The sequence below is a fragment of the Pilimelia columellifera subsp. columellifera genome, assembly GCF_039532605.1.
Classification (GTDB): domain Bacteria; phylum Actinomycetota; class Actinomycetes; order Mycobacteriales; family Micromonosporaceae; genus Pilimelia; species Pilimelia columellifera.
Map to the genome: position 1 here is coordinate 57,672 of NZ_BAAARY010000012.1, position 57,671 is coordinate 115,342.

At 72.5% G+C, this 57,671-nt stretch carries 38 protein-coding genes (2 of these 38 cut by a window edge); 17 read left to right on the forward strand and 21 right to left on the reverse strand.

All coding sequences use genetic code 11. The features are described 5' to 3' along the window. The 3 genes in view from ABD287_RS13330 to ABD287_RS13340 are tightly spaced (each overlapping or abutting the next) and all read left to right on the forward strand, a layout consistent with a single transcriptional unit that may run on beyond the window. Positions 1 to 2,079: the 3' portion of a hybrid sensor histidine kinase/response regulator gene (locus ABD287_RS13330; protein WP_344172827.1), read on the forward strand. It extends 48 nt beyond the left edge of the window; the window shows 2,079 of its 2,127 coding nt (coding positions 49-2,127); its start codon lies beyond the left edge, outside the window; the stop codon is at positions 2,077 to 2,079. Further along, positions 2,076 to 3,158 (forward strand): chemotaxis-specific protein-glutamate methyltransferase CheB, encoded by a 1,083-nt coding sequence (gene cheB / locus ABD287_RS13335; RefSeq protein ID WP_344172829.1) that lies wholly within the window; start codon positions 2,076 to 2,078, stop codon positions 3,156 to 3,158. The genes ABD287_RS13330 and cheB overlap by 4 nt, the downstream gene beginning before the upstream one ends. Next, the gene (locus ABD287_RS13340) at positions 3,140 to 5,131 is read left to right on the forward strand and encodes a response regulator (RefSeq protein ID WP_344172832.1); all 1,992 of its coding nucleotides are present in this window, start codon (positions 3,140 to 3,142) and stop codon (positions 5,129 to 5,131) included. The genes cheB and ABD287_RS13340 overlap by 19 nt, the downstream gene beginning before the upstream one ends. Positions 5,132 to 5,207: 76 nt before the next feature. Here ABD287_RS13340 and ABD287_RS13345 read toward each other — a convergent pair whose 3' ends face one another. Next, entirely contained in the window at positions 5,208 to 5,951 is a 744-nt protein-coding gene (locus ABD287_RS13345) for a hypothetical protein (RefSeq protein ID WP_344172834.1), read from the reverse strand. A 462-nt stretch (positions 5,952 to 6,413) separates the two neighbouring features. Here ABD287_RS13345 and ABD287_RS13350 point away from each other — a divergent pair, with 462 nt between their 5' ends. The 3 genes from ABD287_RS13350 to ABD287_RS13360 all read left to right on the forward strand — a co-directional run bounded on the left by ABD287_RS13350 (position 6,414) and on the right by ABD287_RS13360 (position 10,587). Next, on the forward strand, positions 6,414 to 7,265 hold the full coding sequence (locus tag ABD287_RS13350; RefSeq protein WP_344172836.1) for a lytic polysaccharide monooxygenase auxiliary activity family 9 protein: 852 nt from the start codon (positions 6,414 to 6,416) through the stop codon (positions 7,263 to 7,265). 123 nt (positions 7,266 to 7,388) lie between these two features. Further along, positions 7,389 to 9,686, forward strand: a complete 2,298-nt coding sequence (locus ABD287_RS13355; protein WP_344172838.1) for a hybrid sensor histidine kinase/response regulator — start codon at positions 7,389 to 7,391, stop codon at positions 9,684 to 9,686. Next, entirely contained in the window at positions 9,676 to 10,587 is a 912-nt protein-coding gene (locus tag ABD287_RS13360; RefSeq protein WP_344172840.1) for a transporter substrate-binding domain-containing protein, read from the forward strand. The genes ABD287_RS13355 and ABD287_RS13360 overlap by 11 nt, the downstream gene beginning before the upstream one ends. Positions 10,588 to 10,599: 12 nt before the next feature. On the opposite strand, the gene ABD287_RS13365 is transcribed toward ABD287_RS13360, so the two are convergent. Continuing rightward, the gene (locus ABD287_RS13365) at positions 10,600 to 11,910 is read right to left on the reverse strand and encodes a hypothetical protein (protein WP_344172842.1); all 1,311 of its coding nucleotides are present in this window, start codon (positions 11,908 to 11,910) and stop codon (positions 10,600 to 10,602) included. 216 nt (positions 11,911 to 12,126) lie between these two features. On the opposite strand from ABD287_RS13365, the gene ABD287_RS13370 reads away from it, so the two are divergent. Further along, on the forward strand, positions 12,127 to 12,534 hold the full coding sequence (locus ABD287_RS13370; protein ID WP_344172844.1) for an SCP2 sterol-binding domain-containing protein: 408 nt from the start codon (positions 12,127 to 12,129) through the stop codon (positions 12,532 to 12,534). Then, entirely contained in the window at positions 12,531 to 14,609 is a 2,079-nt protein-coding gene (locus ABD287_RS13375) for an amylo-alpha-1,6-glucosidase (RefSeq protein ID WP_344172846.1), read from the forward strand. Before ABD287_RS13370 ends, ABD287_RS13375 begins: the two co-directional genes overlap by 4 nt. Before the next feature lie 75 nt (positions 14,610 to 14,684). Here ABD287_RS13375 and ABD287_RS13380 read toward each other — a convergent pair whose 3' ends face one another. Beyond that, entirely contained in the window at positions 14,685 to 15,140 is a 456-nt protein-coding gene (locus ABD287_RS13380) for an ester cyclase (protein WP_344172849.1), read from the reverse strand. Positions 15,141 to 15,231: 91 nt separating this feature from the next. On the opposite strand from ABD287_RS13380, the gene ABD287_RS13385 reads away from it, so the two are divergent. Then, positions 15,232 to 16,014 (forward strand): bestrophin-like domain, encoded by a 783-nt coding sequence (locus ABD287_RS13385; RefSeq protein ID WP_344172851.1) that lies wholly within the window; start codon positions 15,232 to 15,234, stop codon positions 16,012 to 16,014. Here the strand turns inward: ABD287_RS13385 and ABD287_RS13390 are convergent. From ABD287_RS13390 to ABD287_RS13410, 5 genes are all read right to left on the reverse strand, one after another. Then, positions 15,961 to 16,485, reverse strand: a complete 525-nt coding sequence (locus ABD287_RS13390) for a trehalase-like domain-containing protein (RefSeq protein WP_344172853.1) — start codon at positions 16,483 to 16,485, stop codon at positions 15,961 to 15,963. The genes ABD287_RS13385 and ABD287_RS13390 overlap by 54 nt on opposite strands. A 4-nt stretch (positions 16,486 to 16,489) precedes the next feature. Further along, the gene (gene iolE, locus ABD287_RS13395) at positions 16,490 to 17,386 is read right to left on the reverse strand and encodes a myo-inosose-2 dehydratase (protein ID WP_344172914.1); all 897 of its coding nucleotides are present in this window, start codon (positions 17,384 to 17,386) and stop codon (positions 16,490 to 16,492) included. Next, positions 17,386 to 18,999: a pyranose oxidase gene (locus tag ABD287_RS13400; RefSeq protein WP_344172855.1), complete on the reverse strand. Its 1,614-nt coding sequence runs from the start codon at positions 18,997 to 18,999 to the stop codon at positions 17,386 to 17,388. The genes iolE and ABD287_RS13400 overlap by 1 nt, the downstream gene beginning before the upstream one ends. Positions 19,000 to 19,072: 73 nt before the next feature. Continuing rightward, complete coding sequence (locus tag ABD287_RS13405) at positions 19,073 to 20,344, reverse strand: FG-GAP repeat domain-containing protein (protein WP_344172857.1); 1,272 nt, start codon at positions 20,342 to 20,344, stop codon at positions 19,073 to 19,075. Positions 20,345 to 20,541: 197 nt separating this feature from the next. Beyond that, a complete protein-coding gene (locus ABD287_RS13410) occupies positions 20,542 to 21,051 on the reverse strand; it encodes a DUF1269 domain-containing protein (RefSeq protein ID WP_344172859.1) in 510 nt (169 codons plus the stop codon). Between the two features lie 297 nt (positions 21,052 to 21,348). On the opposite strand from ABD287_RS13410, the gene ABD287_RS13415 reads away from it, so the two are divergent. Then, a complete protein-coding gene (locus ABD287_RS13415; RefSeq protein WP_344172861.1) occupies positions 21,349 to 21,762 on the forward strand; it encodes a DUF7144 family membrane protein in 414 nt (137 codons plus the stop codon). A gap of 97 nt (positions 21,763 to 21,859) precedes the next feature. On the opposite strand, the gene ABD287_RS13420 is transcribed toward ABD287_RS13415, so the two are convergent. Beyond that, a complete protein-coding gene (locus tag ABD287_RS13420; protein ID WP_344172863.1) occupies positions 21,860 to 23,077 on the reverse strand; it encodes a C1 family peptidase in 1,218 nt (405 codons plus the stop codon). A gap of 242 nt (positions 23,078 to 23,319) precedes the next feature. Here ABD287_RS13420 and ABD287_RS13425 point away from each other — a divergent pair, with 242 nt between their 5' ends. From ABD287_RS13425 to ABD287_RS13435, 3 genes are all read left to right on the forward strand, one after another. Then, entirely contained in the window at positions 23,320 to 24,546 is a 1,227-nt protein-coding gene (locus ABD287_RS13425; RefSeq protein WP_344172865.1) for an FAD-dependent oxidoreductase, read from the forward strand. Between the two features lie 78 nt (positions 24,547 to 24,624). Continuing rightward, the gene (locus ABD287_RS13430; RefSeq protein WP_344172867.1) at positions 24,625 to 25,158 is read left to right on the forward strand and encodes a YlcI/YnfO family protein; all 534 of its coding nucleotides are present in this window, start codon (positions 24,625 to 24,627) and stop codon (positions 25,156 to 25,158) included. A gap of 75 nt (positions 25,159 to 25,233) precedes the next feature. After that, complete coding sequence (locus tag ABD287_RS13435; RefSeq protein WP_344172869.1) at positions 25,234 to 26,085, forward strand: DUF4097 family beta strand repeat-containing protein; 852 nt, start codon at positions 25,234 to 25,236, stop codon at positions 26,083 to 26,085. Here ABD287_RS13435 and ABD287_RS13440 read toward each other — a convergent pair. The 3 genes from ABD287_RS13440 to ABD287_RS13450 are packed head-to-tail and all read right to left on the reverse strand — an operon-like array spanning position 26,082 to position 29,019. Further along, positions 26,082 to 26,894, reverse strand: a complete 813-nt coding sequence (locus tag ABD287_RS13440; protein WP_344172871.1) for an ABC transporter ATP-binding protein — start codon at positions 26,892 to 26,894, stop codon at positions 26,082 to 26,084. The genes ABD287_RS13435 and ABD287_RS13440 overlap by 4 nt on opposite strands. Positions 26,895 to 26,908: 14 nt before the next feature. After that, positions 26,909 to 27,964 carry a FecCD family ABC transporter permease gene (locus ABD287_RS13445; protein ID WP_344172873.1) on the reverse strand — a complete coding sequence of 352 codons (1,056 nt, stop codon included), beginning with the start codon at positions 27,962 to 27,964 and terminating at the stop codon, positions 26,909 to 26,911. Beyond that, positions 27,961 to 29,019, reverse strand: coding sequence for a FecCD family ABC transporter permease (locus tag ABD287_RS13450; RefSeq protein WP_344172875.1), 1,059 nt, complete (start codon positions 29,017 to 29,019; stop codon positions 27,961 to 27,963). The genes ABD287_RS13445 and ABD287_RS13450 overlap by 4 nt, the downstream gene beginning before the upstream one ends. 54 nt (positions 29,020 to 29,073) lie before the next feature. Between ABD287_RS13450 and ABD287_RS13455 the strand changes: the two genes are divergently transcribed. Together ABD287_RS13455 and ABD287_RS13460 are read left to right on the forward strand one after the other, a co-directional pair. Further along, positions 29,074 to 30,738: an ABC transporter transmembrane domain-containing protein gene (locus ABD287_RS13455; RefSeq protein WP_344172877.1), complete on the forward strand. Its 1,665-nt coding sequence runs from the start codon at positions 29,074 to 29,076 to the stop codon at positions 30,736 to 30,738. A gap of 80 nt (positions 30,739 to 30,818) precedes the next feature. Beyond that, a complete protein-coding gene (locus ABD287_RS13460) occupies positions 30,819 to 32,525 on the forward strand; it encodes an ABC transporter ATP-binding protein (protein WP_344172916.1) in 1,707 nt (568 codons plus the stop codon). Positions 32,526 to 32,571: 46 nt separating this feature from the next. Here the strand turns inward: ABD287_RS13460 and ABD287_RS13465 are convergent, their stop codons facing one another. The 7 genes from ABD287_RS13465 to ABD287_RS13495 all read right to left on the reverse strand — a co-directional run bounded on the left by ABD287_RS13465 (position 32,572) and on the right by ABD287_RS13495 (position 53,400). Further along, positions 32,572 to 33,009 (reverse strand): LamG domain-containing protein, encoded by a 438-nt coding sequence (locus ABD287_RS13465; RefSeq protein ID WP_344172879.1) that lies wholly within the window; start codon positions 33,007 to 33,009, stop codon positions 32,572 to 32,574. Between the two features lie 160 nt (positions 33,010 to 33,169). Beyond that, complete coding sequence (locus tag ABD287_RS13470) at positions 33,170 to 34,438, reverse strand: serine hydrolase domain-containing protein (RefSeq protein WP_344172881.1); 1,269 nt, start codon at positions 34,436 to 34,438, stop codon at positions 33,170 to 33,172. A 162-nt stretch (positions 34,439 to 34,600) separates the two neighbouring features. Further along, on the reverse strand, positions 34,601 to 35,224 hold the full coding sequence (locus ABD287_RS13475; protein WP_344172883.1) for an alpha-ketoglutarate-dependent dioxygenase AlkB: 624 nt from the start codon (positions 35,222 to 35,224) through the stop codon (positions 34,601 to 34,603). A gap of 92 nt (positions 35,225 to 35,316) precedes the next feature. Then, a complete protein-coding gene (locus ABD287_RS13480) occupies positions 35,317 to 35,544 on the reverse strand; it encodes an MbtH family protein (RefSeq protein WP_344172885.1) in 228 nt (75 codons plus the stop codon). Next, positions 35,541 to 50,912: an amino acid adenylation domain-containing protein gene (locus ABD287_RS13485; protein ID WP_344172887.1), complete on the reverse strand. Its 15,372-nt coding sequence runs from the start codon at positions 50,910 to 50,912 to the stop codon at positions 35,541 to 35,543. The genes ABD287_RS13480 and ABD287_RS13485 overlap by 4 nt, the downstream gene beginning before the upstream one ends. A gap of 28 nt (positions 50,913 to 50,940) precedes the next feature. Beyond that, positions 50,941 to 51,942 carry an iron-siderophore ABC transporter substrate-binding protein gene (locus tag ABD287_RS13490; RefSeq protein ID WP_344172889.1) on the reverse strand — a complete coding sequence of 334 codons (1,002 nt, stop codon included), beginning with the start codon at positions 51,940 to 51,942 and terminating at the stop codon, positions 50,941 to 50,943. Between the two features lie 111 nt (positions 51,943 to 52,053). After that, entirely contained in the window at positions 52,054 to 53,400 is a 1,347-nt protein-coding gene (locus tag ABD287_RS13495) for a lysine N(6)-hydroxylase/L-ornithine N(5)-oxygenase family protein (RefSeq protein WP_344172891.1), read from the reverse strand. A gap of 164 nt (positions 53,401 to 53,564) precedes the next feature. On the opposite strand from ABD287_RS13495, the gene ABD287_RS13500 reads away from it, so the two are divergent. Next, the gene (locus tag ABD287_RS13500) at positions 53,565 to 54,524 is read left to right on the forward strand and encodes a methionyl-tRNA formyltransferase (protein ID WP_344172893.1); all 960 of its coding nucleotides are present in this window, start codon (positions 53,565 to 53,567) and stop codon (positions 54,522 to 54,524) included. A 19-nt stretch (positions 54,525 to 54,543) separates the two neighbouring features. Here ABD287_RS13500 and ABD287_RS13505 read toward each other — a convergent pair whose 3' ends face one another. Beyond that, positions 54,544 to 56,127 (reverse strand): DHA2 family efflux MFS transporter permease subunit, encoded by a 1,584-nt coding sequence (locus tag ABD287_RS13505; RefSeq protein ID WP_344172895.1) that lies wholly within the window; start codon positions 56,125 to 56,127, stop codon positions 54,544 to 54,546. Positions 56,128 to 56,196: 69 nt separating this feature from the next. Continuing rightward, entirely contained in the window at positions 56,197 to 57,036 is an 840-nt protein-coding gene (locus ABD287_RS13510; RefSeq protein ID WP_344172897.1) for a TIGR02452 family protein, read from the reverse strand. 151 nt (positions 57,037 to 57,187) lie between these two features. Here ABD287_RS13510 and ABD287_RS13515 point away from each other — a divergent pair, with 151 nt between their 5' ends. Next, positions 57,188 to 57,671, forward strand: the 5' portion of a protein-coding gene (locus ABD287_RS13515) for a M28 family peptidase (protein ID WP_344172899.1). The gene runs 464 nt beyond the window's last position; the window shows 484 of its 948 coding nt (coding positions 1-484); the start codon lies at positions 57,188 to 57,190; the stop codon falls past the right edge of the window.

Here is a 57,671-nt window from a genome sequence, read left to right on the forward strand (position 1 = left end):
GTGGAACAGCTCACCCAGGGCGTGCTCGACCTGGAACGGGCCCGAGGGGACCGGGAGGCGGTGGCTCGGTTATTGCGGGCCGCGCACACTCTCAAGGGCGCCGCCCGGGTGGTCCGGCAGCCCGACCTGGCCGACCATGCGCACGAGCTGGAATCGCTGCTCGTCGGGCACCGGCGGGCCGATGACGAGCCGGTGCCGACCACGACGGTCAGCCGCCTGCTGGCGATCAGCGACGACCTGAGCATCTCCGTCGGGCAGCTGCCCCCGGCGCCCGACGGCGCGCCGACGACCGCCCATGAGGCCGCCGCCCCGGCCAGGCGCGCGGGCGCGCCGGTCGAGGTGGCTGTCGCGCCCGGTCCGCCGGCCGGATCTGTTCTGCCCGCCGTCCGGGCCGACGCCCGGGACGTCGACGAACTGCTCGACGTCGTCGGCGAGGCGCACGCCCAGCTCGCGCCGCTGCGGCGGCAGGTCGAGTCGGTGGAGCGGGCCAGACGCTCTGCCGAGCTGCTGGCCGACCGGCTGCGCGCCCGCGCCCTGGTCGGCGACGAGCCTGGTGACCGCCGGACCGACGCCGGCCATGGCACGGCCGGGCGGCTGGCCGGCGAGCTGACCGCTCTGGCGCGCTCGCTCACCGACTCGGTGAGCTACGTCCAGCGGGAGCTCGACGAGGTTCGGCGCCGTGCCGAGCGGCTGCGTCTGGCCCCGGCCAGCAGCATCTTCGGGGCCCTGCGCCGCGCGGTGCGCGACGCCGCGGACGTCGCCGACAAGCAGGTGACCTTCGAGGCCAGCGGCGGCGACCTGCGGATCGACCCGCACGTGTTGACGCTGATCGGCAACGCGATGCTGCATGTGGTGCGCAACGCCGTCGTACACGGCATCGAGCCGTCGGCTGACCGGGTGGCGGCCGGCAAGCCGCCCGCCGGCCGGGTGATCGTGGAGGCGCTGCGGCGCGGGCGTCACGGCGCCTTCAGATGCCGGGACGACGGCCAGGGCTTCGACCTGGCCGCACTGCGGACCGCCGCGGCCGCCACCGGTTGGCGCAGCGCCACCGGCGATGACGCCCGCGATTTGCCGGAGCTGATGCGGTTGTTGATGCGCGGCGGCATCAGCACCGCCCGGGAGGTCAGCTCGGCGGCTGGCCGGGGCATCGGACTGGACGTGCTGCGGGATATCGCCGAGCAGCTCGGGGGCGAGGTGCGGGTCAGCACCGATCCCGGCGAGGGCACCACGGTCGAGTTCGTGGCGCCGCTGACGGTGGTGTCGATGCAGGGGCTGGTGGTCCGCGCCGGTGAGGTCACCGCGACCATCCCGCTCGACGCGGTGCGAACCTGCCTGCGGCTCGGCCCGGACCAGTCGGCGCACGCGGTCGCCGAAGGCGCCCTGGCGTACGGGAGCAGCCTGGCGCCGTTCGTGCCGCTGACGGGGCTGCTCGGCGGCGGCGACGGCACGGTCGAGGTGGGAAACACGGTGGCTGTCATCGTGACGGCAGACGGGGAGTCCGGCGCGGTCGGCGCCCATGAGCTGTTGGGCATCTCCACTCTGGTCTCCCGGCCGTTGCCCGAACTGGCCCCGGCCGACCCGGTCGTGGACAGCGTGACCCTCGACGCCGACGGGGCCCCGCGGATCGTGCTGGCGCCAGCGGCGTTGATCGCGGGGGCGGCCCGCCGGGCGCCCCGGGGCGCCCGGGAGTCGCCCGGCGCCGCCGCCATCCGCAACCCGATCCTTGTCGTCGACGACTCGCTGACCACCCGGATGTTGGAACGCAGCATCCTCGAGGCTGCCGGCTACCGGGTCGACGTGGCGGCATCCGGCGAGGAGGGGCTGGCGAAGGCCGCCGAGACCCGGTACGCCCTGTTCCTCGTCGACATTGACATGCCTGGCATCGACGGGTTCACCTTCCTGGAGCGGACCCGCGCCGACCCGGACCTCCGCGACATCCCTGTGATCATGGTGAGTTCCCGCGACACGGCCGAGGACCGGCGGCGTGGCGCCGAGGCTGGCGCCAGCGGTCACGTCGCCAAGGGCGAGTTCGACCAGGACGAGCTGCTCGACCGCATCCGCACCCTGGTCGGCGCATGAACACGGCCACGGTCCGGGTCCTCATCGTGGAGGACTCCCTCACGGTGCGGCGCCGGCTGCACGAGGCGTTGTCCGCCGACGCGGCCATCACCGTCGTCGGCGAGGCGGCCGACGGCATCGAGGCCGTCGAACTGTGCCGGCGGCTACGACCGGACGTGGTCACCATGGACGTCGTCCTGCCCGGCATCAGCGGCCTCGCCGCCACCGAGCGGATCATGTCGGAGACGCCGACCCCGATCCTGGTTGTCTCCGCGGGGGAGCGCAGCGAGGTCTTCACCACCTACGACGCGCTCGCCGCCGGCGCGATGGAGGTCATGGACAAACCCCACGGCGACGCCTCCGACCAGGGGTGGGGCGAGCGGTTGTGCGCGGCGGTGAGGTTGCTGGCCCGGGTGCCGGTCGTCACCCGGCGCCGGCGGAGCCCGGACAGGACGCCACAGCAGTCGCCGCTGACGTCGCCCCCCGCCCGGCGACGCTCCATCGACGTCGTGGCGGTGGGCGCCTCGACCGGTGGACCCGGCGCGGTGGCCGAGCTGCTGCGGGCGCTGCCCGCCGGGTTCGGGCCGCCGATCCTGCTGGTGCAGCACATCGCCAACGACCAGTTCGTTGTGGCGTTCTCGGACTGGCTGGCCGGCCGGGGCAGCCGCCCGGTCAGCTACGCCCAGGGCGGGGAGGCGGTGTCCAGACTGGCCGGTCAGGTGGTGATGGCGCCGCCGGACCGGCACCTGGTCGTCCGCGGCGGACTGCTGCGACTCACCGCCGAGCCGCCCCGCCACTACTGCCGGCCATCGGTGGATGTCCTGTTCGAGAGCGTCACCGCCGACTACGGGGACCGGGCGGCCGGCTGCCTGCTCACCGGCATGGGACGCGACGGGGCCGGCGGCCTCCTCGCGCTCCGACGCGCCGGAGCGCCGACGTTCGCCCAGAGCGAGGAGACCTGCGTGGTGTATGGAATGCCCCGGGCGGCCGTTGAGCTCGACGCCGCCGAACACCGGCTGTCACCGGCTGGCATCAGCGAACGGCTGGCTGCGCTGACGGGCGCCGAGGCGACGGGGAAGCCATGGCGACGAGAGTCCTGATCGTCGACGACAGCCTCACCGTGCGGATGGACCTCGATCGGGCCTTCCGGGACAGCGGGTTGAGCCCCACCCTGTGTGACAGCGGAGCGCAGGCACAGGCGGCCCTGGCGAAGAGCGCCTGGGATCTGGTGGTCCTCGATGTGCGGCTGCCCGACGCCGACGGCGTGGAGCTGCTGGCGCAGATCCGGGCCGACCCAGCCCACGAGGACACGATCGTGCTGCTGCTGTCCACGGAGGCTGAGGTGGCCGACCGGCTGCGCGGGCTTCAGACCGGCGCCGACGACTACGTCGGCAAACCCTACGACGCCGCCTCGGTCGTGGCCCGCGCCCACCAGCTGCTGCGGTCACGCTCGGCGACCGGCGCCGACCGCCCCACCGTCCTCGTCATCGACGACAGTCTTACCTATCGGGAGCATCTTCGCGCTTCGCTTGAGGGCGAGGGCTACGCGGTGGTAACCGCCGCCGGCGGCGAGGAGGGTCTGCGGCTGGCGGCGGGCCGCCGACCCAACGCGATCGTCGTGGACGGGATGATGCCCGACATCGACGGACCGACGGTTATTCGCCAGATCCGCCTGGACGCGGCGCTGCGGGACATCCCGTGCCTGCTGCTCACCGGCTCCGATGACGACGCCTCGGAGCTGCGGACGCTGGAGGCCGGAGCGGACGCGTTCGTGCGTAAGCACGAGGACCTGTCGGTGCTGCTGGCCAGGCTGGCGACGGCGGCGCGCAGCCGGACGGAGGCCCTGCCGATCACCGCGGCCGGCAGTGTGCACGGCCCGACGACGCTACTCATGGTGGACAGCGACGAAGAGTACCTGCGCGAGGCGGGCGCCGCGCTGCGCGCCGAAGGCCACGAAATCGTCCTCGCCAGGCGGGCGGCTGACGCCCTGACACTGCTCGCCGCCCAACCGGTCGACTGTGTCCTGCTCGGACTGAACACGTTGCACGGGGATCTCGCCGATCTCGCCGTCGAGATCCGTCAGCTGCCGGGCCTGTCGACCGTCCCGATCGTGGTGCTCGGGCCCGGCGCCGAGCCGACCGCCCTCATCGATTCGCTGGCCGCTGGCGCCGACCACTACATCGCCCGATCGGACGGGCTGCCCATCTTGAAGGCGAACGTGCGGAGCCAGATCCGTCGCAAACAGACGCAGGACCGGGCCCGCCGCATCCGCGAGGAGCTGCTTCGCGGCGAGGCGGAGGCGGCGGAGGCGCGGGCGGCGAAGAAGCTCGCGGCGGCCCGTGCGGAGCTGGTCGAGGAGCTACAGTGGCGCAACGAGGAGCTGGACGCGTTCGCCGGCTCGGTCGCCCACGATCTCCGCACCCCGATGACGGTCATCAAGGCGCTCGCCGAGGAGATGATCGAGGACGACATCGGCGTGCTCGGGAAGCGCGGGCAGCAGCGGATCCACCGGATCGAGACCGCTGTCGACCGGATGACCGAACTGGTCGACAGCCTGTTGCTGCTGTCCCAGGCCAGCCGCGCCGAGTTGCGCTACGACCGGGCCGACATCTCGGCGCTGGCCCGCGACGTCGTCGATGAGCTGCGGCGCCGGGATCCGGACCGCGAGGTCACCGTCACCATCGCCGACGGCATGAGCGTGCGCGGCGACCGAGGGCTGCTCCGGGTGATGCTGGCCAACATCGTCGGCAACTCGTGGAAGTTCACCGGTCGGGTCGAGCACGCCCGGATCGACATCTACTGTGAGCGGGCTGACGACGTGGTGACCTACTTCGTTCGCGACAACGGCGCGGGCTTCCCGCCCGCGAATGCTGAGCGGATCTTCCGACCGTTCCAGCGGGTCCACACGGTGGCCCAGTTCCCGGGCACCGGGATCGGTCTCACCACGGTGCGCCGGATCATCGAGCGGCACGGCGGCACGGTCCGGGCGCAGAGCGACGGCATCGGCCTGGGCTCCACCTTCGTGATCACGCTGCCGGTCAGGACGGACCCCGACGACCTGACCGACGCCTAGGCGCGCGCTGGCGTCGCCGAGCCTTACGGCTCCCATCCGATGCCGACCACGCCCGGCGGCATCAAACCCCGGACCCTTATCTGGCGCGGCGGTAGAGGGTGATGAGCCACCCGGCGCTGAAGATCATGGTGAGGACGCCGACGGCGAGCCAGGCCACCGGGATCGAGTCGGGAAGATTGCCCGACGCCAGCCGTCCGTCACCGATGTTGGCGTCGATGGGGTCGCCCGCGCCCGCTCCCGCGCCGGCATCGTCGTCCGCGGTGTTCGGGCTGGGGGCGGGCTTCGTGGGTCGCGGCGCTTCGCCGGCGGCGATGACGTTGATGTTCGTGCTCCCCGCGCCGAGCTTCTGCCCGGTCAGATCGAGGGCCTCCACACTGACCGAGACGGTGCCGGTGGTCCGGGCAGCCGGAACCCGCACGGTGTACACCGCGGTGACGTTTCGTCCGCGACAGAGCTGGCCGTCGTCGACGCGCTGGTCGGTCAGACGCACCGCGCCAGACGTCTGGGACTGGCGCATCGGGACGAGCGTGCCGTTCTCGGTCCGGACGACCGTGATGTCGTCGAGGTTGAGGCGCTGCTCCGGGACGGCCATCGTGAACTGCCAACGGACCCGTTGACAGTTGCTAAAGTCGAGGGCCTGGTGGCGGGCCACCGCTCGTACGCGCATCGTCGTCCCGGCCCGGATGTTCGCGGGCGTGCCGACATCGACCTGCGCCACCGCCGGCGCGGCTGCCGCCGCGGGAAACTGCGGGACGATCCCGACGAGGGCTCCGGCCACGACGCCGAGGACGCCAGCGAGGCTTACGGATCGAAGATTCATGACCACTCGCTCCCCTCGCACATCTCTACCGGTCCCACGCTAGTGGCCCAGCACATCGACTGATATTGGTGGATGGGTCAGTGATGCCGGAGAAGGATGGTGAGAATCAACCGCGCGGATTGAACCGATGCCCGTTCTCCTGAACGGGGTCAGCCCCCGACCGGCTGGCTGTCCCGCCGTCGGATGCCTAGATCGACCTGCCGAAGGTTGACGATGCGCTCTGCGCCGACAACGCAACGGGGTCGGCTGCGCCCGGCTCAGGCGCCCTGGCTGCTACACCCGGGTCAGCTCCTTCCGGGACGACGTCAGGAGAGCCGTCATCGAACTCGGCGGCCAGCTGCCCGCGGGGCTTTAGCCGGCGTCCACGGCGTCGCGACCGGCCGTGCCGTCCCGGCGGGTTGAACCGCTGGGACGGCACGGCCGTACCAGAATCCGGGTTCGTACGGATCTGGGAGGTTCGGCATGGGGACGTGGCGACTGGGCGCGGCGGTGGCAGCGATGGTCCTGGTCGGCGTCGTCCCCGCGACGGCGGCTTTCGGGCACGGCGCGGTCCAGCGGCCGGCGAGCCGCGGCTACGCGTGCGGGCCGGAAGGCGGCGACGCCGCGCGGCTGGCCGCGTGTCGGGCGGCGCGGGACGCCGGTGAGATCGCGGACTGGGACAACCTCCGAATCGCCGACGTGGCCGGCCGTGACCGGGAGCTGATCCCGGACGGGCGGCTGTGCAGCGCCGGCATCGGCCGCTACCGCGGGTTGGACCTGGCCCGCGACGACTGGCCGGCGACGCAGCTACGCCCGGCGTCCGACCTCCGGGTCCGTTACCGCACGACCATCCCGCACCAGGGAACCTTCCGCCTGTACCTGACCAATGACGGCTACGACCCAACCAGGCCGCTGCGTTGGGCGGACCTGGGGCGTGAGCCGTTCCTGACGGCTGTGGACCCGCCGCTGGCCAACGGGGCCTACACGTTCGCCGGGCGTATGCCGCAGCGGACGGGCCGCCACCTCATCTACACGATCTGGCAGAACTCCAGCACGCCGGACACGTACTACTCCTGCTCCGACGTGGTCTTCGCCGCGACGCCCCGCCCGGGCGCGACGGGAGACGATGTCGCGGTCCCGGCGGCGTCCGCGGGGGAGCGGGCTCCGGTTGGACCGCCGGCGCCGACCCCGCAGGTGGCGACCCGGCCGGCTGCCAGTGTCGGCGAGGGAGGCATGTCGGGTGTCGTGGTGGCTGTGCTGGGCGTGGCGTCGGCGGTCGCCGGCGCGGTCTTCGTCGGTCTGAGGGGATTCGCGGGTCGGCGCCGTCGCCGCTGACCAGGAGCGGAGCGGTCGGGTAGGCGAGTAGCATTATGTCCATATAATAGAAACATATAGTTATATTGCCGGCAAACGGAGAGTCGATTGCGGCCAGGCCAACTGCTCCGGAGCGGCCGTCTGGTGGGCAACCTGCCCTGGGCGGCGGCCGCATTGACGGTGCTGGCTCTGGTCGTCGTCTGGATCTGGTCCAGCGCCACCCTCAGCCGCGAGGCTAACGCCCGCACCGCCGGAGCCCTGGAGCAGGCGCGCACCGTCATCGGCGGCGAGCTGCTGCGTCACACCGACCTGCTGCGTGCCGGCGCCGCCCTCCTCGCCAACCGCAATGTCACCCCTGAGCAGTTCGAACGCCAGGTCGCCCTGCTTGAGCTGCCCCGGCGGTATCCCGGCGCGGTGGCCCTCACCGTGGTCGACCAGACCGGCATCGTCCGGCGGGCCGCCCCGATCGCGGTGGCGGAATATCCACCGGGCACAGACCTGACCCGGGTGCCCCACATCGCTGCCGCCCTCGACGTCGCCACCCAATCCAACGGAGTCGCGCTCAGCGCCCCAGCGACCAGCGAACAGACCGGATCGACGATCATGTTCGCGTTCGCGGCGATCGGAAACGGCGGCTGGATCGGCGTCCAGATCAGCGGGCAGCGATTCCTTGACGCCGTCGCCGAGCACTCATCCGTCATGGGCGACATCAGCATCGCCGATGTCGTCGGCGACCAGCAGGCCCCGATCGCCGCCGCCGCGCTCGCCGACCGGAAGCCGGTCAGGTCCACGGACATGCCGGCGCTGGGCCGGCGTTGGCAACTCGCCTATTCACCCGAACACCCGGTCCTGGCCACCCGTGAACGGGTGCTGCCATGGCTGTTGCTCGCCGTCGGCGCCGCCGCGGCGGTCGTGGTGGTCCTGACCCTGCTGGCGCAGGCCCGCGCGCGTCGCGACGCCGTCACCATGGCCATCCGGCTCAGCGAGAGCGAGGCCCGGCGCGACCGGCTGCTCGACGCGTCCCCAGTGGCGATCATCGAGGTGGCCCGGGACGGCCGGGTGGCCAACGAGAACGCCGCCGCCGGCGCGCTGCTCGGCCACGAGCCCGGCAGCGCGGTCGGGCGCCAGCTCAGCGTCGACGTTCGTGGCCCCACCGGCGGGCGATCGTCGTTGGAACTGGCCAGCGATCTCAATGGCACGCCCCTGGTCATCGAGACCCCGCACGGCGCCCGGTGGGTGGTCGCGTACTGCACGGAGACGCTGGCCGGGATGGGACGGCTCCTGGTGCTGGTCGACGAGAGCGAGCGCCACCGGTTGGAGGAACGGTTGACCGAGGCCCAGCGGATGGAGGCGCTCGGTCTGCTCGCTGGCCGGATCGCCCACGACTTCAACAACCTGCTCACCCCGATCGGCGGGTACCTCGACCTCGTCCTGTCCGGCGAGGGCCTCAACGACGACGACCGGTCCATGCTCGACGAGTGCCGATACGCGACTGAACGCGCCGCCGCGCTGGTGAGCCAGATCCTCACCGTGGGCCGACAGCATGTCGTCGCGGTCCGCGCGGTCGACGCCGCAGCCGCGATCCGATCGCTCGCCGGCCTGCTCACGCAGATCGCGGGGCCCGGCATCGCGTTCCGCGTCCACACTCCCGCCGAACCGCCCGTCCCGGCCGTCGCCATCGATCCCACCGGCCTCGAACAGGTGGTCGTCAACCTGGTGACCAACGCCCGGGACGCTTGCGCGCCAGGCGGCGCGGTGACCGTGACCGTGACGGTCGAAGGACCGCTGGTCGTCCTGAGCGTCGCCGACACCGGCGCCGGGATGGACGACGCGACGAGGCAACGCGTCTTCGAGCCCTTCTTCACCACCAAACAGGGTCACGGCACCGGACTGGGCCTGGCCACTGTGTACGCGATCGTCAGCGGCGCCGGCGGCACGATCGAGGTGACCAGCGCGCCCGGCCAGGGGACCACCTTCACGATCCGCCTTCCGCTGGTGGATCCGCCGGCCGAGGAGGCGGTCGAGTCGCCGGACGGAAGCGCCGCCGCGGGCCAGGCCGAGGCCGCCGCCGGTCGCACCGTCCTGCTCGTCGAGGACGAGGACCAGGTGCGGCGGCTGGTGCAGCGGATCCTGCGACGGCAGGGTTACCGGGTGCTGGCGGCGGCGTCCGGCGAGGAGGCGCAGCGCCTGTACGCCGAGGGCCCGGACCACGTCGACCTGCTGCTCTCCGACGTCAGGCTTCCCGGCATCAGCGGCCCGGAACTGGCCAGCGCGCTGACCGCCGAACGGGCCGGGCTCCCCGTGGTGTACATGTCCGGCTACACCGAAGGACTGGTGTCCGACGACGGGCGACTGCCCCCGGGCACCATGCTCCTGACCAAGCCGTTTCGCGCTGACGAGCTGGCCAGACAGATCGCGGAGGCGTTCGCCGATGGCGACTGACCACGGCCGCAAAGCAGGCGCCGTCGGGTGGACGGCGACGCGGCGGCGCCTGCTTGGCGGAGCGGCCGGGATGTTCGTGGCGGCCGTCGCGCCCGCCGGCTGCACTCGGGACGCGCGGCCAGGCTCCCGGCTCGGCGCGCTGCGCGCCCGGGGAGTGGCCCGGCTCGCCCTGGCCAACGAGGAGCCGTTCGGCTTCGTCGACGCCGCCGGGCGACCCACCGGCGCGATGCCGCAGATCGCCGCCGCGGTGCTGACGCGGCTCGGTGTCGCCCGGGTGGAACCGGTGTCCACCAACTTCGCCCGCCTCATCGACACGCTGCTGGACGACCGGGCGGACCTCATCGCGGCCGGGATGTCCATCACCGACGACCGTTGTCGCCAGGTGACGTTCGTCGGGCCTGACTTCAGCCTTCCGCAGGCCCTCGGTGTGGCCGTCGGCAACCCCCTGCGCCTCACCGACTACCGGTCCGTGGCGGCGGCGCCGGGGGCCCGGCTCGGGGTGCTCGGCGGCGCGGTGGAGGCCGGCTACGCGGCGGCCGCCGGGGTGCGCGCCTCGCACATCCTGCCGTTCCTGGAACAGGAGGAGCTGGTCACCGCGGTGATCTCCGGGGACATCGCGGCGTTCGGGCTGACCAGCCTCTCGACGCGGATGCTGGTCTCTCAGGCCCGGCCTGGCGCGCTGGAGGCCACCGCGAGCTTCTGGGCGGTCGTCGACGGGGTCCGGCAGCAGGAACGTGGCGCCATGGCATTCAACCCGGACCACGACGACTTCGCCGCAGCGTACGCGGCGAAGGCCACTGAGCTGCGCCGGGCCGGCGAGTTGGCGGCGATTCTTCGCCGCTGGGGTTTCCGCCCCGACGAGGCGGGCGCCCCCGACGCACCGGTCAACTGTCCGGACTGAGATCCACGCCGGTCAATCGGTCGGTGTTCCGGCCCGGGTCGGCGTCCGCGCCAGGACCTCCACCGCCACGACGACGGCGAGCGCCGCTGTCGCCAGCCACAACCCCGCGGTGACGCTGGGCGCCACGAGCAGCAACGCGGCCGCGACGACCGCCGTGATCACCTGAATCGGTCGCCGGCTACGGTCGGCCAGCGCGCTCGTGCCGCCGATCGGCAGCTGCGCGTGCCCGAGGGCGCGGCCGAGGGCGTCGAGGATCCAGTTCCCGCCCCGGCGCAGCGCCACCGCGAGCTGGCTCGGGCCGGTCAGCCAGGCGACGAGCGCCGCCATGCCGGCGACGACGATGATGGCGGTGACCGCGTCCCGGACGCCGCCGGTGAGCGCCGTCATCACCTGGCGCGCAGCCTCGGGCGACGGCACCTCCGGCGGTAGTCGGTCGAGGTAGAGGTCCTGGACGGCGGCGATGCCCAGACGTAGCAGGAGCAGCCCGCCGGCGACGACGAGCCCGGCGACGAGCAGGCCCCGTCGCCGCTGTGGCGCGACACCGATGCCGACGAGCAGCAGCGTGAGCGCGACCCAGGGCAGCCACGTCGCGACCTGGTCCAGCCAGCGCACGTAGGTACGCAGCGCCGGCAACTGATCGGACGCGAATAGCGTGAACGGGATCGAGACCGCCGGTATCCGGGCGGCGATGGTGAGACCGGCCTCGACGAGCCGTTGCTTGACCTCGTCGAGGAACACGCCGAGGTCGACCGTGACGGTGGTTCCGCTGCTGGAGATGGCGCCGCTGCTGCCGCCGGTGAGCACCACGACGAGGCTCTCGTGCGCGGTCCGGTTCGCGGCGTCCCAGGCACGGGCGAACTGCGGGGTGGCCACCAGCTTCCGGATGGTGGAGTGGATGAACGACCTGGCCCCGCTGACCGCGGGCCGCACCAGCGCGTTGACCTGCGGCGGCGCGCCCTGGGCGGTCAGCCACGCCGAAGCCTGGGTGGCGATCGACTCAAGGTCGACGTGGGTGACGACCTCGGTGGTGATCCGGTTGGCGAGCGCGTCCTGAATGACCGGGTCATGCACGAGCGGCGAGACGGCGGCCATGTACCGGTCGGTGTCGAGCAGCTGGTTACGGGCGAAGACCGCGCCGACGGCGGTGACGCCGAGCGCGAGCGCCGTGAGCATGACGACGATCGAGGCCACCCAGCGTCCGGCGCGGCTGGCGCGTCCGGTCTGGCGGGCGCGCAGCTGCCGCACCTCGGCCCGGAGCCTGGCCAGCTCCGCGTCCCGGGCGTCAACGCCTGGGCCGTGCGGACCGTCGTGGTGCTCTGGCATAGGTGACCCGCCTCTGATCGTGCCGGGGTTGGGGTGTGTTCGGGCGGGGGTCAGGGCCACGCTAACGCCGGCGGCGCCATCCCGGGGCGGATTGCGAGGATCGTTCGCGGTATCGGGATACCGCTATTTCGCGGCGCCGGCTATTCGGCGGTATCGGCGCGAACGCCGTTACCGCGCCGTAGGCTCCCGTTCAGGAGCGACAGATCGGATAACGGCATGGGCGACATCACCACGGCCTTCTTCGACGAGCTGGCTGAATCGGATCATCAGCCAATGCTCCGGCGGGCCCAGGGAACCATTCGATTCGACATCGAGTCGGGCCGCACGACGAAACGTTGGGCGGTGACCATTGACCGCGGCGCCGTGACGGTGTCGCAGAAGAATCGCGCCGCCGACTGTGTCGTCCGCGCCGACGGCGCCGTTTTCGACAATCTGGTGACCGGCGCGGCGAACACGTTCGCCATGATGCTGCGCGGCCAGGTCGTCACCGATCTGGAGCACCCGGAGCTGCTGCTGCTGTTCCACCGGTTCATGCGAGCGCGCCAACAGGCGGCAGCCGCGACGGCGCCGCCGGCAGCCGCCGGCGCCGGGCGGGCCCGGAGCGCGGGGAGGACGAAGCGATGAGCACCGACGCGGTCTCCATCCTCGACGGCAACACCTTCGTCGTCAGCGATAACCGGGGCGACATCAACGCCACGCCGACCGACACCTCCGGGCTCTTCGCCTCGGACACCCGCTTCCTGTCCACCTGGAACCTCACCGTTGACGGCCAGCGGCTCAACTCCCTGTCGGTGGACCACCTGGAGTACTTCGCCTCCCGGTTCTTCCTGGTCCCGGGCACCGGCACCGTCTACGTGGACGCCAAGCTGTCGGTGATCAGGCAGCGGGCGGTCGGCGACGGGTTCCGGGAGCAGCTGACCATCCTCAACCACTCCGAGGAGCCGGTGACGCTGACGGTCCGCATCGACGCGGCCGCTGACTTCGCCGACCTGTTCGAGGTCAAGAACGCGACCGCGAAGAAGGGCAAGCACTACACCCGCGTCGACAAGCGTCAGCTGCTGCTCGGCTACGCCCGGGAGACGTTCGTCCGTGAGACGCTCATCAGCACCGACGGCGACGTCCAGGTCGACGACTCCGGCCTGACCTTTGTGGTCAGGATTCAGCCGCACGAGGACTGGAAGACCGAGTTGCGCGTCGAGGCCATCGGCGCGCTGCGCCGCGGGGCCGCGCCGCCGCACCGGCCCGGAACGCCGACCGCCGCCACCAAGTCGCGGCGTCGGGGGGAGGCCGAGAACGCCGAGGCCCGGATGTCGCGGAACCTCGACGCCTGGCTGACCAAAGCGCCGAAACTGGACTGTGACAACGACGACCTGCGGGTCACCTATCGCCGCAGCCTGGTGGACCTGGCGGCGCTGCGGTTCTCCCCATTGGTCGCCGGCGACTACAGCCTGCCGGCCGCCGGCCTGCCCTGGTTCATGACGATGTTCGGCCGGGACAGCATCTTCACCAGCCTCCAGGCGCTCCCGTTCGCCCCGGAGCTGGCCCGGACCACGCTGCGCGCGCTCGCCGACTGGCAGGGCGCGGTCGTGGACGACTTCCGCGACGAGGACCCGGGCCGGATCCTGCACGAGATGCGCTACGGCGAGACCGCCGCGTTCGAGGAGCAGCCGCACTCGCCGTACTACGGCACCGCCGACGCGACGCAGCTGTTCGTGGTGCTGCTCGACGAGTACGAGCGCTGGACCGGCGACCTGGCGCTGGCCCGTCAGCTGGAACCGGAGGCCCGCGCGGCGCTGAACTGGATCGACGAGTACGCCGACCTGCGCGGCAACGGCTACGTCTACTACGAGCGTCGCAACGAGCAGACCGGTCTGGAGAACCAGTGTTGGAAGGACTCCTGGGACTCGATCTCGTTCAAGGACGGCCGCCTGCCGGGATTCCCCCGGGCCACCTGCGAGCTACAGGGCTACGCCTACGACGCGAAGGTGCGCGCGGCGCGGCTGGCCCGGATCGCCTGGAAGGATCCCGCGTTCGCCGACCGGTTGGAGGCCGAGGCGGCCGCCCTCAAGCGCCGCTTCAACCGCGACTTCTGGGTCGCCGACGGACAGTACTTCGCCCTGGCGCTGGACGCCGACGGTAACCAGGTCGACGCGCTCAGCTCCAACATCGGCCATCTGCTGTGGAGTGGCATCGTCGACAAGTCCAAGGCCAAGGCGGTGGCCAGGCACCTGATGAGCGACCGGCTCTTCTCCGGCTGGGGGGTGCGGACGCTGGCCAAGGGGGAGCAGCGGTACAATCCGATCGGTTACCACGTCGGCACGGTGTGGCCGTTCGACAACTCGTTCATCGCCTGGGGCCTGCGACGTTACGGCTTCCACGACGAGGCGGCCCGCATCGCCGCGGGCATCCTCGATGCCGCGGTGTTCTTCGATGGCCGGCTGCCGGAGGCGTTCGGCGGGTACGAGCGGTCGCTGACCCGGTACCCGGTGCAGTATCCGACGGCGTGCAGCCCGCAGGCGTGGTCGACCGGGGCGCCGTTGTTGTTCCTGCGCACCATGCTGGGGCTGGAGCCCTCGGGCGACAACCTCGTGATCGATCCAGCGTTGCCGGACAACGCCGGGCACATCGCCCTGTACGACATTCCGGGACGGTGGGGTCAGCGCGACGCGTTCGCCCGCCGTCGCAGCCTCCGGGGCTGACCAGACCGGTCGGAAACGCTCGAATACTGAGATGGCGGCGCTCGTCCGAGCGCCGCCATCTCAGTATTCGAGGCCTCAGACGGCGGCCGGCGCGAGCTTCTTGACGGCGCCCATCTGGTACATGATGTCCCAGCCGTCGAGGGTGTTCCACTCCTCGACGATCTTGCCGCCCACGACGCGGTAGATGTCGGTGGCGCTGAAGTTGATCTCCTTGCGGGTGGCGGGGATGACCGTCGTCGGCGGGATGCCCCGGTAGTCGCCGGTGTGCCGGCCGGTCGCCGACCAGCGCAGCACCACCTTGTCGCCGTCGGCGAACACGTCCTCGACGGTGAAGACGAGGTTCTCGAAGGCGTCCAGGAACTCCCCGAGCGTGCGGGTGAAGTCCTCGATGCCGCGCACCTGCCCCTGGCCGGCGGGGAAAAAATTGACGTAGTCGGGCGCGAAGCACTCCCGGATGACGCTCATGTCTTTGCGGTTCATGCCGTCCAGATAAGCGCGCATGACGACTGCCTTGTTCTCCTCGGTACCCATTCGGGCATCCCCCGTTTTCTGCTCTGAGTTTCTGCTCTGAGAATGATTCATTCAGCAGTTAATCAGGCGGTGGAGAACCGAGGATGTACGAATGAGCAATCTCCTTCTCGATCTGCCCTTGTGGGGGATCATGGTCATCGTCATCGGCGGTCTCACCGCCGTCGCGGTGGGCCTGCAGGCGGCGATCCGGGCATTCTTCCCGGAGATCATGGCCCAGCGGCACAACGACGTCGCCGGGTTCCTGGCAGCCGTCATCGGCGTCATCTACGCCGTCACGGTCGGCTTCATCATCGCCGAGCAGTGGGACAACTTCACCGACGCCAAGGACCGCACCTACCGCGAGGCGTTCACGCTGTCGTCGATCGTCGAGGGCAGCATCGTGCTGGGCCCGGTCCAGCAGCGACAGTTCTCGGACGCGGTGCTGGCCTACAACCGGGAGGTCATCGCCTGGTGGCCGCGCCAGGGCGAGGGCGGCGCCGAGGAGCTACGGCAGGCCCAGACGTTGACCCCGCTGCACATCGCGCTCAACCAGGCGCAGCCGACTACCGAGGCGCAGCGAGCGTTCGTCACCGACGCGAGCGCCCGCCTGGCCGACGTCGCCGCCGACCGGGAGGACCGCCTGCACCGGGCCCGTAACGCGCACCTGGAGTGGCCGCTGTGGGTGCTGGTCGGGTTCGCTAGCGCGGTGGTGCTGGTGTTCTGCGCGCTGTTCGGGCTGGAGAGCCGGTGGCTGCATTACACGATGATCGCCGGCGTGGCGATGGCGGTGGGCAGCAACCTGCTGCTGGTTATCCTGCTCAACCACCCGCTCTCGGGCGCGCTAAGCGTCGGCCCGGACGCCTACCTGAGCGTCGTGGCTGACCTGACCCGCTGAGGCGCGCGCCGACAGCGCCGCGTCCAGGCGGCGGGCGGCGCCGATGAGCCCCAGGTGGGTGAACGCCTGCGTTGGAGCGCCCGGCCCAGTCTCGTCAGAACCGCACGGCGTGCGTGTATGCCCTGTCCGCCCACCGGTGGCTGGCCGCCGGGCTGGCCGCGCCGGGCGTGGCCACCTCCAGCACGAAGTCGAGCGTGAGGCGCCGACGCTGCTCGCCGACGCCGTCGCCGACAGGAACCGGGTCAGCAGCACGTTGGTGTCCGGCAGGTACAGCTGGCGCAGCCGGGCCCCCGGCTCTACCGGGGCGATCCGGAACCGCCCGCCGCCCTCGTCGTCGAGGAGGGCGGCGAAGACGGTCGGCGAGTCGAAGTCCGGCAGGCACAGGTAGTCCAGCGAGCCTCCGGTGGAGACCAGCCCGACGGTGTGCAGGTCACCGATGACCTCGTAGTCCTCGATCGGTTGGTAGCCCACCGTCTCAGACCCCGGCGATGTCCCGCAGGTGCTCCCGGGCCCGCTTGGCGTAGGTGAGCGGGTGCGCCTTGGCGGCGTCCTGTTCGGCCTCCACCACCAGCCAGCCCCGGTACCCGGCGTCGGCCAGCGCCTGCAGGATCGGCGCGAAGTCGATCATGCCGTCGCCGGGCACCGTGAAGATCCCGTTGAGGACGGCGTCCCGGAAGCTGTAGTCCTTGCGCTGCCAGTCGGCCAGCGCCTCCCGGCGCAGGTCCTTGAGGTGGACGTGCGCGATCCGGTCGACGTGCTCGCGGGCCAGCGCCAGCGGGTCGTCGCCGGCCCAGGCGAGGTGCCCGGTGTCGAGCAGCAGGTGGACCAGGTTCGGGTCGGTCTCGGCGAGCAGCCGGTCCACCTCGGCCCGGGTCTGCACGCCGGTGCCCATGTGGTGGTGGTAGCACAGCGTCATGCCGGCGTCCGCGGCGAGTTTTCCCAGCTCGTTGAGGCCGTTGACCATGCGGCGCCAGGCGGTGTCGTCGAAGACCGGCCGGTTGGCCAGCAACGCCACCGGCTGCTGGTGCACCGCGTGCCCTAGCTCGGCGACCACGACCCGGTCCCCGCCGACGGCCTTGATGAACGCCATCTGCTCCCGGAACCCGGCCACCGTCCGCTCGTGCATGCCCTCGGTGGTGAAGTACGTGCTCGCCCACGGCTCGGACACGCGCAGGCCGCGCAGGTCCAGTGCCGCCTTGAGCGTCGCCGGGTCCTTGGGGAACTTGTGCCCGACGCTGCACCCGGAGAACCCGGCCAGCGCCATTTCGCTGACGCACTGCTCGAACGGGATGTCCTCCCCGATGCCGGGGAAGTCGTCGTTGGTCCACACCGTCGGCGTGATCCCCAACGAGACCGCCCCGGCCGGGAACATCACGCGGTCTTCCCGGTGAGCCGCCGGACCGCCTTGAGCGCGAACGCCACGCTCGTCAGGGTCGGGTTGCTGGCGGTGCCGCGCGGGATGAGCCCGTTGCCGCCCAGGTACAGGTTGTCCATACCCCAGACCTTCGAGTGGGTGTCCACCACCGACGTCTCCGGGTCGTCGCCCATCCGGGTCGTGCCCGCCACATGCAGGCCCAGGCCGGGCTCGACGAAGCGCGGTTCGGACCCGGGCAGGAAGCCGCCCAGCGAGGCGGCGGCGTGCAGCATGTCGTTCATCATGGCGTGCTGCCGGGCCCGGTCCTCGCTGGTGAGACCGAACGTGAACGTCGGCTGGGGCAGGCCGTGGGTGTCGGTGTGCCGGTCGGAGAAGTCGATCCGGTTCTCGAAGCGCGGTTCGACGATGCCGAACCAGCGCAGGTCGACCACCAGCCGCCCGTCCACGTTGGGGGCGACCTCGCCGTAGTGGAAGGCGTCGCGGTGGATCTGGCAGTGCCAGGGCCGGTCCGCGGAGACCGGAATCCACACGTTGGGCTCCGGGTCCCCGGACGGGATCGGCACCGGGTCGTGCGGGTGCTCCTTGCGGTACGCGCCGACCCGCTCGGCGAAGCGCGGGTCGCCGGGGATGTTCTCGACGAGGTCCTGTCGCAACACGATCTGGCAGAAGGCGATCGGCTGCTCGGTCAGGTACCGGCCGAGGGCCTTCGGCCGGATGTCCGAGGCCCACAACAGCTGCGGCGTCAGGTACGCGTTCGCGGCCACGATGAAGTGCTCGGCCTCGACCCGCAGCATCCTCCAGTTGCGCAGGTCACGCACCTGGGCGTACTCGACCCGCGACCCGTCGGCCGAGCGCACGAGCTTGGCGCACAGGTGCTCGGGGCGGAGATCGAACGAGCCGTCCCGCCGGGCGGCGGCGGTCGGGTCGGCCAACTCCCCGAGGACGGTGTCGGCGCCGCTCCAGCGCACCATCTCCGGGTTGTCCTGGCGGCGTTGCACCGCCAGCGGCAGGCTCTGCACCTCGTACGGCTTGGGCAGGTTCGGGTACGCCCGTTGCAGCGCCTCGCGCACCACCTGGTGCCGGATCGAGTTCTCGAACTCGCCGACCCGGGTGTGCAGCAGCTGCTCGCCGTCGTTGTAGAGCTGCTCCCACTCGACGTCCGACAGCAGGGGGGTGCGCTCCAGCTCAGGGTGGTGCCGTGGGGTGGCGCAGGTCCAGTGGGTGGCCATGCCGCCGACGCCGTAGCTGACGGCCGCCGCGCCGAGGTTCACCGCCGGGTCCTGGTCGGGGTTCTGGTTGTTCTGGGTGAACCCGCGGAAGCGCGTCGGGTCGAACTGGAACGCCCCCGGGTCCAACGTGACCTCCGGGCGGGTGTTCGGCGGCACCGACAGCAGGCTCAGGTGCCCGCGGATCACCGACGAGAACAGGTCGAGGTTCTGCTGGTACAGGTACGCGTTCTTGAGATGCTCGCCGGGGCGCTCCGAGAGCGTGGCCCCGGCGTCGATCATGAGCACCTTCTTGCCGGCGGCGACCAGCTCCCGGGCGTACGTGCATCCGATCGGGCCGGAGCCGACGATCAGGGCGTCCACGCGCATCGTCTCGTCCTTCATGTGTTTCCCTTCGCAGCTGTTGAGCTCGCCCGGCGTCCGGGCGGGTTGACGTGGTCGTGCCGGAGCTGGTTGTTCAGCCGTCGCCGCCGGGCGGGGCCGCGGCGGGGCCCGGCTGGCCGAAGTCGTTGACGTGCAGCGTGATCCGCGGGTCGTCGATCTCGTAGTAGCCGACGGTGTCGTAGGACGTGGTGACGAAGTCGAGCCTGCCGTCGCCGGTGAAGTCGCCGACGGCGATCCGGGCCACCGAGCCGGCGGAGACCCGTTCCCGCACCAGCACCTCGCCCGCGGCGTCGAACTTGTAGTACATGACTCCCTGCGTGGGCTCCGGCCCGCGCAGCCCGACCAGGAACTCGTCGTCGCCGTCGCCGTCGAAGTCAGCGGCCACGACGTGGTGCGCGACCGCGTCGTGGGTGGCGTCGGGCAGCGGATAGACCTCCAGCTGACGGCGTTGCCACGGCTGCTCGAAGGTCAGCTCGCCGGGCGGGCGCAGGTAGACCGCCAGGGTGTCGCCGTGGAACGGCTCGACCGCCACGATCAGCCCGTACGGCGTGCCGCCGACCGTGCCGACGGCGAGGTTGCCGCTGCCGGAGAACTCGTGGTCGGGGAACTCGTGCGAGCGCCGTGGCGGAACCCCGGTCCCGAGCCGGTGGTGGCGCCAGCGCCCCCGGTCGTCGTACCCGAGCCAGGTGATGCCCTCGGCGGAGGCGAGCAGGAACGAGTCCCGCTGCGGCTGTGGGGTGTTCGGGAACTGGCCGGCGACGACGCCGTGGACGATCCGGAACTGCGCGTCGATCTCCTTGCCGGTCCACGGTGTGTCGCTGAGCGGGTTGTCCAGTCGGTCGTAGACCATGGCGCGCACCGGCGAGGCGACGCCGGCGGCGCCGCCCTCGGGCCCCACGACGGGCAGGGCCGCGAGCTGCGGGTGGCTGTCGGACGTGAACTGCCCGACCCGGATCCGGTGGGTGGCCACCAGGTCGGCGATCGGTCGTTGGGTCCACTGGCCGTCGAGACCGGACGCTGTCGGGTTGTGTAGCCAGGAGATCTTTCCGTCGCGGGGGCCGCAGTTGAACATGCAGTTGCCGTAGTCGTGGCAGATGACCAGGTCCGGTAGCCCGTCGCCGGTGAGGTCCGCCACGTCGAGTGAGACGGGTTTGTCGAGCGTGGCGATGACCCGTTTCTGCCAGGTCGGATTCTGGTACCAGACGACCTCGCCCCGGGTCAGCCCGGAGGCGACGAGGTCGGGACGGCCGTCGCCGTCGATGTCGACCGCCTGCACCCAGTACCCGTCCTGCGGGTCGGCGTCGACGACGGTCGTGGTGAAGCGTGGCGTCGTGGTGGGCCTCACAAGTCACTCTCCCCGAGGAGTCCTGGCGGTTCCGGATCAGAGGTCATGGGGCGCGCGGGGGCCTCTCGCTTCGCAGCGTAGTTGGAAGGTTGCTGTGTGTACGTCAAGTCCGCGCGACGGGCCCGAACCCGAATGGCCCCGAACGCGCGGGGGCCGAGCCGTGGTCCCGGCTCAGCCCCCGCAGCGTTCTCAGTGCCTCAGCCGACGGCCATCGGCGCCCGCGCGGCGGCGGCGGCCTCCCGGAGGCGGGTCTCCTCTTCGGTGCTCAGCGACGTCTTCAGTAGCTTGCCGCCGTGCTGGCCGTGCATCTGCTGCAGGACCTTGTCCTCGGTCATGCTCCGTACGAGCAGCACCAGCGCCGCGTTACCCGGCTCCAGCTCGGTGCCCAGCGAGCGCACGAAGTTGTCGTCGACGCCGAGGTCGGCGGTGGAGCCCGCCAACGCCCCCGCGCCGGCGCCCAGCGCCATGCCCAGCAGCGGCGCTAGGAACAGCAGTCCGATGAGCCCGCCCCAGGCGGCGCCGCCGAGTGAGGCGGCGCCGACGGCCCCGTTGGTCTGGTGGATCTTCATTTTGCCATCGGCGCGCCGTTCCACGACGACAGCGTCGTCGAGCTGGATGAGCATCTGCTTCTCCAGTCCGTGGAGCTGTCGAAGCGCGGACTGGGCGGCTTCGGCGCTCGGGTAACTCACTGCGATGAGATCGCTCATGCGTCTCCACACCCTTCGTCGGTAGGTCCCTACAGGAGCATCCTGCGCCCGTTAAGCGAATTCTGCTTACATTCTGCGGAACACCGTGACATGTGGGACCTAACCCATAGTTCAGACTTTTTCGTCGAGGCTCGGGTCGGCGACCGAGTCCCGTCGATCGCATACGGGCCGACACCGCGTGTGCCTATCGTGAGTCGAACCGGTGATCTCCAGCGGAACGCCCCGGCCCGGCCAATGACGCCGCGCCATACCTCGCGCCCGGCGGCTCACCACCACCCGAAACGGCAAGGAGGAGCGATGACGACCTATAACACCCCGTCGAGGCCCTGGGTGACCGGCGGCCTCGTTCTCGCGAGCACCATGATGGTGATCCTGGGCCTCTGGCAGGTCTTTGTCGGCATCGCCGCCATCGTCAACGACGACTTCTTCGTCGTCGGCGTCAACTACACATACAAGATCGACACGACCACCTGGGGCTGGATCCACCTTGCCCTCGGCGTTGCCGCCGTCGTCGCCGGTGTCGGACTCAGCGCCCGCGCCACCTGGGCTCGGGTGCTGGGCATGGTCTTCGCCGGACTGGCGATGCTCAACAACTTCATCTTCCTGCCCTACTACCCACTGTGGTCGATGACGGTCATCGCGCTGTCGGTCTTCGTCATCTGGGCGCTCGCCAACGCCAAGAGCGACGAATCTGAGTCGCCGAGAATGTAGGAACGCCGACCTTCCCGCCGCGACAGCGGCCGGGCCGGCCAGCGAAGTCTCCGCTGACCGGCCCGGCCGATTCTGTTGTTCCTTGTGGCGACGGCGCCTACCGGACCACGGTGATCGCGGTGGCGGCCATCGTCGTGCCAGCCGTCGTCGTCACCTGGAGCCGGTAGCTGCCGAGCCGCAGCGGTGGCACCGTCACCCGCAGCTGCTGATCCGACAACCGGATGAACGACAACCGGTAGCCGCCCAATGTGACCGTCCGGGTGTTGCCCAGGTTGACGCCGGTGAGCGTCACCGGGGCGCTGCGGCCGTACCTGACCGTCGACGGGGTCACCGAGTTGATCACCGGTCCGGCCACGTTCGTCGGCGTGACCGTGGGCGCCACCGTCGGCGTTACCGTGGGCGCGACGGTCGGCGCTACCGTCGGAGCGGTCGTGGGGGCGACGGTCGGGGCCGGCGTCGGCGTCGGGTTGACCGCCGGGGTGGTGATGCCGGTCACCGAGTACGCGGCGTCGACCTTGCCGGTCAGGAATGACCACGAGAGCTTGGCGTCGCCGTTGTTGCCCCACCGGGTTCCCCACGAGTTACGGATGAGCACGCCCTGGTCGTCGTAGCCGAAGGCCGTGATCATGTGCCCGCCCAGGTTCGACCCGGACGTCGGGTTGTACAGCGTGTGGCTGCCCAGGTTCATGAAGTCCTGGTACACCGGCATCCCCAGCGAGACCGGGTTGCCGGCGGCCAACGACTGCTTGACCAGGTCCTTGGCGGCGCTGGTCTGTCCGGCGCCCAGCCACATCCGGCTGTAGCCGGAGACCCGGTAGCTCGCGGCGGCCGCGATCTGCTCGGCGGTCGGCGGGGTCTTGTAGTCGTAGTGGCCCTGGGAGTAGTTCGCCAGGGTGCTCACGCCGGAGCTCTTGGCCAGGCTCAGCGCCTGGTCCGGGCTGGTCCCGGCGTTCGGGGCGCCGCCGGGGGAGACGGTGCGCATGTACAGGTACAGCGGCGCGTACGGGGCCCCCGAGCCACCGGAGCGCTTGGCCCAGTACCCCATGATCGCGTGCGCGATGGACCAGGAGACGCATGAGCCGATCTGCCCCTGGTCGCCGACGGCGGGCGCGTGGGAACGCAGGTCAACCGAGGCGGGCAGCTCAGCCGCGCCACCCATCGTGGCCCGCGCGTCGACGCGCCCGGGGGCCGGCACATAGCCGCCGACCTTGTGCGGCGCGGTCGGGGTGGACGTCGTGCCGGCCAGGGCCGGCGCGGTGGGGACGAGAGCGATTGCCGAAGCGAGACTGACGAATATTTTGAGAGCGGAACGCATTCAGATCCTTCGTGTCGGGAAGACGTCCTGGACACGCGCGGTCCTGGCTGGCCGCGGGTGGCGCTCGCTGCCTGATGCGAGCGCGGGACGCGCTATCACCGTTCGGCGGCCGCGTCCGCGCTTCAAGGAAAAAAGTCGGCAAGACTGTGGTTCGTTCGATCCGAACGGCCGACGGCGTCGGCGGGCTGTCCAGCGTCGGCCCGTGCCCGCGAACGTCGGTCCGATGCGAAGGGTGGCGGCTCGTGGTTGAGGAACGCACGACGTGCGTGGTCGTCGGCGGTGGCCCGGCGGGGATGGTGCTGGGGCTACTGCTGGCCCGCGCCGGGATCGCGGTGACCGTGCTGGAGAAGCACGCGGACTTCCTGCGCGACTTCCGCGGCGACACTGTCCACCCCTCGACCATCCAGTTGCTGGACGAGCTGGGTCTGGGGGAGCGGTTCGCGCGGCTGCCGCAGAGCCGGCTGAGCCAGATCGCGTTCCCGGTCGGCGACGGCGAGTCGGTCGTCGTCGGGGACTTCCGCCGGCTGTCGGCGCCGTTCCCCTACGTGGCGATGGTGCCGCAGTGGGACCTGCTCAACCTGCTCGCCGACGCCGCCGCTGAGGAGCCAGGCTTCTCGCTGCGGATGAACACCGAGGTCACCGGTCTTCTCCGGGACGGCCACACCGTGCGTGGCGTCACCTACCGTGACCCCGACGGCCGGGCCGGCGAGCTGCGCGCCGACCTCACCGTCGGCTGCGACGGCCGCTGGTCGGTGGCCAGGCGGGCGGCGGGGCTGGTCCCGGTCGAGTACCCGGTCCCCATCGACGCCTGGTGGTTCCGGCTGCCGCTGCTGCCCGGCGATGACGTCGCCGCGCTGGCGCCGGCGGCCGCCCCCGGACGGTTCGCCGTCCCGATTCCGCGCACTGACTACTTCCAGATCGCCTACGTGGCCCGTAAAGGAACCGACGCCGCGATCCGGGCGCGGGGCGTCGCCGCGTTCCGCCGCGACATCGCCGAGCTGATTCCGTGGGCCGCCGACCGGGTCGACTCGTTGGCGTCGATGGATGAGGTCAAGCACCTCGACGTGCGTCTGAACCGGCTGCCGCGCTGGCACCGCGACGGCCTGTTGTGCATCGGCGACGCCGCCCATGCCATGTCGCCGGTGGGCGGCGTCGGGATCAACCTCGCCGTCCAGGACGCCGTGGCGGCGGCGACTCTGCTCGCTGGCCCGCTGAAGGCCGGCAAGCTGACGCCGGCGGTCCTGGCGTCGGTTCGGGCCCGACGCCTGCTGCCGACGGTGGCGGCGCAGCGTCTGCAACGGCTGCTGCACCGGGTGTTGGTGACGCCGATTCTGGACGGACGGCGCGCGGGCCCGCCCAGGCCGGTGCTGAGCGCGCTGCGACGCGTCCCCGCGCTGTCGGTCGTGCCGGCGTACCTCATTGGTGTGGGTCTCCGCCCGGAGCACGCCCCGTCGTTCGCCCGCCGCTGAGGCCCGTCGCCGGCCTCGACGACCTCCCTGAGCCAAAAACGGTTTGCTGCGGTGCCATGGGTGTGCCAGAATGGTGCCATGGACTTGACCTCGTATGTAAGCAACCTCGGACGTGAATACGCCACCCTCGCCGAAGCCGGCGGCGAGGAGACGCGTGCGCTGGTCGAGCGCCTGACCGGGTCGCTCGAGTCGGCGATCCGGATGACGCTGCTGGACGCGCTGTCAGCCGCCGCCGATGAGATCACCCGGGAACTGGCGCCGGGCTCAGTGGAGCTCCGCCTGCGCGGACGTGATCCGAGCTTCGTTGTCACGTCCCCGCTTGCCGAGCCGCCCGAGCACGCGGCCGACGATGCCGCGGCGCCGGTCGACGGCGCTGCCGACCATGACCCTTTCGTCGCCGAGGACGGCCCCGCCGCGCGGATCAACGTGCGCCTGCCTGAGCAGCTCAAGGCCGCGGTCGAGGCGGCCGCGGCCAAGGAAGGACGGTCGGTCAACGCCTGGTTGGTCCGGGCGGCGGCTGCCGCGTTGCAGCGGTCCGATCGCGATCACCGCCTCGCGCCACGCGGCGGCGGAAAACGGGCTCCGCAAGGCTTCACCGGCTGGGTGCGCTAGCCGCCCCGGACCCTTCCTTCCACCCCCGTGCCCCGAGGCGCGGGGACCGTTCGCCTACCCGAATGAGGGATGACTATGCCGAAATTCGAAACGCTCCAACCGATTTCAGTCGTCGTCGAGATTGGTGTCGGCAACGTCCGGTTCACCGCGAGCGATCGGACCGACACCGTCGTCGAGGTCCGGCCCAGCGACGAAGCCGACGAGTCCGACGTCAACGCCGTTGCCCAGGTTCGTGTCGACCACACCAACGGGGTGCTGCGGATCAGCGGGCCGACGCGGACCTTCGACTTCTCCCGTAGGACCAGGTCGGTCGACGTGTCGATCGACCTGCCCAGCGGCTCTCGCGTGTCCGCTGAGCTCCAGATCGGCGACTTCCGGTGCGCCGGGAGGCTCGGGGAGTGCAGGCTCAAGACCTCCGCCGGGAACTTCTGGCTCGAACGCACCGGCCCGTTGCGCCTGGACACGTCGGCTGGTCACGTCGCCGTTGACAGTGTCACGGGCAGCGCCGAAATATCCACCGGGTCGGGCAAGGTCCAGCTCGGCGAGGTCGAGGGCGCTGCGGTGGTCAAGAACTCCAACGGCGACACGACGATCGGGGCGGCCACCGGCGACGTGCGGGTGCGCGCCGCCAACGGCGACATCTGTGTCGAGCGGGCCGGCGCCAGCGTCGACGCGAAGACGTCCAACGGCGACATCCGGCTCGGCCAGGTAGCCCGCGGTTCGGTCGTGCTCGCGACCGCCATGGGCGATCTGGAGATAGGTGTCGCCGAGGGCACTGCCGCCTGGCTGGCGGTGAACACCAGGTTCGGGCACCTACGCAACCTGCTGGAGGGCGCCGCGCGGCCAGACGGGGCAGCCGAGACCGTCGAGGTGCGTGGCCGCACCTCCTTCGGCGACATCACGATCCGCCGTTCCTTCTCCGGCTAGCGGTATGCCGTCCGGCGGGCTGCGATCACCATCGGGGCGCCCGACTCAGGGTCCTCGATCACCCGGCACCGCAGTCCGAACAGCTCCTCGACCAGCTCGGCCGTCACCACCTCCGCCGGTGGCCCGCTGGCCACCACCGTCCCGCCGGGAGCCAGCGCCACCAGGTGGCTGGCGTACCGGGCGGCCTGGTTGAGATCGTGGAGCACCGCCACCAGGGTGTGCCCGTCGGCGTGCAGCTCGGCGCACAGCTCCAGTAGCTCGTGCTGGTGTCCGATGTCGAGAAACGTCGTGGGCTCGTCGAGTAGCAGGATCTTCGTCTTCTGCGCCAGCGCCATGGCCAGCCACACCCGCTGCCGCTGCCCGCCGGACAGCTCGTCGACGAACCGGGCGGCGAGGTCGGCGACCCCGGCGCGCGCCATCGCCTCGGCGACCGCGGTGGCGTCGTCGGGGCTCCACTGCCGCAGCAGGCTCTGGTGCGGGTAGCGCCCACGGGACACCAGATCCGCCACGGTGATCCCGGTCGGGGCCTGCGCGGACTGGGCCATCAGGCCGAGCTGCCGGGCCACCTCCTTTGGCGGGCGTGCGCTGATCGGGCGCCCGTCCAACAGCACCTGCCCGGCGTGCGGCGCCAACACCCGGGCCAGCGCCTTGAGCAGCGTGGACTTGCCGCACGCGTTGGGTCCGATGATCACGGTGAAGCTGCCGTCGGGGATGGTCAGGCTCAGGCCGGCGGCGACCGGCCGGTCGCCGTAGCCGAGGCTGAGCTGGTCGGCTACCAGCCGGTCGGCGGGCAGGCTTGTCGTTGGCATCAACGTCTCCTTGGTCACGGTCGACCTCGCCATCCGGCGGCGAGCAGCCAGGTCAGATACAGCCCGCCGAGGCCGGCGGTGACGATGCCGACCGGCATCGGCGTGGGCGTGAAGAGCCGTTGCGCGAGGACATCGCTGGCGGCCAGCAGTAGCGCCCCCATGAGCGCCGAGCCGATCAGCGCGGGGCGGGCGGCGCCGGCGAGCCGGCGGGCCAGTTGCGGGGCGGCGAGCGCCACGAACGCCACCGGCCCGGCCGAGGCGGTGGCGACGGCCGCGAGCGCCACGCTGATCACCAGCAGCATCCGGCGGCTGGGCTCGGCGCGGACGCCGAGAGCCCCGGCGGCGTCGTCGCCGAGCTCCAGCGGACGCAGCCGGCGTCCGGCGATGATCGCTGCCGGCAGCAGGACGGCCAGCGCCGCCGCCACCGGAGCCGCGTGTCCCCAGCCCCGGTTGTTGAGCCCGCCGACGAGCCAGGCCTGGGCGGCGATAGCGTCGTGTAGCGGGGCGCGGGTGATGAGGAACGCGTTGACCGAGGTGAGGGCGGCGCTGACGCCGATGCCGACGAGGACCAGCCGCCCGGCTGCCCCTCCGCGCCGGTAGGCCAGCAGGTACACCGCGACGGCGGCGATCGTCCCGCCGGCCAGCGCCCCGAGCCCCACCCGCAGGATGCTGTCGGCGCCCAGCGCGAAGGCGGCGATGGCGCCGGTGGCCGCGCCGCTGGTGAAGCCGATGATGTCCGGGCTGGCCAGCGGGTTCCTGGCCAGGCTCTGGAGCAGCGCCCCGCTGACGCCCAGGGCCGCGCCGACGAGGGCGCCGGTGAGCAGGCGCGGCATCCGCAGTGTGGTCACGATGAAGTCGACGCCGGGGGTGGCGCTGCCGCGGAGCGCGTCGATGATCTCGGCGCCGGTGAGCGGGTATTCGCCGGTGGTCAGCGCGACGACGGCCGCGCCGACGAGAGCGACGGCGAGCGCCGCCGCGACGAGCGTCGACCTGGGGTGTGGTCGCAACGACAGCGGACCGATCCGCAGCGCCCAGCCGGTCGCGCCGCTCCCGGCGGCCGGCCCGGTCACAGGGCGCCCAGTCGAGAGCGCCGGCACAGGGCGATGAACACCGGCGCGCCGATGACGGCGGTGACGACGCCGACGGACAGCTCCGCCGGGGCGATCGCCAGGCGTCCGACGATGTCGGCGGCCAGCAGCAGGCTCGGTGTCAGCAGCGCGGCGCAGGGCAGCAGCCAGCGCAGGTCCGGGCCGATGATGATGCGGGCGGCGTGCGCCACGACCAGGCCCACGAAGCCGATCGGGCCGGCGGCCGCGGTCGCGGCGCCGCACAGCGCCGTCACCGCCAGGGCCCCCCAGATCCGGGTGCGGCCGACCGCCGCGCCCAGGGACCGGGCTGAGTCCTCGCCGAGGGCGAGGGCGTTGAGGGGCCGGGCCAGCGCCAGCGCGACGACGGCGCCGAAGCCGATCAGCGGGCCGGTCTGGGCGGCGACGTCCAGGCCGCGTCCGGCCAGGGAGCCGACGTCCCAGAAGCGGAAGTCGCGGAAGGCGTCGGGGCGTTGCAGCAGCACCGCGGAGGTGAAGGCGAGCAGGACGGCGCTGATCGCGGCGCCGGCGAGCACCATCCGGTCCGGGGCCGCGCTGCGTCCGCTGATGAGGTAAACGAGCGCGGACGCCCCCGCCGCCCCGGCGACGGCGAACCAGAGGTATCCGGTGAGCGCGCCGACGCCCAGGAAGGCGATGCCGACTACGACGGCGGCCGACGCGCCCATGGTGACCCCGAGCAGGCCCGGGTCGGCCAGCGGGTTGCGGGTGAGCGCCTGCATGAGCGCCCCGGCCAGTCCGAGGGCTACCCCGACCAGGACGCCGAGTAGCGTCCGGGGGAGCCGGTGCTCCCAGACGATGACCGCAGCCTCGCCGCCGTCGGGGTCGGTGAGCGCGTTCCACACCACTTCCGGCGCGAGCGGCCGGGCGCCGAGGGCGAGGCTCAGGGCGCCGAGCGCCACCAGCGTCAGGGCTGTGCCGAGCAGCCACCACCGACGGTGGTCCGGTGGTCGTCGGCTCGGGGCGGCGGGTGGGTCACCGTCGGTTGCCAGCGTGGGTCGGACGCCCTCGTCGATGCTCATCACTGCATTAGGATAGCCTTACCTATAACCTGTGTCGTCGACGGTAGGTCCCCTATGCCCAGCACCGCCCGCACCCTGCTCCGTAGCGTCGTCGACGGCCAACGCCGGCACGTCGCGGCCAGCGCCGTCCTCGCCGCCGGCCACCAGATCGGCGAAGCGCTCGTCCCCGTCCTCATCGGACTCATCATCGACCGGGCCGTTGCCCGCGACCTCGGCTGGAGCGGCCTGGCAGTGGGCCTGACCGCCCTGGCCGCCGTCTTCGCCACCCTGTCGTTCAGCTTCCGGCACAGTCTGCGGACCGGCGAACGGGCCGCCTTCCTCGGCGCCCACCAGCTCCGGCTCAGAGTCGCCGACCGGGTGCTCAGCCCCCGTGGGGGAGTCCGCCGGCATACCGGCGCGCTGGTCAACATCGCCACCGACGACGCCCAACTGCTCGGCGACGTCAACCTGGCGATCCCCCGCGCCGTGGCCGCCGCCGTCGGCCTGGTCGCCGGCGGCGGCGCGCTGCTGCTGGTCTCGGCGCCACTCGGGACTATCATCCTGGTGGCCACACCGCTGCTGCTGTGGGCCGCGCACCGGCTCGGCCTGCCCCTGGAACGGCGCAGCCACGCCGGCCAGGAGACCGCCGCCCGCGCCGCCGGGCTCGCCACCGACCTCGTCGCCGGAATCCGGGTGCTCAAGGGCATCGGCGCCGAGGCCGCCGCCGCCCGCCGCTACCGCGACGTCAGCCAGGCCAGCGCCCGGGCCGCCGTCCGCGCCGCCGCCGCCCGGTCCTGGCAGGACGGCGGCATGCTCATCCTCACCGGCCTGCTGCTGGCGCTCATCGCCGGCGTCGGCGGCGTCCTTGCGGCCGACGCCGCCATCACCGTCGGGGACCTCGTCGCCGCCGTTGGCCTCGCCCAGTTCCTCGTCTGGCCGCTGAGCCAGTTCTCCTGGATCAACGGGCAGCTCGCCCAGGGCCGCGCCGCCGCCGGCCGGCTCGCCGAGCTGCTCAACACCCCCGTCGCCATCACCGGAGAGCAGGCCGCCGCCAACCCACCCCGCGGCCGTCTCCAGATCGACGCCCTGCGCCACCGCAGCCTCGACGGCCTGACGCTCGCCGTCGGCCCCGGCGAGATCGTCGCCGTCGTCGCGGGCGCCGACGACGCCCAGGCGCTGGTCGAATGCCTCGACCGGACCGCCACCCCGACGGCCGGCGCCATCACCCTCGACGGCACACCCCTGGCGGCGCTCAGCCCCGAAGCCGCCCGCTCGACGCTGCTCGTGGCCGCCCACGACGGCGACCTGTTCGCCGGCGACCTCCGCTCCAACCTCGACGCCGCCGACAACGCCGACCCCGCCCAGGTGACGACCGCCGCCGAGCGGGTGGGCCTACGCGACCTGCCCGACGGCCTCGACACCGTCGTCACCGAACAGGGCCGCTCCCTCTCCGGCGGTCAGCGCCAACGCGCCGCCCTCGCCCGCGCGCTCGTCGCCGACCCGCCGCTGCTCGTCCTGCACGACCCCACCACCGCCGTCGACGCCGTCACCGAAGCCGACATCGCCGCGGCACTCGCCGCCGCCCGCCAGGACCGGGCCACCCTGCTCGTCACCACCAGCCCCGCCCTGCTCGCCGTCGCCGGCCGGGTCCACCAGCTCCGCGACGGCCGCGTCGTCGCCGTCGGCGAACACGCCGACCTCGTCGCCGACGCCGACTACCGCGCCGCCACCCTCACCTGACCGACAACCCTCCACGAAGGATCACCGTGACCACACGCGACCTGCTCCCGGTGGCCGACGCGGCGCAGACCCGCGCCGCCATGTGGGCGCTGCTGCGCCCCCGCCGGGCGCTCGCCGCCGGCGCCGCCATCACGATGGCTGTCGGCACCGGCGCCGGGCTGCTCGCCGCCGTCATCCTCGGACGGCTCGTCGACGCGGCGCTCGCAGGGCAGGTCGCCATCGCCGGACCGGTGACGGCGCTCGCGGCCATCGCCGTCGTCCACGGCGTCGGCGCCGCCACCGGCGGCGTCCTGGTGGCCCGGCTCGGCGAGAGCGCCCTGGCCCAACTCCGGGAGCAGTTCGTCGAGCGGGCGCTGGCGCTGCCGCTGGCCCGGATCGAAGCGGCCGGCGCCGGCGACCTCACCTCCCGGGTCACCCGTGACATCACCGCCGTCGCCGAAGCCGTCCGGTACGCGCTGCCGACCCTGGTCCGCTCCAGTCTCAGCATCGGACTCACCCTCGTCGCCCTCGCCGCTCTCGACTGGCGGTTCCTGGCAGTCGCCCTGCTAGCCGCGCCCATCCAGATCTGGACCGTCCGGCGGTACACCCGGGACGCCAGCCCCGTCTACGCCGCCGGCCGGGTCGCGGTCGGAGCGCAGCAACAGCAGCTCGTCGACGCGTTCGGCGGCGCGGCGACTGTGCGTGCCCACGGCCTCGAAGCCAGCCGGCTGCGGCTCATCACCGACCGCTCCCGGGCCGCCGTCGACCTGTCCCTGCGCGGGATCGACCTGCTCAGCACCTTCTTCAGCCGGCTCAACCTGGCCGAGTTCGTCGCGCTCGCCGGAGTGCTGGCCGTCGGCTACCACCTGGTGCGCGCCGACGCCGTCACCGTCGGCGTCGCCACCACCGCCGCCCTGTACCTGCACAACCTGTTCAACCCCATGAACGCCGCTCTCGGGCTGGCCGACGAGGTCCAGGTCGCCCGCGCCAGCCTCGCCCGCATCGTCGGCGCCGCCCACGTCCCCGGGCCGGTTCCCGCGGTGACGCCCGTCGCGTCTGTCGTCCCGCTGGACGTGCAGGTCGCCGGGGTCGATTTCCACTACGGCAACGGGCGCCCGGCACTGCGCGGCATCGACCTCTGGGTCCGGGCGGGGGAGACGGTCGCGCTCGTCGGCGCCAGCGGCGCCGGCAAGTCCACCCTGGCGGCGCTCGTCGCCGCGATCCGGCCGCCCACCGCCGGCGCCGTCTCCGTCGACGGCGACGACCTGGCCACTCTCACCCCCCACGAGGCACGGCGCCGCGTCGCCCTCATCAGCCAGGAGACACACGTCTTCGCCGGCCCGCTCCGTGACGACCTGCGGCTGGCCCGACCCGACGCCGACGACGAGACGCTGCGGGGGGCGCTGGCCACCGTCGGCGCCCGCTGGCCGGCCACTCTCCCGGAAGGTCTCGACACGGTCGTCGGCGAGGGGGGCCACCGGCTCACCTCCGCGCAGTCCCAGCAACTGGCGTTGGCCCGCCTCGTGCTGGCCGATCCCCCGGTCGCCGTACTCGACGAAGCCACCGCCGACGCCGGCAGCGCCGGCGCCGCAGAGCTGGAACGGGCGGCGGCCAAAGCCCTGGCCGGACGGACCGCGATCGTCGTCGCGCACCGGCTCACCCAGGCCGCCGCCGCCGACCGGGTCGTGGTGCTCGATGACGGCCGGATCGTCGAACAGGGACCTCACGCCGAGTTGGTGGCCGCCGGTGGCCGGTACGCGCGGTTGTGGTCGGCCTGGAGCACGCACCGGTCACCCACCGAATCCTGAGTCGGCGCCACGGCTGGGCGGTCGCCGTCGGGCGCGGTCGTGGTGCTCAGGTTCGGGCGAGATTGTGAACCTTCACCTCGTTGTCGGTGAGTTGCCGGTGGTAGACGGCAACCTCGTCGACAGTTCCGGTGAGGTGATCGCTGCTTGGCCGGGCGGTGTATCCAGCGAGGTTGTTCCCACCGACTCGCCAGTATGCGGTGAAATTGGCGGCGCTGGTCGTGGCGGCAGTGGCGACCAACTCGCCGTCGAGGTAGAGCTTGAGTCCGGCGGCGCCGACCGAGGCAGCGACGTGGTGCCAGGCGCCGTCGTTGACGGTCACGCTGTGCACGACGCGCGACCCGGCGCCGCTGGGCTTGACCACGAACGCCAGTTTCCCGGTGCTGTCGATTAAAGGGTCCGGTCGGAGTTGGTGTCGGTGCTGCTCCGGGTGGTGTCGGAGAAGCCGATTGGGGTTGTAGGCGTTGGCGGCGCCGGCGAAGGCCACCGCGGTCGAGCTGGCCTGGGAGGCGCCGGACAGCGCGCCGGACAGCGTCCGGTTTGGTCCACGCTGCGCCCTCCTTACTGCCTATCCGTCACGGTCTGATCGGCAGCTTCAGAAACGAGCTTCAACAATCGCGAAATGTCTCGGCTCGGATTGGCCCGCGCTATCTGACGGCGGCGATCACCAACTGGAGCAGTTTGTTGAGGAAGACCGCGTTGTCCTCGTCATCGCCGTAAGGCTGGACCGTGGACTGGGTGACGGTCACTGACAACTTCAACGCCGGCAGCACCATGGAACTCTGCCCGCCGTAGCCATCGGCAAAGTACGAAGTCACCGGCCTACCTTTGACCTTGACCCGGGTACGCCACCAGCCGTTGCCGTAGTCGTACTCCTCCGGGTCGGCCGGCGGGAGAGCGTCCGACCCGTCCCAGCGGATCGGCGCGTTGGCCACCGCCTCCGCGGGCACGATGCCCACCGGATCCGCTGGGTCAATCTTGCCGCCCTTGAGGTAAAGCTGCCCGAACCGGGCCAGTTCCCGGGCGGTGAGGTGCATGTTGAAGCCGCCGCTGTAGACGCCGCCCGGGTCTTTGAACCAGGCCTCCGGCGTGATGCCCAACGGACTGAACAGTTTCTCCTGCGCGTACTCGCAGGTGCTCCTGCCCGTCATCCTGGCGATGGCGGCGGAGACGAGATGGGTGTTGGCAGAGCTGTAGACCATGGTGGAACCTGGCACGGTAGGGCCCGGCTTCGCGTCGGGGTCGGCGCCGATCCGGATCATCTCCGCGACCCAGTCCGTTCGGTCCTTCCAGTCCCGGTAGTCATCGGCGGTCTCCGCGGAGACGCCCTCCTCGCCGAGCTCCTTCCAGGCAAGGCCGGAACTCATCCGGACCAGCGACTCCAAGGTGGTTCGCTGGTCCAGTGACGGGTTCGAGATGATCTTGGCTAGGGGTGTCTTCAGGCCGGCGGGGTAGCCGGCCGCCCGGTCGCGGAGCGCGATCGACAGAAGACCCTGCATGATGCTCTTCGAGGCCGAGTGGACGTTCAGGCTCTGCTCGGCGGCGCCACCGTGAAAGTACTTTTCCCAGAGCACGTCACCATCACGGGCGACCAGCAGACTCCGGGACGTGGGATAGCCGTCGACGAACTTGGCCGCCTTGGCAAGTCGTTCGGCGTCCAGCCCGAGCTGGGTGCGCGGATCCGTGGCGCTCACCCAGCGGGTGTCAGCTCTGAGCCTCTCCACGATCGGTCTGTTGGCGCCGTACATGCCCTCGGTGAGGGCGAACGCCGAGGCGGCGTCAGCGCACACCGCGGCGACCCCTTTGGCCCGTGGGCCGGGGACGCTCCCAGCGGCGTTCTCGGCCGTTGGCGGGGCGACGGCGGCACACAGGGTGACGGTCACCCCGACCGCCACCTGCTTTGCCCGGCATCTCATCACTGTTTTCACTCTCTGTCAGCGTCGGTGAATCGGTCCCATTTTGGACCCTGTTATACAAGCTGACGACGAAACACGCCTTTTGCGACCCGGGGGGCCGGGGCCTCAACCCCGACGTGGCCAGGTGTATGGCGGGATGACCTGCGATTGACGACGAGCGCGTCAGCGGACGCCGCGCGGCCGGAACTGGACGCTGATCCGCGGCCCGCACGGCCGGGTTGTCTTCGGCACGGCGTGTTCCCAGGCGCGCTGACACGAGCCGCCCATCACCAGCAGGTCACCGTGGCCGACGTCGAAGCGCAGCGTGCGGCCGCCGCCGCGCGGACGCAGCGCAAGCGTCCGGGGAGCGCCGAGCGAAACGATCGCCACGATGGTGTCCGCGGTCGCGCCGCGCCCCACGGTGTCACCGTGCCAGGCGACGCTGTCGCGGCCGTCGCGGTACCAACACAGCCCGGCCGTGGCGAACGGCTCGCCAAGCTCCGCGCCATAGTGACTGTCGAGCGCCGCCCGGGCCGCGTCGAGCGCCGGGTCGGGCAGCGCCGCTCCCTCCCCGTAGAAGGCGAGCAGTCGGGGAACGGCCACGACCCGGTCGTACATCTGCCGCCGTTCGGCCCGCCACGGCACGGCATGACGCAACCGGTCGAACAGCGCATCGGCGCCCAGCAGCCAACCCGGCCGTAGGTCCAACCACGCGCCAGCGGCCAGCGGCGTTCGCTGCACGACGCCGCCGAGCGGGCCGGGCCGAACCTCCTTGCCGCACGCGAGCAGCGATGCCTGGAACGTCACGGCGCCAGCCTACCCCGGTATCGAACATACGTACGAACAAGGCACGGTGGGCGCTCGTGATCCGACCCCGATGGCGACCGGTCCTGGTCGGATCAGCTGTCCGTGCCGGGTAGGACCTGGTCCTGGCGCTCCCGTAACGACCTGGGTCGCAGATCGGACCAGTTGGACTCGACATAGTGCAGGCACGCATCCCGGCTGTCCTCGCCGAACACCTGGCGCCAACCGTCCGGAGCGGGCACAAACGTCGGCCACAGACTGTGCTGCTCCTCGGCGTTGACCAGGACGAGGAAGCGGCCATCGGGGTCGTCGAACGGGTTCACGGGTTCCTCCGCAGGGTCGAGATGGGTCGGGTGGGGTCGGCCGCCATGGCGGCCACGGCGTGGAGCAGGTCGTCGGCCAGGCGCCGGGCGTCGGCCTCCCCGAACAGGTCGGTGGCGTAGCCGAGATAGCACTCGACGGGTCCGGCGCCGCGGGGCTCGTAGAAGCTGAGCGTCAGGTCGGCGTGGGCCGCTCCGGTGGGGACGGCGTCGAACCCGCCGCCGCCGGGGGAGGCCAGGTCGGCCTGCTCGTGGTGGGCCACGAGCACCCGGGGGTCGGCGCCGAGGGTGGCCGCGCGGACGGCGGCGTAGGGCACGTCCTGGTGGTCGAGCGCGGCGAGGGTGGTCGCCCGGACGCGGCGGAGCAGCTCGGTCACCGTCGGGTCGCCGGAGGTGTCAGTGCGCAGGGTCACCGGCTGGGCGAAGCAGCCGACCAGGTCCGCCAGTTGTTGGTCGGTCCGCCCGGCGACCAGGGCGCCGATCGGCAGGTCGTCGCCGGCGTCGTGGGCGGTGAGGACGGCGGCCAGGGCGGTGTGCAGCACCATGAACAGGCTGCTACCGGTGGCCCGGGCCAGCTGGTCGGCGGCGCCCCGCAACGCGAGGTCGATCGGCATCGCCACCTCGCCGCCGATACGCGCCCGGCCGGCAGCCAGTTCGCCGACGACGCCTCGGCACGGCAGGCGCAGCGGCGGGACGCCCGCGAGCTGCTGCCGCCACCAGCCGAGTTGACGGGCGTGCCGGCTGGCCGGGTCGGCGGGGTCCCCGAGCAACGTCTCCTGCCAGCGGGTGTAGTCGCCGTAACCGACCGGCAGCGGCGACCAGGCTGGCGCCGCGCCGACGCCGCGGGCCGCGTACGCGGCGGCCAGATCGTCACAGAGCGGCAGCACCGACCACTCGTCGACGGCCAGATAGTCCATGGTGAGCAACAGCGCCTGGCCGTCGCCCGCGCTGAGCAGATACGCCCGCAGCGGCGGCTCGTCCGGCGTCGGGGCCGGCCGGGTGGCGGCGATCGCCGCCATCGCCTCGGCCAGCGGGCGGTCGGTGACGGCCACCTCCCGCAGCGGCGCCGGGTCCAACAGCCGCTGCTCCGCCGGACCGTCCAGTCTGCTGAGGTAGCCGGTGCGCAGGGGCTCGTGCCGCAGGCACAGGTCGTGCCAGGCGCCGCGCAGCGCCGTGACGTCGAACCCGGTCGGGGCGTGCAGGGCCAGCGCATGGTCCCACCGCGCCCCGGGGATGGCCCGGTGCCGTTGCGGCGGCGCCAACGGCAGCACGGTCGGCCGGTCACCGGCGCCGAGGGCCGGTCGGGCGTCCCCAGCGGCGCCGGCCAGTCGCCGGGCCAGACCGGCGACGGTCGGGGCGTCGAACACGTCCCGGATGCTCAGCTGGGCGCCGAGGTGGGCGCTGATCCGGCCGACGAGCAGCATCGCCAGCATCGAGTGGCCGCCGAGGGCGAAGAAGTCGTCCCGGACGCCGACCCGAGGCAACCGCAGCAGCTCGGCGACGATTCCGGTCAGCGCCTTCTCGTCATCGGTGGACGGCTCGTCGTCGCCGGCCAGGCCAGCCCAGTCCGGGGCCGGCAGCGCCCGGCGGTCCAGCTTGCCGTTGCTGGTCAGCGGCAGCGGACCGTCGAGAACAATGACCATGGCGGGGACCATGTGCTCGGGCAGCGTCCGGGCGGCGAACGCCCGCAAACCCTCGCCGTCGGCAGGCTCGACCTCGTCGTCGGGGCTGGCCGATGGGGCGCGGTGGACGTAGCCGACCAGGCGGGCCAGCGGGCCGTCCCGGTCCACGACGGCGGCGGCCTGAACCACCTGCGGGTGGGCGGCGAGCGCCGCGGCCACCTCGCCCAGCTCGATCCGGAAACCGCGGATCTTCACCTGGTCGTCGAGCCGGCCGAGGAAGTCGAGGTTGCCGTCGGGGCGCCAGCGGGCCCGGTCGCCGGTGCGGTACACCCGCGCCCCAGCCGGTCCGAACGGGTCGGCGACGAACCGCGACGCCGTGAGCCCGGGCTGCCCGAGGTAGCCGCGGGCCAACCCGCGCCCGCCGACGTACAGCTCGCCGGCGACGCCGGGCGGCGTGGGCCGCATGGCGTCGTCGAGCACGTAGCAGCGGGTGTTCGGGTCCGGCACGCCGATCGGGACCGCCGCCGACCAACCCGGTGACGACTGCCACAGGGTCGAGTTGACGGTGGCCTCGGTGAGGCCGTAGGCGCCAAGCAGGTTGAGCCGCCCGGCCCACCGTCCGATGAGGTCCGGCGGGACGGTCTCGGTGCCGACCAGGATGGTCGCGCCCTCGGGCAGCTCGCAGCCGGGCGGCAGGGCCGCCACCAGCGACGGCGGCAGGATGAGGTGGGTGATCCGGTGCGCCGCGGTGAAGGCGGTGAGCGCCGGCCCGGCAACCCGCGCCGACTCCGGGCACAGCACCAGCGTCCCGCCGTGGCACAGCGCCATGACCTGCTCGAACACCGCCACGTCGAAGCCGAACGAGGCGAACTGGAGCACCCGGGCGTCCGGGGTCAGCCGCATCCGGTCGATCGCGGTGGCCAGCAGGCTGGCGATGCCCTCGTGCGGGACGCACACCCCCTTCGGGCGCCCCGTCGAGCCGGACGTGTAGATCACGTAGGCGGCGGCGTCCAGCGGGATCGGCGCCCGGGCCGGCGGCGCGGGATCGGCGGCGTCGAGCGCAGCGGCCGTGGCCGGGTCGTCGAGCAACAGCCGCCTGACCACAGGCGCCGCCGGGACCGCGGCGCCCGTGGTGGTCACGACCAGCTCGGCCCCGGAGTCGGTGAGCTGGTGGGCCAGCCGCTCGGCCGGGTGGGTCAGCTCCAACGGCAGGTACGCCGCCCCGAGCTGGAGAACGCCCAGGACGACGGCGATGAGCTCCCGGCGCCGGGGCAGGCCCAGCGCCACCACCGACCCGGCGGCCACGCCGGCGTCGGCGAGCAGCCGGGCGTGCTGGTTCGCGCGCGCCGCCAACTGCCGGTACGTCCACTCGCCGGTCTCGTCGACCACCGCGACGGCGTCGGGCCGGTCGGTGGCGACGGCGTCGAACAGGTCCGGCCAGGACAGCGCCGGCACGTCCCGCCCGGTCTGGTTCCAGCCGCGCAGCAGCCGCTCGGCCTCGCCGGGCAGCAGCACGTCGACGCCGCCGACCCGCCGGTCCGGGTCGGCGGTCACCGCCGCCAACACCAGCTCCAGCCGCCGCCCGATCGCCGTCGCGGTTGACGGGTCGAACAGGTCGGTGGCGTACTCCAGCCGGCAACCCAGCCGGCCGGTGTCGGTGTGCTCGGCGAATGAGAACACCAGGTCGAACTTGGCGGCGCGGTGCTCGACGGGCAGCCACGAGCCGGCGAGGTCGCCGAGCCGGACCGTGTCGTCGCCGGAGCGCGCGTGGTAGCCGACCATCACCTGGAACAGCGGGTTGCGGGCCAACGAACGCGGCGGGTTGAGCCGTTCCACGACCGCCTCGAACGGCACGTCGGCGTTGGCGAACGCGGCCAGCGCGCCCTCCCGGACCCGACCGGCCAGCTCGACGAAGGTCGGGTCGCCGGACAGGTCGGCGCGCAGCGTCAACGTGTTGACAAAGAAGCCGACCAGGTCGTCGAGGGCGGCGTCGTCCCGGCCGGCGACCGGGGCGCCGATGGGCAGGTCGCAGCCGGCGCCGAGCCGGTGCAGCAGGGTGGCGACGGCGGCGTGCAGCAGCATGAACATGCTCGCCCCGGTCCGCGCCGACAGGTCCCGCAGCCCGGCGGCGACAGCGCCGTCGATGGGGAACTCGTGCTCGGCGCCGGCGAACGTCGGACTGGCCGCACGCGCCCGGTCGGTCGGCAGCTCAAGCTCCGGTGGCGCCCCGTCCAGGGCCCGCTGCCAGAAGTCCAGCTGCCCGGCGGCCCGGCTGGTCGGCTCGGCCGGGTCGCCCAGCAGCTCCCGCTGCCACAGCGTGTAGTCGGCGTACTGGACCGGCAGCGCCGCCCAGGTGGGGGCCCGGCCGGCCAGGCGGGCCCGGTAGGCGTGGTCCAGGTCGGCCAGGAACGGCCGGTCGGACCACTCGTCCGTGGCGATGTGGTGCAGCGTCAACGCCAGCGCGCAGCCGCCGTCGTGACGGATCAGCGTGGCCCGCAGCGGCGGCTCGACGGACAGGTCGAACGGGCGGTGGACGGTCGCGAGCGCCAGCGCGGCCACATCGCCGTCGAGCACCTCGACCGGGATCGACGCCGCCGGCAGCACCCGCTGTGTCGGGACGCCGTCGACGACGGGGAAGACGGTGCGCAGCGACTCGTGCCGGTCGGCCAGGTCGGCCAGCGCGCCGGTCAGCGCCGTGACGTCCGGTTCTCCGTCGAGGCCGAGGACGAGCGGGAAGTTGTAGGCCGGCGACTCCGGCTCCACCTGCTGCAACAGCCACAGCCGCTGCTGGGCGGCCGACAGCGGCAGCCGATCCGGTCGCCGCCCCGGCGCCAGCGCCGGACGACCGGTTCGCCCGGCCGCGGCCTGGGCCCGCCGGGCCAGCGCCGCGACGGTCGGGGCCTCGAACAGGTCCCGGACGGTCAGCTCGGCGCCGATTCCGGACCGGGCCCGGCTCACCAGCCTGGTTGCCAGCAACGAGTGCCCGCCGAGGGCGAAGAAGTGGTCGTCGGCGCTCACGGACTCCAGACCCAACAGCTCGGCGTACAGGTCGGCCAGCGCCTTCTCGACCGGGCCGGCCGGCTCCCGTCCGCCGCCGCCGGCCGCCGGCCGGGGCAGGGCCGCGGTGTCCAGCTTGCCGTTGACGGTCAGCGGCAACGCGTCCAACGACACCAGCGCCGCCGGGACCATGTGCTCAGGGAGTCGGCCGGCGAGCCGCTCGCGCAGGGTGTCCGCCAGGCCCGGGTCGGCCGGCCCGCCGGACGGGACCAGATACCCGACGAGCCGGGCCACCGGCCCGCCGTGGTCGACCACGACGACCGCCTGCCCCACCTCCGCCTGCTCCTGCAACGCCGTGGCCACCTCGCCCAGCTCGACCCGGTAGCCGCGGATCTTCACCTGGTCGTCGGTGCGGCCGAGGAAGTCGAGGTTCCCGTCCGGCCGCTGCCGGACCAGGTCGCCGGTGCGGTACATCCGGCCGCCGGCCGGGCCGTACGGGTCGGCGACGAACCGGGACGCGGTGAGCCCGGGACGGGCGTGGTAGCCGCGGGCCAGGCCCACCCCGGCGATGTGCAGCTCGCCGGGCGCCCCGGGCGGCGTGGGCCTCAGGCGGGCGTCCAGGACGTATGCCCTGGTGTTGGCGATGGCCCGCCCGACGGTCGGGGTGTCGCTGTCGAACGTGGAGCCGCCGAGCGTGTTGATCGTGTACTCGGTCGGCCCGTACAGGTTGTAGCCGTAGACGCTGTCGGTGTCGCGTAGGCTCGACCACACCGCGTCCGAGACGGCTTCCCCACCGAGCAGCACCAGCGCCGGCCGCCGCCGGCCCGGGCCTGCGGCGAGCAGGCCCTCCTCGATGAGCAGCTGGGCGTAGGTGGGCGTCACGTTGACCACGTCCACGGCGTGCGCGTCGCAGTAGGCGACCAGCGCCGTGGCGTCGCGGCGCAGCTGTTCGTCGCAGACGTGCACCTCGTGCCCTTCGACGAGCCAGAGCAGCTCCTCCCAGGACATGTCGAAGGCGAACGAGACGGTGTGCGCGATCCGCAGCCGCCGGCCGCCGGCCGCGGCGATCGCCGGGCCGAAGACCTCCCGCTGGTGGTTGAGCTGCATGTTCGTCAGCCCCCGGTACGGGGTGACCACGCCTTTGGGACGGCCGGTGGAGCCGGAGGTGTAGATGAGGTACGCCGGGTGCTCCAGCCGGTCGGCGACATCCCGTCCGAACCCGGGGGTCTCCTCGTCGGCCAGCGGGGCGCCGGAGCGGGCCGTCAGCTCGGCCACGACGGCCGGGTCGTCGAGCAGGACAGTCGTCGCCGCGGCGTTCAACGTCGCCGCCACTGCCGTTGTGGACAGCAGGCACGTCGGATCGGTGTCGTCGATCATCCAGTCGAGCCGGTCGGTCGGGTGGTCCAGGTCCAGAGGCAGGTACGCCGCCCCGGCCCGCAGCACCGCGAACAGCGCCACCACCATCTCCACCGAACGCGGCAACGCCAACGCCACCACCCGCTCCGGGCCGGCGCCCCGGTCCAGCAACAGCCGCGCCATCGCATTGATCCGGCCGTCCAGCTCGGCGTAGGTCAGACGCTGGTCGCCGACGACCAGCGCGGTCTCGTCCGGGGTCCGGGCAGCCTGGGCGGCAAGCAGCTCCGCGACGGTGTCGCCGATCATCGGGGCGGCGCTGGCGTTCCAGCCGGCCCGCAGCCCGGCCAGCTCGGCGTCGGTGACGGTGTCCACGGCGGCGACCGGGCCGTCGCCGCAGAGCCGGTCCACTGTGGCGCCCAGCCGCGCGGCCAGCGCCGCCGCCGTGTCCGCGTCGACGGCCCCGGGCTGGCGCAGCAGGGTCAGCCGCATCGACGTCCCGGGGGTGACCACCAGGGTCAGCGGGAAGTGTGTGGCGTCCCGGCTGGTGATCTCGGCGATGCCGTGCCGGCGTCGTAGCGCGTCGAGGGCGTCGGCGTCGGCAAAGTTCTGGAACACGTAGAGGGTGTCGAACAGCGGCCCGGTGCTCCGTTGGATGTCGGCCAGGCCGATGTGGTCGTACGCCATCAGCGCCGCCCGCTCGTCCTGGGCCCGGCGGAGCAGGTCGCCGACCTGCTCGTCGGGGCGCAGCCGCAGCCGCAGCGGCACCGTGTTGAGGAACATCCCGACGGTGTCGCCGGCCCCCGGCAGCTCCGCGGGCCGGCCGGAGACCGTCGCGCCGAACGTCACGTCCGTGCGGCCGGTCAGACCGCCCAGAACCATCGCCCACGCGGTCGACACGACGGTGTTGACGGTGACGCCGTGCCGCCGGGCGGTGTCCCGCAGCCGGCGAACCCGCTCGGCGCCCAGCTCGGCGACGTGCCGCAGCGGCTCGGTGGGCTCGACGCCGGCCGCCGCGGGCGCCACCAGGGTCGGCCCGTCGAGGTCGGCGAGCGCGTCCCGCCACGCCGCGATGCCGGCCTGCTCGTCCTGCCCGCCCAGCCACTCCAGATAGGTCCGGTACTCCCCAGGCGGCTCCAGCGCGGCGGCGTCTCCGCCGGCCGCGTACAGGTCCAACAGCTCAGCCAGGACGATGCCCTGTGACCAGCCGTCCCAGGCGATGAGGTGATGCGACAGCGCCAACGTGTCCGTGGCGCCCAGTCGCAGCAGCGTCAGCCGGCACAGCGGCGGACTGGCCAGGTCGAACCGGAGACCCCGGTCCAGCTCCAGAACCTGCGCCAACCTCTCGGCCTGCTCCGCGGGCGTCAGCTCGGACAGGTCGACCTCGGTCAGCGGCAGCTCCCGCACCTCGGCCAGGACCTGCGCCGGGTCGCCCGCGTCGTCGACGATGATCCCGGTCCGCAGCGCGGCATGCCGGGCCAGCAGGGCCGACCCGGCGGAGCGCAGCCGGTCGGCGTCCAGCCGGTGGTCGAAGCGGTAGACGTCCTGGGCGGTGTAGACGTCCTGCCCGCCGAAGGTGGCGTGGAAGTGGATGCCCCGTTGCAGCGGCGACAGCGGCCAGGTCTCCGGTCGCCCGGCATCCTGCCCGCCCCGGACGCTCTCGGTCAGCTCGCACAACGCGCCACGCCAACCGTCGGCCAGCGCCGCCGCGTCGGCCGCGCTCAGCCCGCCCTGGCCGTCGGGCCAGGTGAGCGTCGCCGCCAGCGTCGGGCCGTCGGTGGTGTCGTGGCACACCGCGTCGATCTGCAACGCGTACGGCAGCGCCAGGTCCGCGTCGTAGGGCAGGTCCAGTCGCTCCGGCGCCGGCTCCCAGTCGCCGCCGGTGGCCGCGGGGAACCGGCCGTAGTAGTTGAACAGCACCTGCGCCCCGGGCAGGGCGGCCAGCAGCGGAGCGGTCTGCGCGTTGAGGTAGCGCAGCAGACCGTAGCCAAGGCCCTGGTCGGGGGCTTTCCGGACCCGTTCGGCGACCTGCGTCAGCAGCGCCGCCGGCTCGTCGCCGGCCGGCAGCCGGACCGGGTGAACGCTGGTGAGCCAGCCGACGGTCCGGGTCAGGTCCACACCGTCGAGGTCGGCCCGGCCGTGCCGCTCCACATCGACCAGCAGCTCCCCGGACCCGCCCCGCCACCTGGCGACGGCCACAGCCAGCGCCGCCAGCATCGCCTCGGTCACCTCCGCGCCGGTGGCCGCCGGGACCTGAGACAGCAGCGCCCGGGTGACACGGGGCGGCACGGTCAGCTCGTGCTTCCCGGCGGCGCCGACCGTGCCGCCGCGCCGGACGCCCGCGACCAGCTCGGCGCCGGGCGCCAGCGTCGCCGCCCAGTGCTCCAACTCGGCCAACCGACCCGGGTCGGCCGCCGCGGCCGTCAGCCGCCGGCTGTATCCGCGTAGCGACTCGCCGACCGGCGCCAGCGCCGGCGCCTCGCCGGCGACGACCGCCGTCCACGCCTGCGCCAGGTCGGCCAGCATGATCCGCCAGGACACCCCGTCGACGGCCAGGTGGTGGGTGGCCAGCAGCAGCCGGCCCGGCTCGTGCGGGCCGCAGTCGAAGTGGACGGCCTGGAGGAGCACGCCGTCGTCGGGCGACAGCCGGCCCACCGCCGCGTCCGCGGCCTGCTGAAGCGTCGCGGCCCGCCGCTGCTCGTCCAGGCCGGCGAGGTCCACCCGGCGTAGCAGTCCTGATGCGCTGACGGAACCGACCGGCCGCACCGCCAGCGACCACAGCACGCCGGCCACCCGGGTGAGGGCCAGCCGCAGCGCGTCGTGGCGCTCGATGAGCCCGTCGACGACCCGCGTCAGCTGCTCGGCGCTCGCCCCGGCGGGGGTCTGGACCAGCAGCGACAGGTGGAACCGGTCGATCGTGCCGCCGTCGGTGCGCAGCTGGTGCACGATCGGCAGCGCGTCGAGGTCGCCGACGCCGTCCGCCGTCGGGCGTGGGTGGTGGATGGCGGCGGCCGGCCGCATGGCAGCGGCGAGGGCAGCCGGGGTACGTAACGTGAACACCTCGCGAGGGCTCACCGGCAGACCGGCGGCGCGGGCGCGGGTGGCCACGGTGATCGACAGAATGCTGTCGCCGCCGAGCCGGAAGAAGTCGCCGCCGTCGTCGACATGGTCGAGGCCGAGCACATCCGCGAAGATGCCGGCGAGGACCCTGGTCGGGTCGACCTGCCCGGCGCCGCCGGTGGGCGCCTGGCCGTCGGCGCTGTCCGCGGGGCGAGGAACGCGGGCTGCGTTCTCGTCCGACCCGGTCGGAGCGCCGCGCTGTGCCGGGACCGGCAACGCGCGACGGTCCAGCTTTCCGCCGGCGACGCGCGGCAGCTCGTCGAGGGTGACGATCACCGCCGGGACCAGCGGGGCCGGCAGGACGGCCGCGAGCGCCACCGTCAACGCCTCGGCGTCCAGCGCCACGCCGGCGGCGTACCCGACGAGCCGTCTGCCGCCGCGGCCGTCTGAGGCGGCGAGCACAGCGGCGTCGGCGACGCCCGGCAGCCGGCGCAGCGCGGCGGCCGCCTCGTCCGGCTCCACCCGCACGCCACGGATCTTCACCTGCTCATCGACCCGGCCGAGGAACCGCAGCACGCCGCGGGCATCGACGCTGACCCGGTCGCCGGTGCGGTACATCCGCCCGCCGGCCGGGCCGAACGGGTCGGCCACGAACGCGGCCGCCGTCAGCCCCGCGCGACGGTGGTACCCGAGGGCCAACTGGTCGCCGGCCACGTACAGCTCGCCCGGGGCGCCCGCCGGCGCCTGCCTCAGCTGGCGGTCCAGCACGTACAGCCGGACCGGGCCGACGGCCCGGCCGATGGGCGTCCACCCGTCGTCGTCGCCGGTCTGCCAGCTGGTGACCTGGATGGCCGACTCGGTGGGACCGTAGACGTTGGTCAGCGCGACGCCCGTCGACGCCCGCCACGAGCGCGCCAGCTCGACGTCGAGGGCCTCGCCGCCGGAGAACGCCCGGCGCAGGCTTCGCGCCCAGTCGCCGTCGGCCAGCTCGGGCTGGGCCAGCAGGGCCGCGTACATCGACGGGACCAGGTCAAGGGTGGTGACGGCGTGCTCGCGAACCAGCGCGGCCAGCCGCAGCGGGTCCCGGTGCGCGCCCGGCTCGGCGACCACCACGGCGCCGCCGACGCTCAGCGGCGCGAAGATCTCCTGCACGGACGGGTCGAAGGTGATCGCGTACTGGTGCAGGAACCGGTCGTCGGCGCCGACCCCGCGCCGTTCCGTCAGCCAGCGCAGCTGCCCGACGACCGCCCGGTGGCTGACCAGGACGCCTTTGGGCCGTCCGGTGGAGCCGGAGGTGTACATGAGGTACGCCGGCTGGTCCGGATCGACTACCACAGCCGGCGGGCCAGCCGCCGCCGCCTGGCCCGGGCCGTCGTCGTCCACGGTCGCCGGAACCTGCCGAACGCCCGGGATCCCCGGCCAGCCTGGGCCTGTCACCGCCACGCTCACCCCGGCGTCGGCGATGAGCGTGGCGGTGCGCTCGGCCGGGTGCTCGGCGTCCAACGGCAGGTACGTGCCGCCGGCCCGTAGCACCCCGAGCAGGGCGATGATCTGCGCCGCGCTGCGCGGCACGGCGACGGCCACGATGTCGCCGGGACGCGCCCCGGCGGCCCACAGCCGGCCGGCGAGCGCGCCGGCGGCAGCGTCGAGCTGGGCGTAGTCGAGGGTCCGGTCTCCGTCGATGACCGCGGTCGCCGTAGGCGTGGCCGCGACCTGCCGGCCGACCAGCTCCACCAACGACAGCTCCGCTCGGGCGGGATCGGCGTGCTCCGCGCCGACGAGGGCGGCGTGGACCAGCTCCCTTCGGTCGCCGCCGAGCAGGTCGAGGCAGCCCACGGGCCGCCTGCCGCCGTCGACGAGCTGCCCGAGGGCCAGTCGGAACGCGGCCGCGAACTGCGCGGCCCGGCCGGCGTCCACCTGCGCCGGGTCGTGTTCGAGCCGCCACCGCAGCCGGTCCCCGACGGTGACGGTCAGCTCCAACGGGTGGTGCCGGCTCTCGATGGTCACCGCGCCGGTGATCGGCAGGGTTCGCGCGCCCGGCGTCGGATAGTTCTCGACCACCAGCAGGGTGTCGGCCAGCGCCGGCAGGCCGGCCAGGCGTAGCAGCTCGCCGAGGCCGACGTGCTGGTGGTCGAGCAGGTCAGCCTGCTGTCGTTGCAACTGTTCCAGCGCCTCGGCCCACGGCGTCCGGGGCGGGCTGGCGAACCGGACCGGCAAGGTGTTGACGAAAAGGCCGATGGCGTCCTCGACGCCGGGCAGCTGCGGCGGGCGTCCGGCGACGGTCTGGTGGAACACCACGTCGTCGGCGCCGGTGGCCTGCCCGAGCGCGAGCGCGAACGCTCCCTGTAGGACGGTGGCCACGGTGAGCCCGTGGGTTCGCGCGGCGGCCGTCAACGCTGCCGTCTCCTCGACGGTCAGCCCGCTGGCGACGACCGCGGTCCCGGGCTCTCCGCATGCGACGCCCGCGGTCTCCGCGCCCCGGACGGGCGGCGCGTCGGCGGGGGTCGGCGCCGTGGCGGACTCGGCGACGAGAGTGGGCGCGTCGACGCCGGCCAGCGCCTTCCCCCATGCGGCCCGGGCCGCGTCGTGATCCCGCGACGCGCGCCACCGCGCCAGCTGAGCCGTGGTGTCCAACGCCCCGCCGAGACCGCGTCCCTGGTAGGCGGCGGCCAGCTCGCGCAGCAGGATCGGCTCGGACCACCCGTCGGCGACGGCGTGGTGGATGGTCAGCGCCAGCCAGCGCCGGTCCTCGCCCCGGACCAGCACGGCCCGTAGCAGCGGCGGCTGCCCGAGGTCGAAGCCGGCGGCGCGCTCGGCGGTGACCAGCGCGGCCAGGCGCGGGTCGAGGCCGCCGTCGTCCGGGTTCGGCGCCGTGGCGGGCAGGTCCACCAGGCGCAGCTCGCGGAACGGTGTCCGCGCCTGTCCGGCGACGACCTGCACGACCGTCCCGTCGGCCAGCTGCCGCAGCCCGGTGCGCAGCGCTGGATGCCGGGCGACGACCGCGTCCAGGGCCGCGCGCAGCGCGTCGGCGTCGACGGGTCCGTCCAGGGTGAGCACCTGCGCCACGGTGTACTCGTCCGCGTCGGTGACGGCGGCGCTGAAGAACATGCCGGCCTGCAACGGGCTCGCCGGCCAGAGGTCGGCGCCGTCGACGGCGTCGACCTCCTGTTGGGTGAGCCGGACCAGTGGGAAGTCGGCCGGGGTGGCCCCGCCGAACCCGGGCCGCCGGCTGGCGGCCACGATCTCGGCGAGCACCGCGACCCAACCGTCGGCCAGCTCGGCGACGGCCTCCGCCGGCAGCACCCGGCCCGGCCAGGTGAACGCCGCCGACAGCCGGGGCCCGCCGGTCTCGTCCCGTACCGCGGCGTCGACCTCAAGCTGGTGGGTCAGCGGCATCGCCGGGTCGCGGTCCTCGCGCACCGGGTCGTCGCCGAGGACCGCCCAGTCTCCGTCGCCGGCGCCGAAGCGGCCCAGGTAGTTGAACAGGATGCGCGGGGTCGGGCCGCCGGCCAGCTCCGGCAGCATTCCGTAGCCGATGCCGTGGTCGGGCACGGCGCGCAGCTGCTCCTTGACCCGCTTGATGGCGTCGGCGAGGCCGTCCGCGCCGGTGGCGGGCCCTGGGTCCAGCCGGACCGGGAACAGGGTGGTGAACCAGCCGACGGTGCGCGACAGGTCCAGTCCGGCGATCTCCTCGCGGCCGTGCCCCTCCAGTTCGATGAGGACGTCGTGGCCGGGGTGACCGGCGCGTTCGCGGCGCCACCGGCCCAGCGCGACGGCGAACGCGGCGAGCAGGACGTCGTTGACGCGGCCTCGGAACGCGGCCGGGATCGCGCCGAGCAGCGGCGCGGTCAATCCGTCGGGCAGGCTGACCACCTGCCGCCGGGCGGTCGCCGCGGTGTCCTTGGCCCGGTCCAGCGGGGCCGCGCCGATCGGCGGGTCGCCGGCCGCCAGGGTCGCCTGCCAGTACGACGTTTCGGCCTGCCGATCGACGGCGTTGGCCTGTTGGGCCAGCGCCCAGCGGCCGAACGAGGTGGGGACCGGCGTCAGCTCCACCGGGCGCCCGGCGGCGACGGCCGTCCAGCCGGCGGCGAGGTCGTCGGTGAGGATGCGCCAGGTGACGCCGTCGGCGATGGCGTGGTGCAGCACGATCGCCAGCCGCGCCGCGTCGGCGGCCACCGGCAGCAGAACCGCCTGGAGCACGACTCCGTCGCGGGGGGCCAGCCGGCTGACAGCGGCTCGGACGGCCGCGTCGTCGGTCAGGTCGCTGGCGCCGACGGACAGCAAATGGGCGGCGCGCACCGCCCCGACCGGGGCGACGTCGAGGCCGCCGTCGGGCAGCAGCCGTGAGCGCAGCAGGTCGTGTCGGTCGATGAGGCGCTGGAGCAGTTCAATGGCGGTTTCGGTGGTCAGGTCGGCCGGGGCGCGCCACACGGTCGCCTGGTAGAAGCGGTCGACCGGGCTGTCCAGGTCGCGCAGCCAGCGCAGGATCGGAGTGGCCGGCAGCGGGCCGGTCCACCCGTCGTGGGCGACCGGCGCGCTGGCGCGTTGGTCGGCCAGGGCGGCGAGCGCCGCGACGCTCTGGTGCTCGAACACCTCCCGCGGGGTGATCGTCAGCCCGGCCTGGCGGGCCGCGCTCACCAGGCTGATGGCCACGATGCTGTCCCCGCCGAGGGCGAAGAAGCCGTCGTCGACACCGACCGTCGGTAGCCTCAGGGTCTGGGCGAACAGTCCGGCCAGGACTGTCTCGGTCGGGGTGCGCGGGGCGGCGTCGCCGGTGGCGGCGTGCCAGTCCGGCTCGGGCAGCGCGGCGACGTCGAGCTTGCCGTTGGCGTTGCGTGGGAGTGGGCCGGCGAGCACGACGTACGCGGACGGGACCATGTGTTCGGGCAGCGTGACGGCGGCGTGGGCCCGAAGCGCGGCAGGTTCGGCGCCTGGGCCGGCCGGGTGCAGGTAGGCCACCAGCCGGGTCACGCCCCGGTGGTCGCGGCGGGGGAGCGCCGCGGCGGCGGCGACTGACGGGTGCCGCATGAGGACGCTCTCGATCTCGCCGGGCTCGATCCGGAATCCGCGGATCTTCAGCTGGCTGTCGGAGCGGCCGAGGAAGTCCAGGTTCCCGTCGGCGCGCCAGCGCGCCCGGTCCCCGGTGCGGTACATCCGGGCCCCGCCACCGGTGAACGGGTCGGCGACGAACCGTTGCGCCGTGAGGCCGGGCTGTCCCCGGTAGCCGCGGGCCACCCCACGGCCGGCGACGTACAGCTCGCCTTCCTGACCGACCGGGACCGGGCGCAGCGCGTCGTCGAGCAGGTAGCAGCGGGTGTTCGGGTCGGGCGCGCCGATGGGCGCGGGCCCGTCCAGGTCCGGTGTGGCCAGCCACAGGGTGGAGTTGACGGTGGTCTCGGTGAGTCCGTAGGCCACCACCACGCGGAGTTTGGCCCCCCAGCGGGCGACGAGCGCGGCCGGCACGGCCTCGGTGCCGACGACCAGCGTCATCGCGTCCGGCAGCTGGCACTGCTCCGGCAGCGCGGCCACGAGCGCGGGCGGCAGGATGGCGTGGCTGACCTCGTTCGCGGCCAGGTGTTCGGTCAGTTCAGGGCCGGGGACCCGACGATCGGGCGGGATGATCACCAGCGTGCCGCCGACGCACAGCGACATCACCATGTCCCAGACGGCGACGTCGAACCCGAGCGAGGCGAACTGCGCGATCCGGCTGTCGCCGGTGACGCCGAGCCGTTCGGTGGCGGTGACGATGAGGCTGCCGATGCCGTCGTGAGTGACCAGCACGCCCTTGGGCTTACCGGTGGAGCCGGAGGTGTAGATGAGGTAGGCGGCGTCGTCGAGCCCGATCGGCAGGTCGAGGTTGGACGGGTCCAGGGTGGCGTGCGCGGGGTCGTTGACGGCCACCGGGCGCAGGCCTTGTAGCTCGTCGACCCCCTGCGGTTCGGCCGGGTCGGCGGTGACCGCCAGCCGGGCGCCGGAGTCAGCCACCAGGTGGCCGAGCCGGGCGCCCGGCTGGTCGAGGTCCAGCGGCAGGTACGCCGCCCCGCACTTGAGCGTCGCGAGCACCGCCACGACCGCGTCGATGCCGCGAGGCAGGGCGATCGCGACGATGTCGCCGCGTCGGCCGCCGGCCGCGCGCAACGCCCTGGCCAGCCGGTTCGCTGAGGCGTTGAGCTGCGCGTACGTCAGGCGCCCACCGTCGCAGACGACGGCGGTGGCGTCCGGCCGGCTGGCCGCCACCGCCTCGAACGCCGCCGGCCAGGTGGCCTCCGGGGCGGGCGTGTCGGCCCGGACGCCGAGGGCGAACGAGGCTGGCTGCGGTCCACTGTCGGCGTGCGGCATGGCGGTTCTCTCCTGAACAGGCGCGGGGTTACTTGCTCAGCTGCGGCAGGACCTGGTCGAGCGCGTAGGGGATGCTGAGCACGGTGTTGAAGGACATCGCTGCGGCCACCGGCGGGTTCTCGTAGTCCAGGAACAGGTGCCGGCCCTCCTGGGCGACTTTGAGCCTCCGGTACAGGTTGTTGGCCATCAGCTGCTTCTGGGTGTCACCGCCGGTGACGAACCAGACGAGCCGGTCGCCGTCGAGCAGGTCGAAGCGCTCGAAGCTGAGATCGGCGACGTTCTGGGCGCCCAGGGCCTTGGTGTACGCGGGCGAGGCGACGAAGCCCAGCTCCTTCATGAAGATCATTTTCGGGTCGTTCGGGGAGAACGCCGAGTACTTGCCAGCCTCGTAGATCTCGGCGATGGCGACGGTCTTGCCCGCCCACTGCGGGCTCGCGGCGCGGGCCGCGGCGAACCTGGCGTCCACCCTGGCGATGAGCGTCTCGATCTTGGCGCTCTGGCCGACGGCCTTGCCGATGTTGCGGGTCATGTCCCGCCACGGCGCCTGGTAGTCGGCGAAGCCCTTGGGCTGCGCCACCACCGGAGCGATCTTGCTGAGCGTCTCGTACTGTTCCTTCTTCATCCCCGAGTACTGGGCGATGATCAGGTCTGGGCGGACGGCGGCGACCTGCTCCAGGTTGTACTCGTCGCGCTTGCCGACGATCGTCGGCGTCACGCCGCCCCAGACCGGTTGCGCCCACGGCCACTTGCCGAACGGCTTCTCCTCGAACCAGTCGACGACGCCGACCGGCTTGAGCCCCAGGGCCAGGACCGCGTCGGCGTCGCTGAGCCCGAGCGTGACGACCCGCTGCGGGGCCGCCTTGATCTCGGTAGTGCCGTACTTGTGCTCGACGCTGACCGGGAACGCCCCGGCGGCCGGCGACGTGCCGGCGGCGGGCGTGGACTCGGCGCCGCCGCAGGCGGCCAGGCTCGCCGTTACGGCGAGCGCGGTGAGCGCGGCGACCAGCCGCGCGCGGGTTCTTCCGGACATGCGTGTGTTTCCTTTCCACAGCCGTGCCACGGCGGGCACGGAGTCAGGGCGCGCACGGGCGCAGCGAACGGCGAGCCGCGGACCCGACCGCCGACGAGGGCGCCGGTGCGCCTAGACCGCGGCGACGAGCGTCGGGGCCCGGTGGTCGGCGAGCACCGACGACAGCACCTCGCCGACCCGAACGGCGGTGTTCGACAGCAGCGGGGAGGTGATCCCGTGGCTGTGTTCGGTGCCGCCCTGCAGGTACACCCCGCAGCGGAGGCTGGCGTCGGCCTGCGCCCGGTAGTCCCGCCCGACCACCGGGCGGCCCAGGCCGTCCCGGTGGCACAGCGCGCCGACCTCGCCGAGCAGGCTGTACGGGTCGGCCGGGTGGTAGCCGGTGGCGTACACGACGATGTCGGCGTCCAGGTGGGTCACCTCGCCGGTGACCAGGGAGGTGACGGTGGCGTCGACGCCGCCGGGTCCCTCGTGGACGGCGGTGAGCCGGGAGGCGTTAATCATGCGCAGGCGTTGCCGGCCGAGGACCTTCTCCTGGTACTCGCGTCGGTACAGGTCCGTGATGAGGTCGATGTCGACCACGGAGTAGTTGGTGTTGGCGTGGTAGTCCATCAACCGCTGTTTGGTGGCCTCGGGCGCGGTGTAGAAGTCGTCCACGGCGGCCGGGTCGAAGATCCGGTTGGCGTACGGGCTGTCGTCGGCGGGGGAGTAGCCGTAGCGGGAGAAGACCGCGCAGACCTCGGCGTCCGGGAACTCGCGGTGCAGGTACGCCACCGACTCGGCGGCGCTCTGCCCGGCGCCGACGACGAGCATCCGCCGGGGCGCGGCGCCGGCGCGCAGCTTCGCGGCGTTGCGTAGCAGGTCGCTGGTGTGCCAGAGGCGCTCGCTGGCTGACACGCCCTCGGGTAGCTTGGGTCGCAGCCCGGTGCTGACGACGATGTTGCGGGCCCGGTGGGTGACGGTCTCGCCGCCGACACGCGCGACCACGTCCAGGTGGGTGACGTCGCTAGCGGCGTGATGCGCCGGATCGCCGTCGGCATCGCGCACCGGCCTGACGGCGATCACCTCGGCGCCGTAGCTGACCTGGGCGTCGACCTGCGCCGCGGCCCAGGCGAAGTAGTCGTGGAACTCGACCCGCAGCGGGAACAGGCTCTTGTGGTTGATGAAGTCGATGAGCCGGCCCTGCTCGTGCAGGTAGTTGACGAAGCTGTAGTGACTGCTCGGGTTCCGCAGCGTCACTAGGTCCTTGAGGAAGGACACCTGCATGGTGGCGTCGTCGATGAGCATCCCGCGGTGCCAGCCGAAGTCGGGTTGCCGCTCCAGGAAGTGGGCGGTCACGGGTGGTCCGGGGAGGCCGGCGTTGTGTTCGGCCACCGCGATGGCCAGGGCCAGGTTGGACGGCCCGAAACCGATCCCGATGAGGTCGTAGACCGGCGTTTCCGCTGGAAGTGGCTCAGACATGCCCATCCCCTCACGCGGTTGACCGCGTTTCGCGACAGTGACTTTGGTGAGCCTAACCTAAGTAGTTGATCGAAGCGATGGTGGGTCGGCCTGTTAATTAGGGCAGCCTTGCTTAAGATAATCGGACCCTACCCGACGCCCTGCCGCCATCGGAGGAATCCACCATGCGAGTCGTCATGTTCGGCTACCAGACCTGGGGTCACCGGACCCTCGAGGCCCTGCTGGCCTCCGAGCACGATGTCGTCACCGTCGTCACCCACCCGCCGAGCGACGGCGCCTACGAGAAGATCTGGTCCGACTCGGTCGCTGACCTCGCCGCCGAACACGGCGTCCCGGTGCTGTTGCGGGAGCGCCCCGACGACGACGACCTGTACGACACGCTCAAGGCGCTCGCGCCGGATGTCATCGTCGCCACCAACTGGCGTACCTGGATACCGCCGCGCATCTTCGGCCTTCCCGCCCACGGCACCCTCAACGTGCACGACTCGCTGCTGCCGGCCTACGCGGGCTTCTCCCCGCTCATCTGGGCGCTCATCAACGGCGAGAAGGAGGTCGGGGTCACCGCGCACCTGATGGACGACACCCTCGACGCCGGTCCGATCGTGCTCCAACGCGCCGTCCCGGTCGGCGACGCCGACACCACCACGGACCTGTTCCACAAGACCCTGGCGCTCTTCGGTCCGATCACCGTCGACGGCCTTGCCGCCATCGCCAGCGGCCGGCGCGACTTCGTCGCACAGGACCGCAGCCGGGCCAGCTTCTTCCACAAGCGCTCCGACGAGGACATCCGGATCGACTGGACCTGGTCGGCCCAGGAGCTGGAACGGCTGGTGCGCGCCCAGTCGGCGCCGTACCCGCAGGCGTTCTGCTACCACAAGGGACAACGCCTGGAGATCGTCGCGGCGCGAGTGTCCGCCGGCGTGTACGGCGGCACCCCGGGCCGGATCTTCTACCGGGAGGGCGACGGGGTGGCCGTGGTCGCCGGGGCGGACGCCCGACGGGGCCGCAACCACGCCCTGCTCATCACCCGGGTACGCGTCGCCGGCGGCCAGGAGCTGGCCGCCGGCGACTACTTCACCCACATGGGCGGCTATCTCACCAGCCACCCCGCTCCGGCCGGCTGAGCGTCGCGCCGGACCCCGGTCAGTGGATCATGACTGGGGGAGCGGCGTCCTTGTCCTGATCGTCCAGCAGGTGCGAGACCTCACGCTTGCGCGGCAGGAACGCCACCGGGATGAACGTCAGCAGCACGATGCCGAACGCCACCGTGAACGTCGAGGCGAAGGCGTCGGCGACGAAGTCCAGCGCGTTGTCGATGAACGCCTGGTCCACCGGGAACAGCTTCAGCAGGTCCGGATTCTGCTGGGCGCCGATGGCCAGCCCGGCCTCGGTGATCGGCTCGCCGGTGGCCGGGTTCACCGCGCCTGGGATCTGCGGCGACTCGTTGAGCTTGCTGGTGAGAACCACCGACATCACCGCCGCGCCGACCGAGCTGCCGACCTGCTGGATGATGTTGAGCAGCGTCGAACCGCGGGCCACGTCGTGGCTGGTCAGCGTCTTGAGCGCGGACGTCATGATCGGCATCATCGTGCCGCCCATGCCCAGGCCCATGACGAACAGCGAGCCGCACAGCACCACGTACGAGGTGTCCGCCTCGACCTGGGTGAACGTCCAGAACCCGGTGGCGATCAGCGCCAGCGCGAACGGCACCGTCCGCCCGACCGGGATCTTGTCGGCGAGCATGCCGGCGATCGGCATGGTGATCATGGCGCCGATGCCCTGCGGGGCGATGAGCAGCCCGGCGTGCAGCGTCGACTCGCCCCGCACCTGTAGGAAGTAGCTGGGGAACAGCAGTCCGGCGCCCATGAACGCGACGATGAAGACGAACATCGACACCGACGCGACGGTGAGGTTCCGGTTGGCGAACAGCCGCAGGTCGAGCAGCGGGTGCCGCGGCTTGAACGAGTAGACGACGAACCCCACGACCAGGGCCGCGCCGACGAGCATCGGGGCCCACACCCGGGTGGCGGCGAACGTGCCCTCCTCCGGGATCGTGGAGACGCCGAACAGGAACAGCGCCAGACCCGGCGAGAGCATGAGCATGCCGACGAAGTCGAAGGACTCCGACGGCTCCGGGGAATCCTTGGGCAGCGCGAACCGCGCGTAGACGAGCGCGGCCAGCCCGATCGGCAGGTTGATCAGGAAGATCCAGTGCCAGCTGGCGACGTCGATGAGCCAGCCGCCGAGGATCGGGCCGCCGATCGGGCCCAGCAGCATCGGGATGCCGAGGATGGCCATGAGCCGGCCGATACGGTCCGGGCCGGCGGCCCTGGTGAGGATCGTCATGCCCAGCGGCATGAGCATGCCGCCGCCGAGGCCCTGGAGCACCCGGAACGCGATGAGCTGCTCGATCGAGTCGGCGGTGGCGCACAGGCCCGAGCCGATCGTGAACAGCGCCAGCGCGATCATGTAGAGCCGCTTGGTGCCGAACCGGTCGGCCGCCCACCCGGTGAGCGGAATGACGGTGGCCAGGGCCAGGGTGTAGGCCGTCATCGTCCAGGCGACCGTGGCGTACGACGCGCCGAACGCGTCCTGGAAGGTCGGCAGGGCGACGCTGACGACGGTGATATCGAGGATCGACATGATCGCGCCGAGGACGATGACTCCGGCGATCTTGAGGACGGCCCCGTCGATCTTGTTCGCGCTCGTGGTGGGCGCTTGACTCATTGGGAACTCCCGCTTGAACAGGCAGGCTGACGTCCTGCGTCGACAACCGTAGCTGCTTCGGCAAATGTTTCACACGTCAGATACCTGCCCGGCGAACCGGTCGACGAACGCCTGCCGCGTCCTGGCGCCGGGAGTCGTGTCGTGTACGGCGAACACCACCTCGTCGAACCACGGCGCGGCCTGAAGCGCCTGGTCGAACGCGGCGGCGACCTCGGCGGGGTCGTTGCCGAAGACCCCGCAGCCCCACGCGCCGAGCACCAACGACCGGTGACGGTGGGCGGCGGCCAGTCGCAGGAGGTGGGCGGCGCGCCGGCGCAGCGTCCGCGGCACGTCGGCGACATCCCAGGGCTGGCTACGACGCAGGGCGCTGATGTTCGGCGCCGCCGCGGTGAGGAAGCTGGCCGGGTAGGGCTGGGGGAGCAGCGTCCCATGGTCGTCGCGGAACACCGGGACCCGCGGGCTGTAGATGACGTGGTCGCTGTAGCGCAGGTCTCGTTGCCGCTCGTGGAACCGGTAGAAGCCGGCCGCGGCGTTGAGACACGGGTACAGGGCCGAGGAGCGGACGACGCTCTCCTCCTGGGCCTCGGCCCCGTCTCGGAATCCGCCGCCGGGGTTCTTGGCGGAGGCGAACACCAGACAGGCGACCTCCGGGCCCAGCCGGCGGGCGGCTGCCAGGGTCGTCTCCGCGGTGACCTGGACCCGCGCCGCGCGCGCGGCGCCATCGACGTGGACAACCTCGTCAGGTCGGTGCAGCCGGACTCCCGCCAGGGCGGCGCCGATCGCCCCGGCGAGGTCGACCTGGGCGCCCTGGTGGCGGTAGCCGCCGCTCGCGACGATGTCGAGGGTCTCCCGGGCGATGGCGCGCAGCCGGTCACGCCGGGCGCTGTTCCTCTCGTTCATCGATCTCATGTCCGTGAGGCTAGGGACGCCTGCCGGCGGCGGCAACGCCATTGTGGGGCAATCCTATCGAGGGATATCTATGCAATCGGCCGGCCGGCCCGTAGCGTGTCGGCTAGAAAACGATAGACGTTGCTGTTTCCCGACCCCCTGGGAGTGCCCGATGCGCTACCGCGCCCCCGCGATTGCCGCAGTTCTCTGCGTCACCGTCGCGATCACCACGAGCCAAGCCAACGCCGTTGCCGCCCCGGCCGCCGTTGCCGCTGGTCCCGCCCTGGTCGCCATCGATCCGCCCACCATCGCCGACGAGGCGCCTATGGTCCACATCCGCGAGCTGCAGAAGATCGCCGACGCCAACGGCGGCAACCGCGCCCACGGTCGCGCCGGCTTCAAGGCCTCTGTCGACTACGTCAAGCGCACTCTCGACGCCGCCGGCTTCCAGACCACGCTCCACCCGTTCACCCACGCCGGCGCCCAGGGCTGGAACGTCATCGCCGAGTGGCCGCACGGCGACGCCAACAACGTCGTCATGCTCGGCGCCCACCTCGACAGCGTCACCGCCGGACCGGGCCTCAACGACAACGGCACCGGCGCCTCGGCGCTGCTGGAGAACGCCCTGACGGTCGCCAAGTCGAACCTGCGGCCGG

Excerpts from the sequence above, each read along its gene's own strand:
- ABD287_RS13460 (WP_344172916.1), top strand. The coding sequence starts at position 30,819 with ATGTGGGCGCTGCTGCGCCCCCGCCGGGCGCTCGCCGCCGGCGCCGCC.
- ABD287_RS13470 (WP_344172881.1), bottom strand. The coding sequence starts at position 34,438 with ATGAGATGCCGGGCAAAGCAGGTGGCGGTCGGGGTGACCGTCACCCTG.
- ABD287_RS13435 (WP_344172869.1), top strand. The coding sequence starts at position 25,234 with ATGCCGAAATTCGAAACGCTCCAACCGATTTCAGTCGTCGTCGAGATT.
- cheB (WP_344172829.1), top strand. The coding sequence starts at position 2,076 with ATGAACACGGCCACGGTCCGGGTCCTCATCGTGGAGGACTCCCTCACG.
- ABD287_RS13400 (WP_344172855.1), bottom strand. The coding sequence starts at position 18,999 with ATGAAGGACGAGACGATGCGCGTGGACGCCCTGATCGTCGGCTCCGGC.
- ABD287_RS13410 (WP_344172859.1), bottom strand. The coding sequence starts at position 21,051 with ATGAGCGATCTCATCGCAGTGAGTTACCCGAGCGCCGAAGCCGCCCAG.
- ABD287_RS13500 (WP_344172893.1), top strand. The coding sequence starts at position 53,565 with ATGCGAGTCGTCATGTTCGGCTACCAGACCTGGGGTCACCGGACCCTC.
- ABD287_RS13505 (WP_344172895.1), bottom strand. The coding sequence starts at position 56,127 with ATGAGTCAAGCGCCCACCACGAGCGCGAACAAGATCGACGGGGCCGTC.
- ABD287_RS13510 (WP_344172897.1), bottom strand. The coding sequence starts at position 57,036 with ATGAGATCGATGAACGAGAGGAACAGCGCCCGGCGTGACCGGCTGCGC.
- ABD287_RS13495 (WP_344172891.1), bottom strand. The coding sequence starts at position 53,400 with ATGTCTGAGCCACTTCCAGCGGAAACGCCGGTCTACGACCTCATCGGG.
- ABD287_RS13485 (WP_344172887.1), bottom strand. The coding sequence starts at position 50,912 with ATGCCGCACGCCGACAGTGGACCGCAGCCAGCCTCGTTCGCCCTCGGC.
- ABD287_RS13385 (WP_344172851.1), top strand. The coding sequence starts at position 15,232 with ATGAGCAATCTCCTTCTCGATCTGCCCTTGTGGGGGATCATGGTCATC.
- ABD287_RS13415 (WP_344172861.1), top strand. The coding sequence starts at position 21,349 with ATGACGACCTATAACACCCCGTCGAGGCCCTGGGTGACCGGCGGCCTC.
- ABD287_RS13360 (WP_344172840.1), top strand. The coding sequence starts at position 9,676 with ATGGCGACTGACCACGGCCGCAAAGCAGGCGCCGTCGGGTGGACGGCG.
- ABD287_RS13380 (WP_344172849.1), bottom strand. The coding sequence starts at position 15,140 with ATGGGTACCGAGGAGAACAAGGCAGTCGTCATGCGCGCTTATCTGGAC.
- ABD287_RS13345 (WP_344172834.1), bottom strand. The coding sequence starts at position 5,951 with ATGAATCTTCGATCCGTAAGCCTCGCTGGCGTCCTCGGCGTCGTGGCC.
- ABD287_RS13430 (WP_344172867.1), top strand. The coding sequence starts at position 24,625 with ATGGACTTGACCTCGTATGTAAGCAACCTCGGACGTGAATACGCCACC.
- ABD287_RS13365 (WP_344172842.1), bottom strand. The coding sequence starts at position 11,910 with ATGCCAGAGCACCACGACGGTCCGCACGGCCCAGGCGTTGACGCCCGG.
- iolE (WP_344172914.1), bottom strand. The coding sequence starts at position 17,386 with ATGTTCCCGGCCGGGGCGGTCTCGTTGGGGATCACGCCGACGGTGTGG.
- ABD287_RS13450 (WP_344172875.1), bottom strand. The coding sequence starts at position 29,019 with ATGAGCATCGACGAGGGCGTCCGACCCACGCTGGCAACCGACGGTGAC.
- ABD287_RS13490 (WP_344172889.1), bottom strand. The coding sequence starts at position 51,942 with ATGTCCGGAAGAACCCGCGCGCGGCTGGTCGCCGCGCTCACCGCGCTC.
- ABD287_RS13350 (WP_344172836.1), top strand. The coding sequence starts at position 6,414 with ATGGGGACGTGGCGACTGGGCGCGGCGGTGGCAGCGATGGTCCTGGTC.
- ABD287_RS13375 (WP_344172846.1), top strand. The coding sequence starts at position 12,531 with ATGAGCACCGACGCGGTCTCCATCCTCGACGGCAACACCTTCGTCGTC.
- ABD287_RS13340 (WP_344172832.1), top strand. The coding sequence starts at position 3,140 with ATGGCGACGAGAGTCCTGATCGTCGACGACAGCCTCACCGTGCGGATG.
- ABD287_RS13420 (WP_344172863.1), bottom strand. The coding sequence starts at position 23,077 with ATGCGTTCCGCTCTCAAAATATTCGTCAGTCTCGCTTCGGCAATCGCT.
- ABD287_RS13455 (WP_344172877.1), top strand. The coding sequence starts at position 29,074 with ATGCCCAGCACCGCCCGCACCCTGCTCCGTAGCGTCGTCGACGGCCAA.
- ABD287_RS13370 (WP_344172844.1), top strand. The coding sequence starts at position 12,127 with ATGGGCGACATCACCACGGCCTTCTTCGACGAGCTGGCTGAATCGGAT.
- ABD287_RS13440 (WP_344172871.1), bottom strand. The coding sequence starts at position 26,894 with ATGCCAACGACAAGCCTGCCCGCCGACCGGCTGGTAGCCGACCAGCTC.